This is a genomic window from Thiohalocapsa sp. ML1, from assembly GCF_001469165.1.
GTDB lineage: Bacteria > Pseudomonadota > Gammaproteobacteria > Chromatiales > Chromatiaceae > Thiohalocapsa.
The window spans coordinates 57,672-115,125 of the sequence record NZ_JABX01000008.1 but is presented as its reverse complement, the minus strand read 5'-3'; the positions used below and the strand labels follow the sequence as shown (position 1 = coordinate 115,125).

The window sequence follows — 57,454 nt, the reverse complement described above, 5'->3', positions numbered from 1 at the left end:
AGCCCGCGATCCCCGGCATGGAGCCGGAGCTGCAGGCGCTGTGCGTCGTGCCCTTCGGGCTGGAGGAGGGCTCGGAGCCCGTCTCCGCCCCGCAGGAGTTCGGTCTGGTCGTCGGCGAGCCGGTGCGGTTTCGGTTCTTCGGCTCCAGCGTCCGCCGCGAGGACCAGGTGGGTGACATCCTGGAAGAGTGGGCCCAGGAAGAGGTCGAGGAGCTGGAAGAGATCCAGACCAATCTCCCGGCCATCGGCCGTAAGCGCGGCGAGGTGGTGCCGGTGCGCCTCCAGGCCGCGGTGTCCGATATCGGCACGTTGGAGCTCACCGCCATCCCGCTGGCCGGCGAAGGCGGTCCCTGGCAGGTCGCCTTCAGCACCCGCGGGGGCGAGTAAGCGCCCCGGCGGCGAGCCCTGCTAAAAGGGCCGAGGGCTGAGGCAAGTCCTCCTTGGCCCTCGGCCCTTGGCCCTCGCCGCAGATGGCCCGCTCTTCGGGGCGGCGCTACACTCGGCCCATGGACACGCCCACCGTCGACACCCCAGCGTCGAGATCGCCCGCTACCCCGCCCTGCGTCTGCGCGCCTGGCAGTTGCACCAGGAGCGACTGAGCGAGCCCGAGCCGCTCGCGCGCTACGAGCGGGAGTGGCGGCACCTGGACCCGGATCGGCTGCGGCCCGACGAGCTGGCGCTCATCAAGCGTCGGGTGCGCACCTACGGACAGGGCGTGCTCAATGTTTGAGCGCCCACGCCATCGGCGAATCCTTCAAGTGCTGAGCGGGATGGTTGCGGATTTCCTGCGCGCCGCCGCCTGCAGCTTCGGTGGCGGCGCCGGCCTCGCCCTGGTCTTGGGCGGAGAGCAGGGCGCGTTGTGAGGTGCGCCCGGTACTCGGTGGATGCGGTCAAGCATGTGGCGCCGTCAAGCAATCTAGCCAGTGGATGCGGTCAAGCATGCGGCGCCGTCAAACAATCTAGCCCCTCGGCCCTTACTCCGAGTAGCCCCCGTAGCCGCCGCCGGTGCGCGCGAAGATGTTCGCGTGGCCGGCCGGGATCACGGTGACGCCGCCGGCCGAGACCGTGTAGCCGCGGGCCTGATCGGCGGCGACGTCGAAGCCGACAATGGAGCCGGGCTCGATGTGGTTGTGGCGGTCGATGATGACGCGCTTGAGGCGCGAGCCGCGGCAGACGCGCACGTAGTCCATGACGATGCACTCATCGAGCACGACATCTTCTTCGATGACGGCCTCGCGGCGGATGATGCTGTCCTTGATCTCTGCGCCGTCGTGGATCACCGTTGCCGCGCCGAGCAGCGTGTTGTGCAGCCGACCACCGAGCACCCGCGCGGCCGGTCCCTGGTAGTTGCTGGAGTAGATGGGCCACTTCGGGTTGAAGGCGTCGAACACGGGCTCGGCGCCGAGCACGTCCTTGTGGGCGTTGAAGTAGGCGTCGATGTTGCCGACGTCGCGCCAGTACACCTTCGCCTCCCAGGGCTGGATGCCAGGGATGGTGTTGGAGGCGAAATCATAGGCGAAGAGCCGCTTGCCGCTGGCCAGCAGTCGCGGCAGTACGTGGTTGCCGAAGTCGGTCTCGCCGGCTTCCTGGGCGTCGTGCAGGGCGTCGATGAGCACCTTGGTGCTGAAGACGTAGTTGCCCATGGACGCGTAGGCGCTGCAGGGGTCGTCCGCCAGCGGCGTCGGGTTCGGGGGCTTCTCCTGGAAGGCCTCAATGCGCCCGTCGGCATCCGCGGCGATGACGCCGAAGCTGCGGGCGTCGTCGATGGGCACCGGCAGCGCGGCGATGCTGACGTCCGCGCCGCGGTTCTTGTGCATCTCGATCATCTGCGCGATGTCCATGCGGTAGATGTGGTCGGCACCGAAGACGACGACGAAGTCCGGCGCGTGCTCCTCCACCAGGTTGATGTTCTGTTGCACGGCGTCGGCGGTGCCCTGGAACCAGGACTCCCCGATGCGCATCTGCGGCGGCACGACGGTGACGAACTGGTCCGACAGCAGCGGCGAGATGGTCCAGGCCTTGCGCACATGCTCGATCAGCGACTGGGACTTGTACTGAACCAAGAGATAGATCGTCCTGATCTGGGAGTTGATCAGGTTGCTGAGCACGAAGTCCACGAGCCGGTAGCGGGAGCCGAAGGGCACAGATGGCTTGGAGCGGGCGGCGGTGAGCGGTTGCAGGCGAGCGCCCTGACCGCCGGCCATGACGAAAGCGATGATACGGTCTGCCATCTGTCCTCCGAGCGCCGGTCCGGCGCCGTACTGTCTTGGATAAGGGCCGGGGCATGCACCCAGCGCACGGGCCGCGCGCTCGGCAAGTGGGCGCGCGGCCCTGAGCCCGGCATTGCGCAGCACCGCGGCCCGATGGAGCGTGCGCCGTCGGCTGCGGCGCGGTCGGCGCACATGATAAACCCGCTGCATCCCGGCGTCGTGCGGTCTATGCCGGTCACTGACCGGGATGCTCCCGCGACGCCCGTATGCCGGTGCCCGGAACAGGTCGCCAAAGCCCGGGGTAGCGCCCGCTGCGACCGCCCCGGCGGGACGCGGCGATCGGTTACACTCCGGCGCTTGCAGGATTGAACGAGGCCTTCCGACGTCATGCGCCATCGCCGCCGCCTACTGCCCCGCCGCGCCGCGCCGGTCGCTGCCCTAGTGGCGCTGCTGCTTTGCGCCACCGCGTCCCTGGGCGCGGGCGAGCTGGGCGGGGCGCAGGCGGGGCCGAGTGTGGCGCAGTTGCTGGCGGCCTGCGCGCGCGGGCAGTCGGCCGGCGCTGCCGGCGTCGATGCGGCCCTGTGCGAGTGGTACGCGGTTCCTTGCGATTGCAGCGCAAAGTCCGCCGGGCCGCGCTGGTGCATGCCGGAGAGCGAGTCCATCGATGCGGCCCTGCCGCGGGTGCTCGCGGCCTTGCGCACGGAGCCCCGGCAGTCAGCGCCGGCGGCGCTGGTGGTGCCCGACGTGATGGCGGGGCTCTATCCCTGCGCTAAGGCTGCGCGCCGCTGAGCGATGCAACAGTACCTGGACCTCCTGCGCGACGTCATCGACAACGGCGTCGATAAGGCCGACCGCACGGGCGTCGGCACACGCTCCGTATTCGGGCGGCAGTTGCGCTTCGATCTGGCGGCGGGCTTTCCGTTGGTCACGACCAAGAAGGTCCACCTCAAGAGCGTCATCTTTGAGCTGCTGTGGTTCCTGTCAGGCTCCACCGACAACCATTGGCTCAACGAGCGCGGCGTGACCATCTGGAACGAATGGGCCGCCCCGGACGGCGAGCTCGGTCCCATCTACGGCAAGCAATGGCGACGCTGGCCGGCCCCGGACGGCAGGCACATCGACCAGCTCGCCGACATCGTCCGGCAGATCCGCCGCGACCCGGACTCGCGGCGGCTCGTGGTGTCGGCCTGGAATCCCGCGGACCTGCCGCTGTCCGGCCTGTCGCCGGCCGAAAACGCTGCCCGCGGCCACATGGCGCTTGCGCCCTGCCACTGCCTGTTCCAGTTCTACGTCGCCAACGGGCGGCTGTCCTGCCAGCTCTACCAGCGCAGCGCGGACCTGTTTCTGGGTGTGCCGTTCAACATCGCGAGCTATGCGCTGCTGACCCACATGGTCGCGCAGCAGTGCGACCTCGCGCCCGGTGAGTTTGTGCACACCTTTGGCGACCTGCACCTGTACCGGAACCATCTGACCCCGGACATCGTCTACACCCAACTGGCGCGCGCGCCACGGGCGCTGCCGCGGCTGGAGCTGATGCGCCGGCCGCCGACGCTGTTTGAGTATGGCTTCGACGACTTCGCCATCATCGGCTACGACCCGCACCCCGCCATCCGCGCGCCCATCGCCGTCTGACGGGGCGACACGGTGCCCAGCAGATAAAGGAAGAACCGCACCTTGTTCATTGATGCCCTGATCGAGTATGGCCTCTTCACGGCCAAGACACTGACTTTGCTCTTGCTGTTCGGGCTGTTCGTCCTGCTGCTGGTGCGCGGCCGTCACGCGGTTGGCACCGATGCGGAGCGCGGCCATCTGGAGGTGAAGAACCTCGATGATCGCTACACGGACATGGCCGACGCGCTCAAGCACGCGACCCTCTCGCCCAAGGCCTACAAGCGCTGGGCGAAGGCCGAGCAGAAGGCGGACAAGGCCCGCGCCAAGGCCGACCATGCAGAGCGCCCGCGGCTGTTCGTGTTGGACTTCCACGGCGACCTGCTCGCGAGCGAGGTCACGGGACTGCGCGAGATCATCACGGCGCTGCTGGCGGAGGCGACGCGCGAGGACGAGGTGTTGGTGCGGCTGGACAACGCTGGCGGTGCCGTGCACGAGCACGGACTGGCCGCCTCGCAGTTGCTGCGCATCCGCTCGCGCGGCATCCCGCTGACCGTCGCGGTGGACCGGGTCGCCGCCAGCGGCGGCTACCTGATGGCCTGCGTCGCCGATCGCATCCTGGCCGCGCCCTTTGCGATCGTCGGCTCCATCGGTGTCGTCGCGCAGTTGCCGAACTTCCACCGCTGGCTCAACGAGCGCGGCATTGACTTCGAGCTCCACACCGCGGGCGAGCACAAGCGCACGCTGACGCTGTTCGGCGAGAACACCGAGGAAGGGCGGGCCAAGCTCCAAGCGCAGATCGAGGAAACGCACCAATTGTTCAAGGCGTTCGTTCGGGAGTACCGTAAGGATCTGGATCTCGACGAGGTTGCCACCGGCGAATACTGGTATGGCGAACGGGCACTGGCGCTCGGGTTGGTGGACGAGATCACCACGAGCGACGACTACATGCTGGCTGCTCGGGACCGATGCGAGCTCTATCGGCTGCGTTGGGAGGCCAAGAAGCGCCCCTGGGTGCGCCTCCTGGAGGGCGTACGCGCCGCGCTTGCGCGACTGCCGCTGGGACTTTCGCAACCGCAACGCCACTGAATCCCCGTCGCGTCCTGGCCGTGTCCGGGGTCGGGTCGCCCATGATTCCTCTCCACTGATGCCGCCGATCGCTTTTCTACGACCATCCGGCACCTTGACCCAGCAGAGCGCGGTGCGTGCGCGGCTTGTCCGGCGCGCTGCCCTGGGCATAGCGGCCTGGCTGCTCGCGGCCGCGCCCGGTGCCGTCGTGTCGGCCTCCGAGGCAGGCGCTGATGCCGCACGCGCGGCGGGCGAGGCGCCGGTGCGCGCCGAGCGCGACCGGCTTGCGCAAGAGAATGCATTCCTCATGCGGCGCCTTGAGGGGCTGGAGGCGCAGCAACAACTGGCCGAGCGGCTCGACAAGCAGGCGACGCGGCTGCAGGACCTGGCCGAGCGCTTGGAGGAGCGCCTCGACGGTGCTGAGGGGGCGGGCACTCCCCCGATGGTCGGCGAAGACCAGCACCTTGCGGCCCTGCAGCGCAATCTCGCTACCGCCGAGCAGCGGCTGCGTGACGCCGAGGCCCGCGCCGATCAGCTCGATGCACGGGTGGCGGAGCTGGAGGCGCGCCTCAAGCAGCAGCAGCTCACGGTGGATGAGGCACTGCTGCGGGCGGATAAGGCCGAGAAGCTGCACGCGGCGCTGAATGAGGCTCATGCGCGGGTGCGCACCGAGAACGAGCGGCTCGCGCTCGAGCTCAACACCGCCAAAGAGCGTCAGGCTGAGGCCATGCAGCGGGTGCTGGAGCTCGACAACCGCCTACAGGCATCCACGGCGCGGGCTGCCGTTGCCGCGGCCCCGGCCCCGGCCCAAAGCCCGACCCTCGTCAGCGACCCGCCGACGCCACCGGCGGCCGCCGTGGTCACGGCGGCCCAGCCGGGTGCCGAGTCCCTTGCCCGCACCACCGTGGTCTACGAGGTCCGCGCCGCCGACACGCTCTCGCGCATCGCCGCCAAGGTCTACGGTGATGCCAGCGCTTGGCAGCGGATCTTCGATGCGAACCGGGATCTCCTCGACGGTCCGGACGACTTGAGCCTGGGCATGCGCCTGATCATCCCCTGAGCACCCGAAGCCCGCCCGCGCGCGCTTAGGAACCGTTTCGAAATCGAAATCGAACTGGGGATCGAAATCGAAATCGGGATCGAAATCGGGACTTAAACCGGCATGATCAGATCCACCTCGGCATCCTTCGCGCGCAGGCGCTCGATCAGGAGCTCCAGGAGATTGCGGTAGATGTATTTTGCGGCGGCCGGGTCCGCGTCGAGCGCCGCGACGAAATCGCTCCCCCGCTGCGACAGGAGCTCGGTGTCTTCCACCGCGCTGACGCGGGCGGATGCGTGGCGCCGGTCGAAGGCCGAGTATTCCCCGGTGATGGCGCCCATCTCCAGGTCAGCCAGGTGAATGGCACGAAAGCGCGACTCATTGCCCGGCAGCATGACGCGCAGGCGCCCGGACAGCACCAGATGCAGGTGCTCGTTCGGCACGCCCTCGTCGATGAGGATCTCGCCGGTGCTAAGGTGCCTGCGCGTGCCGCTCGCGAGAATGGTGCGCGCGCGCGCCGCAGGCACGCCAGCAAAGACGGGGCAGCGTGCAATCGCGGCATCGAGGTTCATGAACAACTCCGGTGTTGGGCGAGATCGGCTGGCAGAGCGAAAACCCCATGCTCCATGTGGTGTATCGCTAAGGGCCGAGGGCCAAGGATGGCTGCCTTGGCCCTTGGCCCTTGGCCCTTGGCCCTTAGCCCTCGGCCCTTGGGCACATTTCCGCTTAGCTTGCCAAAGGAAAGCGGCTGTCGCCACCGTGGATGCCAGGCTCAGTTGTCATATTCCGTCGCGCGCCTGGCATCGCCGCGCACCTTGTCGGCGGGATACCGACACTCGTTGATGGCGATCTTCTCGTGCGTCGCGGCGATCAGGTCGATATCGAGCCGCTCGGCAAGGCGCAGCAGATAGCTCAGGATGTCTGCGAGCTCGTGCGCGACGGCCCGGCGCTTCTCCTCCGATAGCGCATGGCTCTGGGCCTCCGTCAGCCACTGAAAGTGCTCCAGGAGCTCGCCGGCCTCGCCGGCGAGGGCCATGGACAGATTCTTCGGCGACTGAAACTGCTCCCAGTCGCGCTCGCGCGCGAAGGCCAGCAGGCGTGCGCTCAGTTGATCAAGGCTGTCCGGCATGTCGGCTTGGGTGCTCGGGGCGCGGTGGCACGGGCTCACCGGCCCGGCGCCACGCCCGCACCCCGGGCGGCACGCTTGCGAGCGATCGCGGCGCGCACCTGTTCCGGTGCCGTGCCGCCCAGGTGATTGCGCGCGTTCACCGAGCCTTCCAGTGACAGCACGTCATAGACGTCCTCACCGATGGCAGGCGAGAAGCGGCGCAGCTCAGCGAGCGTCAACAGAGCCAGGTCGCGACCTTCGCGCAGCCCGAAGGCCACCGCCTTGCCGACGATCTCGTGCGCGTCGCGAAACGGAATGCCGCGGCGCACCAGGTAGTCCGCGAGGTCGGTCGCCGTCGCGAAGCCCTGGCTCGCCGCGGCGCGCATGCGCGCGTGATTGCAGGTCAGGTGCCGCATCATGTCGGCGAACACCTTGAGCGCGCCGCGCAGGTTGTCGGCGGTATCGAACAGCGGCTCCTTGTCTTCCTGGTTGTCCTTGTTGTAGGCCAGCGGCTGGCCCTTCATGAGCGTCAAGAGCGCCATCAGGTGGCCGAAGATGCGCCCCGTCTTGCCGCGCACCAGCTCCGGGACGTCCGGATTTTTCTTCTGCGGCATGATGGAGGAGCCCGTGCAGTAGGCGTCGGACAGCTCGATGAAGCCGAACTGCGCCGAGGACCAGAGGATGAGCTCCTCCGAGAAGCGCGACAGGTGCATCATGGCGATGGCCGCGGCCGCCGTGAACTCGATGGCGAAGTCCCGGTCCGACACGGCGTCCAGCGAGTTCTCTGCCGGCCGCTCGAAGCCGAGCGCCGCGGCCGTGAAGGCGCGGTCGATGGGATAGCTGGTGCCGGCCAGTGCGGCGGCACCGAGCGGCATGATGTTGACGCGGGCTCGGCAGTCGGAAAGGCGGCCGGCATCACGCTCCAACATCTCCACCCAGGCCATCATGTGGTGACCGAAGGTGATGGGCTGGGCGACCTGCAGATGCGTGAAGCCGGGCATGATCGTATCGGCCTCGCGCTCGGCGAGGTCGAGCAGGGCGGACACGAGGGCGTCGATGCCGCAGAGCAGGGCGTCGATCTCCTCGCGCAGCCAGAGGCGCAGATCGGTCGCCACCTGATCGTTGCGCGAGCGCCCGGTATGCAGGCGCTTGCCGGCGTCGCCGATGTCAGCGGTCAGCGCCGCCTCAATGTTCATATGCACGTCTTCGAGGGCTTCGGACCACGCAAAGGTCCCGGCCTCGATGCGCTCGCGCACCCGCGCAAGCCCGGCGACGATGGCGGCGCACTCCTCTCCGCTCAGGATGCCCTGCTGCGCCAACATGCGGGCATGGGCGATGGAGCCCGCGATGTCCTGCCGGTAGAGTCGGTGGTCGAAGCCGACCGAGGCGGTGAAGGCCTCGACGAAGGCGTCGGTGGGTTGCTCGAAGCGCCCGGCCCAGGGCTTGGTGGTGGCGTTGGTCATGTCGGTGCGCGTGGCGCCAATCGCTGGGCTCGCCATCCGGCAAGCTGATAGATTGAAGGGTGAATCGGGCGCCGCGTTTGTGCGGCGCCGGTGTCTCGCCGAGTTTACATGGAACCTTGCGCCATGAGCATGCCGCCGCGCCGCCGGTCGAAGCTGGCCGATGCCGCACCGCAACGCCAATCGTCGCTGTTGCCGGATTTTTGTTCGCCGCCCATCGCGCTCGGCGTCGTGCTGTACGGTGAGGTGTTCGCCATCATGTTGGCGCTGGCGTCGCCGGCGCCGCTGGCGGGCTTCTGGGCGCGGCTGGGGCCCTTGTCCCTGCTGGTGCTCGCCATCGCGATGCTCGCGGCGAGCCTGCTCTGCGTGCTGCGTGCGGGATTGCGCCGCTTGCCCGCCCCGGCGGCGGCGCCGGCGGCGCTCGCCATCGTCGTCGTCAGTGCCCTCGCCATCACCGCCGCGTGTATCGGGCTGCTGCCCTGGGCCGAGGGGGCGGGGCTCTTCCCTGACGACGGCGCGCGCGGGCTCCTGATGCGCGCCGGGCTGATTTCGGCCATCGTCGGCGCGTTGATGTTGCGGTACCTTTACCTCCAGCAACAGTGGCGCGCGCAGATCGAGGCCGTCGCCAACGCCAGGTTCAAGACGCTGCAAGCACGTATCCGGCCACACTTCCTGTTCAACAGCATGAACACCATCGCGAGCCTGACCCAAACCAATCCACGCCTTGCCGAGGAGGTGGTGGAAGACCTTGCCGATCTGTTCCGGGCGTCGCTCGCCAGCGATGATTGCACCAGCCTGGGCGAGGAGATCGAGCTTTCCCGCCGCTACCTGCACATCGAGGCGCAACGGCTTGGTGAGCGCATCCACGTTGTGTGGGATGTCGCGGATCTGCCCACCGAGGCCCGGGTGCCGCCGCTGATCCTGCAACCTTTGGTTGAGAATGCGGTTTACCATGGCATCCAGCCATCGACGGAACCCGGCGAGGTCCAGATCGTCGGGCGCTACCGACGGGGTACCGTCAACCTCAGCATTCGTAATACATTGCCGCGGCAAACGAGCGAGACGGGCCGCCACAAGGGCAATGGAATGGCACTGGAGAACGTTTCACAGCGGATGGAGGCCATGTTCCCGGGCGCCACTCGCGTCTCGCGCTCGCTGGTGGACGGGGACTACGTGGTGCGGCTGGCCTTCCCATACCCATGGAGGCAGTAATGAAAATTCTGCTGGTTGACGACGAGGCGCTGGCGCGCGAGCGCCTGCGGCGGCTGATCGAGGAGCTCGGCGACGGCTACGAGGTGGTAGGCGAGGCGGCCACCGGCGAGGCGGCCATTGCCGCCATGCTGGAGAGTGACGCCGACCTGGTGCTGCTGGATCAAAAGATGCCCGGCATGTCGGGGCTGGACGCGGCGGCGGCGCTCGCGCAGCTTGACCCGCCCCCGGCCGTGGTGCTGGTCACCGCCTATCCGGAGTACGCGCTCGAAGCCTTTGAGCACGATGTCGCCGACTATCTGGTGAAGCCCGTGCGGCGCGAGCGGCTCCAGGCGGCGCTCGAGCGCGTGCCGCGCATGACCCGCCCCCAGCACGCTTACGCGGAACGCCAAGAGCACGGCGGGCGCCGGCGTCACCTGAGTGCTCACTACCGCGGCGGCGTGCAGACCGTTCTGGTCGAGGAGGTGTTGTACCTGCTTGCGGAGCAGAAGTACGTTACCGTTCGTCATGCCGGCGGACGCATGCTCATCGATGAATCGCTGAAGTCCCTGGAGGAGGAGTATCCGGACCGCTTCGTGCGCATCCATCGCAACGCGCTGGTGGCCATCGAGCAGCTCGTGGGGCTGGAGAAGGCCGCCGATGGCGCGAGCCTCGCGGTGCTGGCGGGCTGCGAGGAGCGCCTGCCGGTGAGCCGCCGGCACCTGCCCGAGATCCGCCGTTTCCTGCGCCACGGCTAACGGCCATGGCGACCAGCGCGCCACCCCGGAGCATGAAAGGCGCTGCTCGCCATGGCCGTTTCCCTCACCCCGGCCCTCTCCCGGGGGGAGAGGGAGACTAAGGAGCGCGCGCTGCGCGACTTTCATGGGAAAGCACCGCCGCTGACCCGTCGCGCGCTGCTATCGACAACCGACCTGTCCGGACCTGACCCTGATGCCCGAAACCCTGAAGATCGCCACACGCAAATCCCCCCTCGCCATGTGGCAGGCCGAGCACGCCACCGCGCTGCTCAATCGTTTGCACCCGGACCTTATGGTCGAGATCGTCGGCATGACCACGCGCGGCGACAAGATCCTCGACGCGCCGCTGGCCAAGGTCGGCGGCAAGGGGCTGTTCGTCAAGGAGCTGGAGCAGGGCATGCTCGACGGCAGCGCCGACATCGCCGTGCATTCCATGAAGGATGTGCCGGTGGACTTCCCGGCGGGCCTGCACCTCGCGGTGATCATGGATCGCGAGGACCCGCTCGACGCCTTCGTCTCCAACCGCTACGCGAGCTTCGACGAGCTGCCCGAGGGCGCCTGTGTCGGCACCTCCAGTCTGCGTCGGCAATGCCAGCTCGTGGCACGGCGGCCGGATCTGCGCATCGAGCCGCTGCGCGGCAATGTCAACACGCGCCTGCGCAAGCTCGATGACGGCGAGTTCGACGCCATCATCCTCGCCGCCGCCGGCTTAAAGCGCCTGGGCTTCGCCGAGCGCATCCGCGCCACCATGTCCGTGGACGACAGCCTCCCGGCCATCGGCCAGGGCGCCATCGGCATCGAGTGCCGCACCGACGACGAGCGCGTGCACGCGCTGATCGCGCCGCTGCATCACCAGGCGACTGCCGAGTGCGTGCTCGCCGAGCGCGCCATGAACGCCAGGCTCCAGGGCGGCTGCCAGGTGCCCATCGCCGGGCACGCGATACACGATGGCGACGGGCTCTACCTGCGGGGCTTGGTCGGCACGCCCGACGGCCGGCAGGTGCTGCGCGCCGAGGGCCGTGCGCCCGCCGCGGCGGCCGAGGCGCTCGGCGAGCGCATCGCCGAGGCGCTGCTGGCGCAGGGGGCCGAGGCCATCCTGGCGGCGCTGCGCGAGGACCTGCATGAGGCGTGATGGCAGCGGCAACATGAGCCAACGGCCTGAAGCTGCTCCCGCATCGGATCGAGCCGCCGGCGGCACCCCCGCGCCCTGCGACCTCGCCGGCCGCGGCGTGCTCGTCACTCGGCCCGCGGCCCAGGCCGAGGGCCTGTGCCGGCTCATCGCGGCCGCGGGCGGCCGTGCGCTACGTCTGCCGACCATCGAGATCGAGCCCCCCGCCGACCCCGCGGCGGCAACGACGCTGCTGGCGCAGCGCTGGGACGTGGTCATCTTCATCAGCCGCAACGCCGTGGACGGCGCGCTCGCGCTCGCGCCCGAAGCCCTGCGCAGCGGCGGCGCCAAGCTCGCCGCCGTCGGCCGTGCCACCGCGGGCGCGATGGACCAAGCCGGTCTGCCGCCGACGCTGGTGCCGGGGGCCGGTTTCGACAGCGAGGCGCTGCTCGCACTGCCGGCGCTCGACGCCGTCGCCGGGCAGCGGGTGCTGATCGTGCGCGGGGAGGGCGGTCGGGCGTTGCTCGGCGAGACGCTGGCGGCGCGCGGTGCCGAGGTGCGCTATGCCGAGGTCTACCGGCGCGCCGCCGCGACGGTGGACGTGGCGGCCCTGCTGCCCGCCTGGCGCGAGGAGCTGCACCTGCTGACGGCCACCAGCGATGCGGTGCTCGACAACCTGCTGGCCCTGCTGCCGCCGGCGGCGCAGCCCTGGCTCAAGGGGCTGCCGCTTGCGGTGCTGGGTCCGCGCAATGCCGAGACGGCGCGCAGCCGCGGCTTCGCGCAGGTCGCCGTCGCCCCGGACACCAGCGACCACGGTATGCTGCGCGCCCTTTGTACGCTGGTGGGACAGCAGGCCAGGCGTGCTTGAGCGCCGGGGCCCCGAGCCACCGGCGCAGCCGCCTGCCGGTCATTCTGCTCTCGCTGCTGCTCGTGCTGTTCGCGGCCGGCGCCGTCGCCATCGCCCAGTTGTACTGGTCCTCGCTGCGCACCGGCATCGGCCGGATGCAGGTCTCCGTGGCAACGGCACAACGCGAGCAGGAGCGGCTGCTGGCGCGCGTGCGGGCCGCGGAGGCAGCACTGCGGGCGCGGGCCGAGCTGCCCCTGACCACGGCCGATCCGCAGCCTGAGGCAACCGCACGCGGCGCGTCGCCGGCGCCCGCACCGGGTGCGCGCGCGGCGGCGCCCTGGCGGGAGCTGACGCCGCCGGCGCGCGCCGAGCTCGCGGCGCGGCTCGATGCGCTGGCGCGGGACGTGGCGCGCCTGCCCGTGGGGCCGCGCCCGGCGTTACCCGCCGGCAACTCGCCGGTGGCGGCCAAGCGCCTGCTGGCCGATCAGCTCGCGGTGGCGCGCACGGCGGCTGCCGCCGGCGACCTAGCGCTGCTCGATGCGGCGCTCTATGCCGCCGCGCGCCTCGCGGCACCGCCCTATCGCACGCCCACCGGCCGCGACGGCGACCTGCCTGCCACGCTGCGCCGCCTGCGTGCAGGGCTCCGCGCCGAGCCGCCGACGGCACCCGCCGCCAGCCGCCCGGCGCCTATTAGGCTTCCTTCACCGGCACCGGCGCGATGACATGCACGGCGCCAGATTACTTGAAGGCGTCAAATGCGCGCAGCAGGGCCGAGGGCCGAGGGCCGAGGGCCGAGGGCCGAGGTAGCCCTCCTTGGCCCTTGGCCCTTGGCCCTTGAGCTGCGGCAACGTGCGCTGCCCAAGACGACGCTCCGTGCCATCTGAGACATTGCCTCGCTTAGCCCCTGTAGCTAGGGCTGTCGGCGGCGTACTCGAAGGCGTCCGAGAAGATGTGATCGAGCTTGAGACCGCGCGCCTCGAAGGCGCTGCGTCCAGCCTCCACCATCGCCGGCGGGCCGCTCATGTAGACGTCATGGTCGGCGATGTTCGGATGGTCTTGGAGCACCGCCTCGTGCACGTAGCCGCGGCGGCCCGTCCAGTCCGGGGCGGGCTCGGATAGCACCGGCACCCAACGGAAGCTCGGATGCGCCGCCGCCCAGCGCTCCGGCAGCTCCGCGAGATAGAGGTCCGGCTCGCTGCGCACCCCCCAGTACAGGGTCATGGGCCGCTTGATCCCCAGGTGGAAGGCGTGCTCCAGGAGCCCCTTCAGCGGCGCGAAGCCGGTGCCGCCGCCGACGAAGAGCATGGGTCGCACGGACGCCTCGCGCAGCACGAAGCTGCCGAGGGGGCCCTGGATACGCAGGATGGTCTTCTCGGCGAGGGTATCGAAGATATAGTCGGTGAACTCGCCGCCCGGGACGCGACGCACGTGCAGCTCGATTAGCGCATCGTCGTGCGGCGCGCTGGCGATGGAGAACGCCCGCTTGCGCCCGTCCGCGAGGATGAACTCCAGATACTGCCCGGCGAGGAACTGCAGCCGCTGTGCGTCCGGCAGCTTCAGGCGCAGGCGCATGACGTCGTGGTTGAGCCGGGTCTTCTCGACTACGCGGCAGGGTAGGATGCGGACCTCAATGTCGGCGACGGTCTGCAGCTCTGCGACGCGCAGTCGGACATCGCTTTGGGGCACCGCCTGGCAGGTGAGGCAGGCGCTCGGCGGCTGGCCGTTCAGCGCATCGGTCTTGCCGCTCGGATAGCCGACCTCGCCCGCCAAGAGCTCCGCCGTGCAACTGCCGCACTTGCCGTCGCGGCAGCCGTAAGGCAGGCCGATGCGCTGCGCAATGGCGGCCTCAAGCAGGGTCTGCCCCGGGGCGACGTCGAACTGGTGCCCCGCGGGCTCGGTGCGGACGGTGAAGTGCATGGGACCAGTCCTCCGGGCCGCCGCCGCGACCGGTGCGAGTAGGCTGCCGGCGAGCCGACCGCTGCCGGCCGCGGCAATGGGGCCGGGCTGTTTGCACAGTCGCGGCGTGTCCGCCGCTTTGCGCCGGCGCGCAAGGACCTTACCATGTCCCGCACGCCCCGGCCGTGCCGGCGCGAGCGCCCTGGATTGCTTGACGGCACCAACTGTGGCACATGAGCCAGCTCGACGGAGCGTCGGACCGGCCAGGCGCGTCGAAATCGAAATCGGGATCGGGATCGGGATCGGTCGCCACTCGGTTCGATTTCGATAGCGCCAAAGCAAGGGCCAAGGGAGCCCGCCTCGGCCCTTGGCCCTCGGCCCTCGACCCCCGGCGCGGCAGCCCCCAACCTGAAGGAGTCCCGCTATCGTGATCATCATCGGCTGCGGCTACATCGGCCGCCTGTTGGGCCGCAAGCTTGTCGCCGATGGTGCGGCGGTGACCGGCGTCGTGCGGAGCGCCGAGAGCGCGGCGCTGCTGCCGCCGCTCGGCATCGCGCCGCTGCGGCTCGATCTGCTCCAGGATCCGCCCGCGCGGCTCGCCACCGCCCACGCGGATGTCTTCCATCTGGCGCCGCCGCCCGGCGCGGGGCGGGAAGACCCGCTCACGGCCAGGCTCATCGATGCCTTTGCCGCGCAGGGCCAGCCGCGGCGGGTGGTCTATGTCGGCACCACCGGCGTCTATGGTGACTGCCGTGGGGAGTGGGTGGACGAGACGCGCAGGCCCGCGCCAACCGCCGACCGGGCGCTGCGCCGTTGGGACGCGGAGGAACGGCTCCGGGCCTGGAGTGCCGCCACCGGCGGCGAGCTGGTGATCCTGCGCGTGGCGGGCATCTACGCCTGCGACCGCTTGCCCATCGCGCGCATCGAAAGCGGCCAGCCGGTGGTGAGCGCGGCGGAGGCGCCCTGGTCCAACCGCATCCATGCCGCCGATCTCGTGGACATCTGCGTCGCCGCGATGGAGCGCGCGCCGACGGGCGCGGTCTACAACGTCTGCGACGGCGAGCCGAGCACCATGACGGACTATTTTCTGCGCGTCGCCGCGGCCGCCGGGCTGCCCGCGCCGCCGCAGATTCCGCTCGCCGAGGCGCCGGACAAGGTCTCGGCGGGGATGCTGTCTTACTTGCGTGAATCGCGTCGGCTCAGCAACCACAAGCTCATTCAGGAGCTCGGCGTGCGGTTGCGCTATCCGAACCTGGAGGCGGGCCTCGCGGGGTGTTTCGGTGGCGCGTGAGCCGGCGGCCTGGAACAGGGCAGTGACCGGGGCTGCTGCTGCTAGAATCCGGCCGGCCGGCAACTGCGGCCGGGCTCGCTCGGGGCGCAGGCCGACCGGCCGGCAGATGCAATGGGCCGCTTGCGGCCCGCTCAACGACACCAAGATCATGAGGATTTGATCCATGCAGGCCCGTTCCCGCCTCGTCATCGCCGCCCTGTGCTGTGGCCTTGCTTTCTCAACCGCCCCCGTCGTCGCCATCGAAGACGACGACTTCGACTTCGACACCACCGGGGACTTGCTCGACGTGTGCTCGACGACGACCGATCAGCCGGAGCATGTCGTCGCCCGCTTTGCGTGCCGCGCCTTCATTGAGGCGACGGTGCAGTATCACGACGCCGTGTCGGACCGCAAGCAGTTGAAGCGGCTCATCTGTTACCCGGCCACGGCCACCGTCGCCGATGGCAAGGCGGCCTTCATTAGCTGGGCGACCGCCAACAAGGACAACACCGAGCGCATGGGCGAGCTGCCCGTCGTCGGGGTCGTGCGCGCGCTGGCGGCCCGCTATCCGTGCAACTGACGGACGCGCCGGCGGTGGCGCCGCCGTCGTACCCGCCCCTCCTGTTCCGGAGATCCTGACATGATCCGACAAGCAATCACCCTGGCCGGCCTGCTTGGCCTGAGCGCGGTCCTGGCGGGCTGCGGCACCACGACCACGGAGCGGGCGGCAACCGCCGGCCTGTTCGGTGCTGCCACCGGTGCCGCCATCGGCTCGCTCAGCGCCAACGCTGGCGCCGGCGCCCTGATCGGCGCCGGAGCCGGTCTGCTCGGCGGCTACTTGTTCGACCAGCACCAGAAAGGCAACATCGACTGAGCTGCGGCACGTCCCCGGCAGTCTGAGGCCCGCCGCTCACTGCCGGGGTTTGCCCACGCGGTGCAGGACGCGCCGCCCTGTTGCTTTCGGCCGCCGAAGGCCAATCATCCTTATGACATCACCACGATTCCGGAGTGACATCCTATGAGAACAGGTCTTATTGTTGTAGTCCTGCTTAGCGCCGCCGTCCTCGCCGGCTGTGGCACCACCACCGCATCGCGCACGGCCTCCGGTGCTGCGGCCGGCGCGGCGACGGGTGCGGCCATCGGCTCCACGCGGGCCGATGCGGGCAGGGGCGCGCTCATCGGCGGCGCCGTCGGCGCGCTCGGCGGCTACGCGGTGGACCAGCACGAGAAGGAGAAGGAGCGCCAGCGCGAGCGCGAGTATCAGCGGACGAGGACTTATTGACACGCGTCCTGACACGCGTCCTGACACGCGTCCTGACACGCGTCCGTCGTGCCGGGGCGTGACGCCCCGGTTCCATCCCTCCCTTCGACCGGGTCTCGGCGATGCTTGATCTGCTACCGCGCTTCGGCCTCAACCTCTGGCAGATTCTGCTGGAGCTGAGCCCGTCGCTGTTACTCGGGCTCTTCATCGCCGGGCTGATCCATGTCTATGTGCCGGCGTCGGTCATCCAGCGGCGGCTCAGCCGGCCGGATCTCGCCAGCACGGTGCGCGCGTCGCTGCTCGGCGTGCCGCTGCCGCTGTGCTCCTGCGGCGTGATACCGACGGCGCTCGGGCTCAGAAAGTCCGGCGCATCGCCCGGGGCCACCACATCGTTCATGATCAGCACGCCGCAGACCGGCGTGGATTCGATTCTGGTCAGCGCCGCCTTCCTCGGCTGGCCCTTTGCGCTGTTCAAGCTGGTGGCGGCCTTCGTCACGGGCGTCGCCGGCGGTGCGCTGGTGAACCGCTTCACGCCGGCGCCGACGGAGCCCGCGGCCGACGGCACCATCGAGCTTGATACCGCCGGCAGCGACCGCGGTGTCGTCGGCGCGGTGCGCTACGCCGTGCTCGACCTGCTCGGCGCCATCGACCTCTGGCTGATCGCCGGTATTCTGGCCGCCGCGCTCATCACGACCCTGGTGCCGGGGGATTTCTTCGTCGGCCAGGCCTGGGCCCAAGGCCTGCTCGGCATGTTGGTGGTGCTGGCCATTTCGCTGCCGCTCTATGTCTGCACGACGGCGTCGGTGCCCATCGCCGCATCGCTGATCGCGGCCGGCATGCCGGTGGGCTCGGCGCTGGTCTTCCTGATGGCGGGCCCCGCGACCAACGTCGCCACCATCGGCGCCGTCTACCGCACCCTCGGACTGCGCGTGCTCGGGCTCTATCTCGGCACCGTGGTCGTCATGAGCCTCGGCTTCGGGCTCCTGTTCGACCAGCTCTTGTTCGACATTCCGGCGACGGCGGGGACGCACGAGCACGGGGCGAGTTGGCTCGGCGTGCTGTCCGTGCTGGTGCTGCTGGCGCTGCTGGGCCTGCTCCAGTGGCGGCGCCGGCAGGCCGCACAGGGGGGCGCGAGCGCCGCGAGCGCGCCGGGAACCCTGGTGCTCAAGGTGGAGGGCATGACCTGCCAGCACTGTGTCGGCAGCGTCAAGCGCTCGCTGGAGGCGATGGACACGGTGACCTCGGCGGTGCCGGACCTAGGCAGCGGGCGTGTGCACATCAGCGGCAGCGGTTTCGCGGTGCCGGCACTCATTCGGGCCATCGAGGAGGCCGGTTTCGGCGTCAGCGGGGTCGAAATGGCACCGGAGCGTGTTGACGCCTCCTGAGCGATGGACTAGATTCAAGCGCAGATCGCAGCGCGCACAGGCCTCGGGTTCCAGTTCCAGTATCGGAAATCCCACATAGACCGTTACTTGCCGCCGTCGTGGCGGGCACGGGCACGGTCGCGGGCGCGAGCCGCAAACGCTTCGGTCGCCATCGTCCCTGCCGGGACGGGCCGCCGGCTCCCCGCCATCTCCACCGACCGCCTACGACGTCTCGGCACGGCCTCGTGGTCCGCTGCTGCCGGCTGTCCCCTTTTCCCGCCTCATCCCGCCCCACACGCGAGGGTTGGAAATCTGTGCCATCGTTAGCTGCCCCTGGTTGGTCTGGACATGGCACCGCGGTGCCCTGTGCCGCCCGCCGATTTGTGCGTTGGTCGGCGGTGGCCCTCGGGTGCGCAATGCACGGGCGTTGTCGAGAGAAAGCGATGCGGATCTACGTAGGTAACCTGAAGTACGGCGTCACCGACGAGCAGCTCAAGGAGATGTTCAGCGAGTTCGGTGAGGTGGCCAGCGCGGATGTCATCAAGGACAAGTTCTCGGGTCAGTCCAAGGGTTTCGGCTTTGTGGACATGCCGATCGATGCCGAGGCGAGCGACGCCATCGCGGCGCTGCACGACTCGATGCACGACGGCCGCAAGCTGACCGTGAACGAGGCCCGGCCACGCTCCGAGCGGCCCGCGAAACGCTTCTGACGCGGCTCGCCTGCGGCTTCTGCGCCGGGCCGGCCGCGCCGGCCGGCGCCGGGGTCATGGCCCGAGCTCGATGCCGAGCTCGGGCCAGAGCGCGTCCACCCGGGTCTTCACCTCGTCGTCCATGCGGATGGGCTGGCCCCATTCCCGCGTGGTCTCCCCTGGCCACTTGTTCGTGGCGTCGAAGCCGACCTTCGAGCCGATGCCAGACACCGGTGAGGCAAAGTCCAGGTAGTCGATGGGCGTGTTCTCGATGAGGACCGTGTCCCGCGCCGGGTCCATGCGGGTGGTCATGGCCCAGATGACGTCGCGCCAATCGCGTGTGTTGACGTCCGCGTCCACGACGATGACGAACTTGGTGTACATGAACTGCCGCAGGAACGACCACACGCCCATCATCACGCGCTTGGCGTGACCGGGATACTGCTTCTCCATGCTCACCACGGCAAGGCGATACGAGCAGCCCTCCGGCGGCAGGTAGAAGTCCACGATCTCCGGAAACTGTTTCTGCAGGATCGGCACGAACACCTCGTTCAGCGCGACGCCTAGAATGGCCGGCTCATCCGGGGGCCGCCCCGTGTAGGTGCTGTGATAGATGGGCTCCGGGCGCTGGGTCATGCGCTCGATGGTGAACACCGGAAACTCATCCACCTCGTTGTAATAGCCGGTGTGGTCGCCGTAGGGGCCTTCCGGCGCCATGTCGCCCGGGTGCAGGTGCCCCTCCAGTACAATCTCGGCGCTCGCCGGTACCTGCAGGTCGCTGCCCATGCACTCCGCAAGCTCGGTGCGGCTGCCGCGCAGGAGCCCGGCGAAGGCGTACTCCGAGAGCGTGTCGGGCACCGGCGTGACCGCGCCGAGGATGGTTGCCGGGTCCGCGCCGAGCGCGACGGCAATCGGGAACGGCTTGTCGGGATGGTGGCGCTGCCAGTCGCGGTAGTCCAGCGCGCCGCCGCGGTGGGCGAGCCAGCGCATGATCACGCGGTTTTGCCCGAGCACCTGCATACGATAGATGCCGAGATTCTGCCGGGTCTTTTCCGGCCCGCGCGTCACCACCAGCCCCCAAGTGATGAGCGGCGCCACGTCGCCGGGCCAGCAGTGCTGAATCGGCAGCCGGCCCAGATCCACGGCGTCGCCCTCAAAGACCTGCTCCTGGCACGGCGGATGGCGGCGCACCTTGGGCGCCATGTCCAGCACCTTGCGAAAAATCGGCAGCGCCTCGAAGGCCGCCTTCATACCCTTCGGCGGCTCGGGCTGCTTTAGGAACGCGAGCAGTCGGCCCACCTCGCGCAGCGCCTCCACCGATTCTTCCCCCATGCCGAGCGCCACCCGCCGCGGCGTGCCGAACAGGTTGCCGAGCAGCGGCACGGTCGAGCCCTTGGGGCGCTCGAACAGGAGCGCCGGGCCGCCCGCGCGCAGCGTGCGATCGCAGATCTCGGTGACCTCCAGATAGGGGTCCACCGGCACGCGGATGCGCTTGAGCTCGCCGCGCTGCTCCAGTTGGGCGATGAAATCCCGCAAGTCCCGATACTTCATTGACCGTGTTTCTCTCTGCTGCCGGGCGACCCCGGCATTTTGCGCGATCGGCACGCATTCTGCCGAGCGGGTGCGGCGCCGTGGCCTTGCCGAGCCCCCCGGAGAGCGCAACGGCGTGCGCCGCCTGGTGCTGGCGTGCGCGGACGACGGGGCGTGGGCGGCCGGTGCATCATCGGGGGTCCGCTAACCGGCACGTGTGCCGATGGATGGTGGCGAAAGCGCGACAGGTTCTCTCCGATTGCGTTGCAAATTGCGAACGACTCCGTGGGCCAGTCGCGATTTCACGTACAAATCCGGCGCATCGGCTTGAAAACGTTAACTCGTGTGCAGTTTTGAGCACCAATCGAGGCTAAGGTTTGTACGTCAGTGTGTGTGTACGGCGGCCCGCCTCGTGCCGTGTCTGAGTCAGTCGTCGCGCGCGCCGATGCGCGTCGCGTTCAGTCGCGTTCATTGGGCCGCTCAAACCGTCAAGGTCGCTATGGTTTCCGATCTGATCGTCGTTGCCGACCGTCGGCCCTGGGCCCCGGGTGACACCTACCAGCTCATGTCTCGGCTATTGCTGGACCGCCGAGTGCTCTGGCTGGATGCCAATGCCTTGCGCCGCGAACGCGGCGACGGGCCAGCCTGCGCGCCGGCACTGCCGGAGCGAGGCCCGCGGCCGGTGGACGCACCGTTCCCGGTGCTGCGAGCGGAAGACCTGGGCGTTGGCGCGCATCCGCTCGCCCGCCTGGTGAGCCCGCGGCTGATGGCGCGGCGGCTCGAGCGCGCCGCGCACAAACAGGGTTTGCGCCAGCCCATCTTGTGGCTCGCATCGCCGTGGGCGGCGCCGCTGCTGGACGGATTCGAGCATGCGCCGGTGGTCTATCAGGTGAGTCGGGAGCCGCCGCCGGGCGATCCGGGACTCGCGCGGGAATGGGCACAGCAAGAGGCGCGCATCCTTAACCGCGCCGATCTGATCCTGGCGCCGTGCCGGGAGCTCGCGCAATCGTTGGCCTCGGAGCGGACTCACCTGCTGCCCCCGGGCGTTGACCTGGAGCTGTTCTCGACGCCGACGCAGCCAGCCCGCGATCTCCCGCACCATGGGCCCGTGGCGGGCTGCCATGGCGGCTTCGGCGCCGACTTCGACGCCGCCCTGTTCGCCGCCATCGCGGCGCGGCTGCCGCGCTGGCGCTTCATGCTACTTGGTCCCATGAGCTGCGAGCTATCCGGCCTGTGCGATCTGCCCAATGTGCACATCGCCGGCCGCCGCCCGCACGATCAATTGCCGCGCTATCTGCAGTTTTGGCAGGCCTCGCTGTTGCTCCGGCACCCGCGTGCACAGATACCGAAGGCGCCGGCGCTGACCTTCCTGGAGGCGCTCGCGGCCGGCTTGCCGGTGGTGGTGGCCGGAGGGGCGAACCTGGGCAACTTCGCTGACCTGACGCTGCGTGGCGACGACGCCGAGACCGCGGCCGCCGCGCTGGAGGCCGTCGCGCACGAGCCCCGGGAACGCCAACTGCTGCGCCGGCATCGGGTCGCGGGTCAGGGCTGGGATGCACGGGCGGCAGCGGCGAGCCAACTGCTGGCGGTGTTCGACGCGGGCACGCTCGGGGCGGTGGCCGGGCGGCGCTGAGACCTGCCGCGAGATGGCTCCATCTCGATTGTTTTTGGGCGGTTTCTCATTCGGTCGTGGGTGAAACAGCCGCGTCTGGCCTCATACTGCCGGCCATGCCAGATCTCCCCAAGGCCACGCTCGTGCCGCGACCGCTGTCGAGGGCAGGGCCCCGGCCCGCCTCTGGTCATGGCTGTGGTGCGCCATGCTGGCGCTGATTGGAGCGGCCTGCCGGCGCTGTGGCGTGCGCCTGCATCGAGGGCTGAAACGCCTTGCGCCGCCCGCCGCAACGCTGCCGGGCGAGCGCCCCGGGTCGTGGCTGACCGCGGCCCTGGACGGCATTGTCACCCTGGATGCCGCGGGTCTCGTGCTCGACCTGAACCCCTCCGCCGAGCACCTGCTCGATACCCCGGCCGCAGTGCTCTGCGGCCAGCCGCTCGGGCGCTGCCTGAGTCTGGAGCGGCTTTCCGCCGAGGCGCGGGCGCTCCTGCTCGACCCGCCCGAGGACCCTGCCACACCGCAGCGTCGTGAGCTGGAGTTGGTGACTGCCGGCGGACGGTGCTTGCCCATTGAGGTCACGGTAATCACTTCGTGTGCGCCGCAGGGGCGTGTTCGGACCCTTGTCATACGCGACCTGACCGAGCGGTGCCGGGAGCAGGCGCTGCTGGAGGAGCGCGTCCAGCGCGCCAACCTCGCCAACGAGGCGAAGGGCCGCTTCCTTGCCGCCATGAGCCACGAGATCCGTACGCCGCTGAACGCCATCCTGAATATGAACGAGCTGCTGCTCGAAACCGACCTCGATGAGGAGCAGCGCAACTATGCCGTCACCGCCGGCGAGTCCGCCCGGGCGCTCCTGTCCATCGTCAACAGCGTGTTGGACTTCTCGAAGATTGAGGGCTGCCGCGTCGCGCCGGCCCCACGCTCGATCGATCCCGAGACGATCGTGCAGAGCGCCGTGGACTTGCTCGCTGCCCGCGCCCGCGCGCAAGGCCTCGAGCTCACGGTGCTCTGCGACCCGGGCGTGCCGGAGCGTATTGACACCGACCCGGGGCTGGTGCGCCAGATCCTGCTGAACCTGCTCGGCAACGCCATCCGCTTTACCGATGAAGGCGCCGTGCGGATCCGCATCGAGCGTGACCGCGCCGCCGGCGCACTCTGCTTTGCGGTGCGCGACACCGGTGTCGGTATCGCGGCCGCGGAGCAGGCGGAGTTGTTCTCAGAGTTCAAGCAGGCACATGGCCCGGGCGGGCGCCCGCAGGGCGGCAGCGGGCTTGGGCTCGCCATCAGCCGTCGCTTGGCGCGGCTCCTCGGCGGCGATGTCACCCTGGTCAGCGCGCCGGGCGAGGGCAGTTGCTTCACGCTCGCGCTGCCGCTGCCGGACGGCGTGCCGGACGGCGCGCGTGCCGCCCGGGCCGCCGTGCTGGCCGATTGGCAGGTGTCGCTGTGGGCCGAGAGTGCGCTGCTCGCCGACGACCTGGCCGCGCAGCTCGGGGCCTTCGGCCTGGCGGTCAGCATTGTGACCCCGCCGCGCACGGACAGGCCGGTCGGCTGCTGCGGTGAGCTGCGGCTGCGCCGTCGCACCGCGGCGGCCCCGCGGGGCTTGCCACGCGACATCCGGCTGTATCGTGTCGGCGGCCGCTGCGCCGATGTGCCGCCGGCCGACCGTCCGGCGGCGCGGTTGCGGCTGCCGGTGACGCCCTCGGCGCTGCTCCAGGCGCTGTGCGACGCAGTGTCCGGCGCGCCCCCGACGGACGCCGCGCCGCCCGTGGACGACCTCGCCGAGCGCGTCGCGCGCGTAGCGGACACGGCGCTGCCGGTGCTATTGGCCGAGGACAGCCGCGCGAATCAACTCGTCGCGACCACCATCCTCGGCAAGGCCGGCTTCCGCGTGGACGTGGTGGAGAATGGCTTGCAGGCCGTTGCCGCCGTGAACCGCGGCAACTACTCGCTGGTGCTGATGGATATGGCGATGCCGGACATGGACGGCATTGAGGCCACCGGCTGCATCCGCGCCTTGCCCGGCAAGCGCGGTCGGGTGCCCATCGTCGCGATGACTGCCAATGCCTTCGACGAGGACCGCCGCCGCTGCCTGGAGGCGGGTATGGACGACTATTTGAGCAAGCCCATGGAGCGGCGGGCGTTGTACGCGGCCCTGCTCCGCTGGATCGGCAGCGAGGCCGGGGCGGGCGGCGCGGTTGCCGGCGCGCCGCCGTCGGCGTCGCCGGCAGCCGCGGCACCCGCGCCCCTGGGGGAGCACGCCCTGCTGCAAGACGACGCGTCGGCCCCGGAGCTCGATGAGCGCGTCATCGGCGCCCTCACCGCGGACCTGCCGACGGACCTAATGCCTGAGATCGTCGCGACCTTCGTCGTGGAGGTCGATGTGCGCGTCGCCGCCATCGAGCAGGCGGCTTTGGCCGGTGACGCCGACCTTGCGCGCGCCCAGGGGCATGCGCTCAAGGGCAGTGCGGCGACCTTTGGCGCCGCGGCCCTGCGCGACCTGGCACACGCCATTGAGCAGGCCGGCCGTTTTGGGGATGTGGCGGCGGTGCGTGCCCATACCTTCCGCCTGCGGCGCTGCGCGGAGCGGACGCTGTCGCGCCTGCAGCAGCGCTTTCCGGGGCCGTCCGCGCCCGGAGCGGATGTGGCCGACGCCCCGGCTCCACGCTCGGCGCTATGATATCGAAACGTTGATCCGAAGGAAGCAGAGCTCTATGGCAAGCGAATCCGCCAGCGTGCTGATCGTCGAGGACAGCATGAGCCTGGGCAGCGTGTACCGTGCTTATTTGCGCGATGAGCCCTATGCGGTGAGCCACGTGCCCGACGGTGCGGGCGCCATGGCGCGCATTGAGCGCGACCCGCCGGACGCGATGCTGCTCGATCTGCAATTGCCGGACATGGACGGCATGGACATCCTCAAGCACATCCATGAGCGCGGGGTGCCCGTGGCCGTCGTCATCATCACCGGCCACGGTTCCGTGGACAAGGCCGTGGATGCGATGCGCTACGGCGCCTTCGACTTTGTCGAGAAGCCGGTGGCGCAAAAGCGGCTCATCGTCACCCTGCGCAACGCCGTCGAGAAGGTGCGCATGCGCGACTTCGTCGATCGGCTCACCGACGATTTCCGCCGCGAGGGCTACCACGGCTTCGTCGGCAGCTCGCTGCCGATGCAGGCGGTGTATCGCATCATCGACAGCGCCGCACCGAGCAAGGCAACGGTGTTCATCACCGGCGAGAGCGGCAGCGGCAAGGAGGTCTGCGCCGAGGCCATCCACCACCGCAGCGATCGGCGCGAGCGGCCCTGCATCGCCATCAACTGCGCCGCGATCCCGCGCGACCTGATGGAGAGCGAGATCTTCGGCCACATCAAGGGCGCCTTTACCGGCGCCGTGCGCGACCGCGTGGGCGCCGCCAAGCAGGCCGACGGCGGCACGCTGTTCTTGGACGAGATCGCGGAGATGGACCTGGACCTGCAGACGAAGCTGCTGCGGTTCATCCGGACCGGCAGTTTTCAGCCCGTGGGCGGCTCGACCATCGAGCGGGTGGACGTGCGCTTCGTCTGCGCCACCAACCGCGATCCGCTCGCCGAGGTGGCCGCCGGGCGTTTTCGCGAGGACCTGTTCTACCGCCTGCACGTGATCCCGATCCAGTTGCCGCCGCTGCGCGATCGGGAAGGGGACATCCTGGAGCTGGCCAACGCCTTCCTCGCCCGCTACGCGAAGGAGGAGGGCAAGCAGTTCATGGCCTTCGATGCCGACGTGCAGGCCGTCTTTCTGGCTTACGCCTGGCCAGGCAACGTGCGCCAGCTCCAGAACGTGATCCAGAACGTCGTCGTGCTCTACGACGCCGAGGTGGTGACGCGGGACATGCTGCCGCCGCCGCTGGACCTGATGACCCCGGGCGCACCCGCCCTCGGCATGGCGCGGCCGGCGGCCCGCACAGCGGCGCCCGCGCCGGCAGGCGTGTCGCCGATCCGAGCGCTCAAAGACATCGAGCGCGAGGCCATCGAGCAGGCCATCGCCTACTACGACGACAACATCCCGCAGGCCGCCGCCGCGCTGGGTGTCAGCCCCTCCACGATCTACCGCAAGCGCCAGACCTGGGACAGCGCCGGGCGCTGACCGACGCGATCCGCCCCCGCCATGCCCGCTCCGCCAAGACCCGATGCGCCCCGGGGCCGCCGCGCCGACCCGCGTGTCGCGCTGCTCTGGGTCGCGGTGGCGCTGCTCGTCGCCGCCAGCATCGGCGTCGCCGTCTACAAGGCCTGGCCGCTGCTGTTCCCGCAGATCGCCGAGCGCGCGCCGCTGGACTCGGCCTGCGACCTCACGCGCGCCGACTGCAGCGTGCGCTTCGCCGACGGCGGCACGGTGACGCTCGACATCCGCCCGCGCGGCATCCCGACGGTACAGCCGCTCGCCATCGACGTGCGCCTCGCCGGGCTGCCCGCGCCCGCGCGCGTCGAGCTCGACCTCGCCGGCGTCGACATGGACATGGGCTTCAACCGCGTCCCGCTCCTGTCCGTCCCCGCCGAGCCCGGCCGCTGGACCGGCACCGGCATGCTGCCCGTCTGCGTGCGCGCCCGCATGACCTGGGAGGCGCGCGTGCTGCTGCACCTGCCGGACGGCATCCTCGCCGCGCCTTTTCGCTTCGACACCGTGCAGCCGGGCGCCGCGCCGGGGGATTGACGCGGGGCGCAGTCGCAGCGACACGGCATGGGACGAGCGCGCCGGCTCGGCTTGCGCGCGACTCGCCGAGGCCACCGACGATCGCGGGCGTCTCCGCGCTAGGCTCTAGCAAGTAAGGGGAAACCCGGGACGGTGCGACCTGGCAAGCCCGTGTAGCGGGTGAGAGTCTCCCTGGGCAGTTGTGAGCCGCACTGCCGGCCGCCGCGTCCCCAAGGTTCCACCTCGGCCCATCGCGGCCCTGCCGCTGGGCGCTGCGGCGGAGCAGCCGCCGATGCCACTTGCGGCGAGTGCATCTGCGGCGCCACACCACCGTTGCCCCGGCGGCGCCGAGCAGCAGTCTTGGGGATAGACGCCGGGCGTCGCCTTGGCTATCGTGTCCGACCCGTAGGCAAAGCTCAGGGTTATACCTAGCACGCTTGCGTTGCCGGCCGGCGCCTGGTGGCCGGGCTCGCCTCCCCACCCCGAGGCGGCGCTCCGCTCCTCGCGGCTTACCCTGCGGCATGACAGGTTGCTCGAAAACCGAGGCGGGAGACGCTGATGCTGGGTCTTGAGTTACGCGCAGAGTTCAAGGGCCGTCGCCTCAAAGGCACGGCCATCGAGCTCACCGACGACAACAACACCGGCGCCACGCAGGTCTCTGCGGCGGATTTTCTGCGCATCACCTACCCGTCCAACGACGTGCTGAAGACCATTGAGGCGGCGGGTCCAGGCCAGGGTCGCCCGATCACGCTCAAGGGCGAGCGGGGGCAGGGCAAGTCGCACCTGATGGCGGCCCTTTACCATGCCCTGACGGATCAGGCAGCGACGCAGCACTGGCTGAACCAGTGGTCGCACACCCTGGGCGACGTGAAGATCAGCCAAATCCCCCTTCGCGGCGGCATGCACGTCATCAGCGACAGCCTGCACCGCCAGCGCTACAAGTACCTGTGGGACCTGCTTTTCGACAACCACCCGCACGGCGGCTACTGCCGCGGCAAATGGGAAGGGCTCGGCGCCAAGAAGACCGACGTGCCGAGCGACGAGATCCTGCTGGATCTGTTCCAGCACACCCCCACCGCGCTCATCCTGGACGAGTTCCAGACCTGGTACGACGGCCTGGCCGACACCCGGCAGGAGCGCCGGCAGGCCTGGGCCTTCAACTTCATCCAGATCCTGTCCGAGATCGCCGCCCGCCATCCGGACTTGCTGCTGCTGGTGGTCTCCGTGCGCAACGGGCACACCGACGCCTTCCAGCAGATCCAGCGCGTCAACCCCGTCATCGTCGACTTCGCGGGGCCGTCGGCCAAGCGCGACCGGCTCCGCCTCCTGCTGCATCGGCTGTTCGAGAATCGGCTCCAGGTGCCGTCTGCGACCGTCGAGACCTTGATTGACGCGCACATCCAGGAGTACGCCCGGCTCAAGGATATCGCCCCGGCGGACCAGGCGAGGCAGCGCACGGAGTTCGTGGAGGCCTGGCCCTTCGCGCCGCACCTGATGGACCTGCTCGAAGACCAGGTGCTGATTGCCACCAGCGCGCAGGGCACGCGCGACCTGATCCGCATCCTGGCTGAGCTGTACAAGCGTCACGGCGCCAGGCAGCCGATCCTCACGGCCGCGGACTTCCGCCTGGACGACGACGCGAGCGGCATTACCGCCTTATTGGACTCCGTCGCCAACCAGCACCACGCCAAGCTGCGCGAGAAAGCGCTGCGCAACCTCGAAGCCGTGCAGGACGCCGTCGCCAACGCCGGCGCGGAACTGCCGCACCACGAGCAGCTCATCAGCGCGCTCTGGCTGCGCTCGCTCGCCGAGGTCAACCAGGCCGGCGCCGACAGGGTCACACTCCAGGCCGACGTCACCCGTGACAAGCCGGTGGACGACAACGCCTTTCTCGTGGAGCTGGGCAGCATCGTCGAGAACAGCTTCAACATCCACGAGGACGGCAACCGCTACATCTTCCGCGAGGAAGAAAACCCCCGCGCCAAGCTCATCGCCAGCGCCCGCAACGACAAGCTCTTTCAGCAGGGCGACGACGCCCGGCACCTGGCCAAGGAGACCCGCTACGTGCTGGAGGGCAGCGCCGACGTGGACCTGCCCTATCGCGTCGTCGTGCTGCCGGCGGGCTGGAAGCAGGACCCCTGGACAGAGCTGGAGAACGGCGACAACCCCCCGCAATGGGGCAGCCGCATCCCCATCCTGGTGCTGCCGGATGCGCCGCCGCAGCCGGAGGCGCTGCTCGGTCCGTGGCTGCGGGATCATCTGCAGTCCAACCGCAACGTGGTGCGCTTCCTGCTGCCGCGGGACGGCGCAACGCCCCTGTTCCAGGACCGCGATCTCCTGGTGCTCGCCCGCTGCGTCTACCTCGCCGAGGACTGGAAGCGGCAGAACCCCGAATACGGCCGGCTCCAGACCAAGTACCAGAAGGAGCTGCGCGACGTCCTCAAGGCGCGCTTCGACCGCTTCGCCGTCATCGCCAACTTCAACTTCCAGCAGCCCGCCAACTCCCGTTTCCACGTCGAGCGGCACAAGGCCGAGGGCGCCAAGATACCGGAGGCCATCGACCGCGCCATCCGCGAAGACCTGTTCATCCCCGAGGACTTCGAGGACTACGTCGCCACCGCGGCGGTAGCCAACAACCCCGTCGGCAAGCTGCTCCGGGAGCTTAAGGAACCGCGCCCCGGCGGCCAGGACTGCATCCCCTGGCTCGGCGAGACCCTCGTCAAGGAGCGCCTGACGCGCCTCTGCGCCAAGGGGGTCATCGCCATCAACCTGCGCGGCATCGAGTACCTGCAAGCCGGGGACGACGAGACCGAGGAGGTCGCCTTCCGGCGCATGCGCGGCCGGCTCGGCACCGGCAAGCATCTGGACGAGACCCATGTGCTGCTGCCGCAGCACGTCCCGGCAACGGGCGGCGGCACGCCCGGCGGCACCGATCCCAAGCCGCAGCCGGGCACCGCGGGCCCGACCCAGCCCGGCGGCGAGCCCGCTGCCGGCGGCGGCGCACCCGGCACCGACGGCTACACCGACCCGGGCGGCACCAAGACCACGGGCGTGGACGAGACCAACCTGGGCGAGATCTTCGGCGGCGGCGACGGCCCCAGCTACAGCAAGTACCACACCGACCCGACCTCCAGGCTCAACCTGCTCGACAAGCTGGAGCGCTGGGGCATCGGCCCCGGCGCGCAGGTGCGCGTCCTCGCCATCAAGGTGGACAAGCTCACCGGCGCCCAGCTCAAGGAGCTGATCCAGAAGCTCCCGGACGGCCTCACCTACGGCCTGGAGCTGGACAAGGAGAACGCCTGATGGCCCTGCCGCTGGAGCTGGTCCGCACCCTGCAAGGGGCCGCACCGGCGCACGCCTGGGCGGCGATCCTGGCCCACGCCTGGGCGCTGTGCTCGGCGCCCATCCCGGCCGGCAAGGCCGCCGCCGAGGTGCACGCCCGCGACCGCGCCCTGGCCGACATCGACCACTGGCTCGCCACCGCGGGCTGGGACCTCTGGCAACACTACGAGGCCGCCGTGCCCCGCACCGCGCCGGCCCTGGCGGATTGGTGGGCAGGCCAGTCCCCGGGGCGCGCCGTACTGATCCTGGACGGGCTCTCCCTGCGCGAGGCGCCCTGGATCCTCCAACAGGCCGAGGGCCGCGGCTTCAGCATCCAGCACGCCGGCCCCACCGGCGCCGAGCTGCCGCCCAACACCACGCCCTTCGCCAAGGCGCTCGGCTTCGCGCAGCGCTCCGCGCTCGGCAACAACGGCGCCGGCGGCAGCCACCACCTGCCCGGCGCCCGCACCGAGTCGGCCGACATCGCCTGGGAAGACTGCGCGAAGCTCATCGGCGCCGAGCCGGACTGGGTGTTCTGGCACCCCTGGCCGGACCACCGGCTGCACGACCACGACGACCCCGGCCAGGGCCTGCAAACGCTCACCTTGGAGGTCGAGGCCCAGCTCACGGGCGACGGCTTCTGGGCGCTGCTGGAGCGGCTCGCCACCGGGCGCCGGCTGGTCATCACCGCCGACCACGGCTATGCCGCGAGCGGCCTATTCCCGGATTGCGGCAAGGGCGAGGCCGCCTTCCTGAAGGACCGCTACAAGGGCGGGCGCGCCGTGCCCTCCGCCGAGCCGCCCGGCGACTGGTCGCCGCCGGTGGACTTGGGGCTGGACGGCGCCCACGGCCGCCACCTCTACGTCAACGGCCGGCGCAAATGGAAAAGCCAGGGCGGCTACCCGACCCTGACCCACGGCGGCCTGAGCGTGCTCGAGGTCGCCGTGCCCTTCATCGAGCTGATCCGGAAGACCTGACCATGGCAAAAGACCAACCCTGGAAGGCCAAGGGCCTGAAGAAGGACGAATGGCTGGCGCAGGAGGTGGCCAAGGCGATCGGCGCCGGCAAGCCCTGGGCCTGCGAGACCGTGGATTTTTCCGATCCCGATCGCCCGCCCACCTGCATCGAGGTGGACTTCCCGATAGTGCCGGTCAATGAGCCGGCCGAGATAGAAGCATCTTCCGGAGCGGCAACGAAGCCAATTTATCAGATGTCACGATGGTGGGCTCGCCGACAGGCCAGCGTCTTTCGCTCGATCCTTCTGGCTTCCGTCATCAAGGCCCCGGACGACCCGGCCGAGGCCGCCAAGCTGGTCTGGGACGCCTACTACGGCAACCACCAGAAGAAGGGCGCCTTCAAGCACCTGAAGGTGGCTGACATCTTCATGGGCGGCGGAACGACCATTGTCGAGGGCTCCCGGCTCGGCATGCAGATGTTCGGCAATGATCTGAACCCGGTCGCCTGGTTCATCGTCAAGAACGCGCTGGCGCAGGTGGACAAGGCCGAGGTCGAGGCCCTGCTCGCGGACATCGAGGCAGAGGTCAAGCCCCAGATCATGCCCTTCTATGCCTGCGACTGCCCCCGCGGGCACAAGGGCCAATGGACCCGCGTCAGCACCGGCGAGGTTATGGGGGATGACTTCGACCCCTTGGCCCTGACCCCGGACGAGCGCAAGGACTACAGCTACCACGGCCCCGAGATCATCTACGCCTTCTGGGCCAAGCACGGCCCCTGCCAGGTCACCGGCTGCGGCCACCGCACGCCGATCATGTCCAGCCCCGTCATGGCCATCAAGACGCTGACGGTCAAGGCATGGTCGCGCACCTGCAAGCACTGCGGCGCCAAGTACGACCTGGAGCAGCGCGACGCCCGCATGGCCCCGGGCGTGCCGCTGGTGGTCGCCGACACCGAGCTGCCCTTCGCCGTGGCCGAGCTCGGCGACGACGCCATGCCCGAGCGCGCCACGTGCCCCTGCTGCGGGGCCACCGAGCGCTTCGGCAAGCTCGGCGCGGGCCGGCGCAAGAAGGTGGAGCTGTCGCTCTTGGTGCACCCGCAATGGCTGCAAGGAGAGGCTTCGCACGACCCCGAGGGCCGGCCCTACGGCGGCAGTGCGAATGACCCCGTCGAGGCGACGATCCGCTGGAACGAGGTGCGGGCGGAGAAGTGCAAGCTGATCGAGGTGAGGGGGAAGCTGCCGGAGGTAGTGGAGTGTCCAGAGACCGGAGGGCACATTCGCACGGGCAAAGAGGGCGGGAACGTCCATCAGCAGAGCAGCTTTGCTTGTCAGGCGTGCGGCGGAAATCAGGACGTACTAACTTCGGTCAAGTCCTACGGCCGGACTGCGCCGTTCGCCGAGCACGCATATCAAGTCTACTGCCCAGTTTGTGAAGGTAATGGCGAGCTTCAGGGCGGCCGAGCATATATGCAGGCATCTGAGCCCAAAAATATTAATGCGGCTATCCAGGAATGGAGCGAAAGGAGCGTCGGCGATCTGCAAGGTTACTGGCCGGATGCTTTGCTCTCGGAGGGCTGGAAAACCCACGGTTGGGCGATCCCGGAGCACGGCTATACCCACTATTGCCTGATGTTCAACCCGAGGCAGCTCCTTCAGCACGCTGTTTTGTTGAGAGCAATTGCGGCGAACAATAGCGTGTCACCGAATGCAACCGAGTCAGTCTTAGGGGCTTTTGCTCAGTTCTTGCGCTACTCATCCCTTTTCACGATTTGGCACCTAAAGAACAATCAGATCTCTGCGTTTTTGAGCAATAACAACTTTCAGCTGAAGAACGCTGTCGTCGAAACCAAAGCATTTTCGCCTGTCGGCGACGGATCTTTTCTTTCCGCAGGGAGAAGGGTGTTGCAAAGCTGTGACTACAGAGGTCATTCCTGGGACCTTGTTCTTCTCGATTCATTGACGCAACGCGGGGCATCGACACTGCTCGAACACCTTTCGGGGAAGACCTGCAAGGTCTATCCAGGTGACGCGGTTCTGCGCCCTTCGTTGCTTGAATGCACGAGTTCTTCTAATCTCGACGGCATTGCCTCCGATATGATCGACGTAATCGTCACGGATCCGCCCTTTGGTGAGTTGATGCAGTATGCTGAACTTTCCGATTTTTTTTACGTGTGGTTGCGACTCCTGCTCAAGGACGTGTATCCAGAGCAGTTCTCTCCGCCGTACTCTCCAAAAGCCTTAGAGGCCGTGACAAATCCGTTCCGGAACGTTGAGCCGGAAGCCTTCTATCAGCAGATGTTGACCGCCTGTTGGCGAGAGGCAGCCAGGGTGCTAAAGCCTGGGGGCTTGCTTGTCTTTACGTTTCATCACGACAACGACGGCCCGTGGATCATGGTTCTGGAGAGCCTGTTCAAGGCCGGGTTCGTGGTCATAAGAACCTTTCCTATTCGAGGTGACGCAAGTAGGGGTGATGAAAACTCGGCGTACGGAGCAGAAAAAGTGGAATACGACATCATCCACGTCTGTCGCAAACGCCAAGGGGAGCCCAAGCGCATCTCCTGGGCCAGGCTCCGTCGGCTGGTGCTGCAGGACGTGCGGGACCTGCAAGCCCTGCTGGAGCACCACCAGCAGGAGGGGTTGCCGGAGGCGGACCTGCAGGTGATCCGGCGCGGCAAGGCGCTGGAGTACTTCTCCCGCCACTACGGCCAGGTGTACAAGGACCAGGTGACGCCCATGTCCGTCGCGGAGGGGCTGGTGGGCATCAACCAGCTCTTGGACGAGGAGTCCGGCGGCATCAAGGAGGCCCCGCCGCACAACGCCGAGCCCTTCACGCGCATGCTGCTGCGGCTCTTCGACGGCAGCGCCGAGCTGCCGCGGGACCAGATGCAGAAGTTCCTGCGCGGCACCGGCAGCGCGCCGTCGGACTACGTGGACCGGGGCTGGGTATATGAGGAGAAGAAGGTCTTTTACCTGACGCCGCCGCTGGAGCTTGCACGGTCCTGGGTCGGCAAGCATCGCAAGGGGCTCCAGAGCGACTACGACCAGGCCATTTTCCTGGTGGGCGCCTGCGTCGAGGGCAGCGGCATCAACGTCAACGACACGCTCAACAACCCGAGCTTCCGCCCGCACCCGGCCCTGGGTGCGCTCTTGACCTGGCTCAAGACCCACGGGGCGGACACGCAGGCGCGCACCGCGGCGTCCCGGGCGTCGAGCCTGTTCGCCGCGTGGGCAGCCCGTAACCAGTCCACGATGCGCCAGCTCGACCTCTTCGACCAACTGGACGAGGAGGCCGCCTGATGGTCCGCACCCGGTTCAACCACGGCTGGTCCCGGCGCGGCTTTGCGCTGCTCTGGGACGCCGAGGTGCTGGGGCGGCTCTGCCCGCCGCGGGCAATCGTGTCGCTGCGCGAGCTGTTCGCGCTGGTGGGCCGCTGGCCCGAGGACCTGCCCGCCGCCGGCGGCGACGCCCTGGTGGTGTCCGGCCTGGAGGGCGCGCTGGACGTGCTCTCCGGCGCCGACGCCGCGCGCTGGATCGAGACCGATCTCCGCCAAGCGGTATTCTCCTTCCAGGACTTCTACGAGGGACAGGCCGGGCTGATACTCTGGGCACCAAGCGGGCGCAACCGCATCGACATGAACGCGGCCACCGAGTCCTACGCCTGGAAGCACCGGGACGCCGGCGCCGACGGCCTGCCGCTCGGCCGGCTCCTGTTCGCGGGCGCCGAGAACGAGGTGGAACGCATCCTGACCGGCGACGACCCGAACGTGGACTACGACGGCAAGCACTGGGCGGGGCTGCATCATCCGCGGATCAGTTGATGCCCGGCCGGGGCTTGCGAGCAACATATGAAGATTTACGCGGACACATCGATATTCGGCGGGCTGTTCGACCCGGAGTTTGCCGAGCCGACACGTCAGCTATTCAACGAAATCGATGCGGGGCGATTCCTGTTGGTAACCTCTGCGGTGGTCGAGGCTGAGATCGAGCCAGCGCCGGATCAGGTTCGCGAGCTCTTTTCGCGTTACGGGAAATCGGCCGAGCTCGCGCCGATTACTGAGGCGGCTCTGTCGCTTCAGCAGGCATACATCGGCGCGGGCATTGTCACAGCGAAATCGCTGGATGATGCCTTGCATGTCGCGCTGGCGACGATCTCAGGGTGCAACCTGATTGTTAGCTGGAACTTCAAGCACATTGTGCACTTCGATAAGATTCCGAAGTACAACGCCGTGAACACCTTAAATGGTCATGGTCACATTGGTGTTTACTCCCCGTTGGAGGTTATCAATTATGGCAATGACGACGCATGAGCCGGACTGCGTGGCTCTCAAGCGGCGGGGTGCCGAGCATGTGGCACGACTGATCGCGGGCATGACGGTGCAGGAGCAACTGGCATTCTGGGACAAGCGCACCGAGGCACTGCGTCGCCGTCAGGAGCAGAAGCGCAAGCTTGAAGCTGAAGCGTGATGCGATAGTTGCCGCGGGTTGCGCTTGATGCCCCGGCGATGTCGGTAGCGGGCCTGATCCCCGGCCAGCGCGTCGAGCACCCGCAGCTCGGCGAGGGCGTGGTCGTCCGCGTGCTCGCGGACGGGCATGTGCAGGCCTTCTTTCCGAGCGGCGAGCGGCAGGTCTCGGCCGCGTCGTTGCGCCCGGCCGCGAGCCGCACCGAGCGGATTATCGCCAACGTCGCCGGCGGCGCGGAGCGTCTGCGCAATGCCTGGCTGCACCTGGAGGCGCACGCGCTGCCGCTAATGGAGAACGCGGCGGCGCTGACCTCTGCCCGCATCGATCTCTTGCCGCACCAAGTGGTGCTGACGCATCAGGTGGCCACCGCGTCGCCGCGCCGCTTTCTGGTGGCGGACGAGGTGGGCTTGGGCAAGACCATCGAGACGGCGCTGATCCTGCGGGAGCTGGCGAGCCGCGGCGAGCTGGAGCGGGCGCTAATGGTGGTGCCCGCCGGGCTGGTGAACAACTGGCATCGGGAGCTGAACGAGGTCTTCAACCTGGACTTCGAGGTGTTCGGCAGCGAGGGCGATGTCACGGACCGGCGCAGCAATGCCTTCGCGAAGCACGACCGGCTGATCGCTAGCGTGGACACCCTGAAGCGCCGGGCGCGCATCAAGCGGCTCCAGGAAGCCCCGCCCTGGGACCTGGTGGTGTTCGACGAGGCCCACCACCTGTCCGCCTACCGCACCGGCCGCAAGGTGCGCAAGACCGAGAACTACAAGCTGGCCGAGGCGCTGCGCGACCACTCCCGAGACCTGATCCTGCTCTCCGCCACACCGCACCAGGGCGATCATTTCCGCTTTTGGATGCTGATCCAGCTCCTGAACCCGACCCTGTTCAAGGGGCCGGACGAGATGGTGCAGGAGCGCCACCGGCTGAACGAGGTGGTCTACCGGCGCACCAAGGCCGATGCCTGCACGCCGGACGGCGCGCCGCTGTTCGCGCGCCGCTGGGTGCACACCGAATCCTTCACCATGGACCCGGCCGAGAAGGCCTTCTACGCCAAGCTCCGTGCCTACCTGCAAGACGGCTTCGACCTGGCCAAGCAGCAGGGCGGCCAGGGCCGGGCGCTCGGCTTCGTGATGACCATCTTCCAGAAGATCGCGGCCTCGAGCTTTGCGGCCGTGCGCAGCACGCTGCAACGCCGGCAGCTCGCGCTGACCGTGCACGAGGCCATCCTGCGCGAGCAGGCGCTGGATCTGGACGGCCACAAGGCGCTGATGGCCGAGGCGCGCGGGCTCTTGCACCGGCAAACGGGGCTGGCCGACGACCCGGCAGGGCGCGGCGAGGTGGACCGGCTGCTGGCGGAGCTGAAGCTCCAACTGATCCGCAAGCTGGACGAGGAGGGGCTGGCGGCGGTGGCCTCGTCCGAGTCGGCGGAGAGCGTGACGGCCGAGGGCGAGGCCGCCGCGGCCACCGCGGTGGACTTGTCCCTGCCGGAGGAGCGGCTGCGCATCGCGGACCTGCTCGCGGCCTTCCCGCCGTGCCGCGAGACCAAGGTGGCCAAGCTGCTGCGGGGCCTGGGGGCGCTGTGGAACCAGCATCCGGCCGAGAAGATCGTCATCTTCGCGACCTACCTGGCAACGGTGGACCTGCTGGCGCGGGAGATCGAGACCGCCTATCCGGGCCAGGGTGTCGTGGTGCTGCGCGGCGGCGACCATGGCATGAAGGTGGCCGCCGAGAAGCGCTTTCGCCGGCCGGACGGCCCGCGGGTGCTCATCTGTACCGCCGCCGGGCGCGAGGGCATCAACCTCCAGTTCAGCCGCGTGCTGTTCAACTTCGACCTGCCCTGGAACCCGATGGACGTGGAGCAACGCATCGGGCGCATCCATCGCTACGGGCAGAAGGACACGGCGCAGGTGTACAACCTGGTGCTGTCCGACACCATCGAGGGCCGGATTTACCTGCTGCTGATGGACAAGCTGACAGAGATCGCCCGCACCCTGGGCAAGGTGGACGCGGCCGGCAACGTCACCGAAGACCTGCGGGCGCAGATCCTGGGCCAGCTCAACGACCGGCTGCGCTACGACCAGCTCTACCGGGATGCCCTGAGCGACCCGGAGCTCAAGCGCACGTGCGAGGAATTGGAAGCGGCGATGGCGAACGCCCGGGAGGCGCGACAGGTGGTGTTCGAGCTGTTCCAGGACCTGGACCGCTTCAGCCTGGACGACTACAAGCCGCTGGCCGACCTGGACGCGTCCAAGCACAGGTTGCTGGCCTTCCTGGCCACCGCTGCGGAGGCGGCCGGCGGCGGGCTGCGCCGGCTGGACGGGCAGCGCTTCGAGCTGCACGCCGGCGCTGGCGCGGAGCCGATGACCTGCACGCTGGACCGCGAGCTCGCCCAGGCCGAAGAGGGCCTGACCCTGATCGGCATCGACCATCCGTTGGTGGCGCGCTTCTGTGCGGCCTTGCAGGGCATGGACCCGGCGATGGTCGGCGCGGCGGTGTCCGCCGGGGTCGATGCGCCCGCGGTGCTGAGTATTTGGCTGGTGCGTACCTTCGGCGCGGGCCAAGACACGCACCAGCAGCTGATCCCGATTGCCGTCGACACCGCGGGCCGGCGCGTGCCGGCATTGGAGAAGCGCTATCTCGATTGCTTCCGCAGGCCGTGCGGAAATCCGGCATTGACGCCGACGGAGCGCGTGCGGCTGCTGCGGGAGCACATCGAGCCGATGCTGCACCGCGAGCTTGGCTATCGCGGTCTCGCGGGCTCGGATGCGGGTAGCGCCGACATTCTTGTGGCCTGGCTCGACATCAGCGCGGCGGAGGCCTGCTGACACCAGGCGCGAGCGAATCTCCCCGCGTTCATCGCATCTCACGCCGACGGCTGGAAGCCGCCGGACCCGGTCGCCGGCAAGATGCCCGAGCTCCACGGAGTGCGCATCAGCATATTGGAATATTCCAGTATTGACCTATGTCAACACCCGGCTGGGGCCTGTTGCCTAAGCTGTTTGTCGGGCCGGGACCGACGCCCGGCCCTGTTGCTCAGAACGTCAATAAACGGAGGTCTTGCTATGCTCGCCAAGAAGCTCGCCAAGAAGCTCGCCAAGAAGCTGCCCAAGAAGCGTCTGTTGCTTGCTGCCGGTCTCGCCGGCGCCACGCTGTTCGCCGCCGGTTCCGCGAACGCCTTCTGGGGGCCGTTCAACCCCTGGAATTGGGGTAACGGCTGGGGGCCGGGTTGGGGCGGTCCGTGGCACGGGCCGGGCTACGGCTACGGTTATCCCGGCTACTGGGGCGGCTACCCGGGCTACGGGGCTGGCTATCCGTACGCCTACGGCGGCTATCCCTATGCCTACGGTGGCTATCCCTACACCTACGGCTATCCGGGCTACGCCTGGGCGGCACCCGCCGCGCCCGCCCCCGAGTCGGAGTCCAAGTAAGCCAAGCGCACGCGCCGCCCGGTGCCCGCCGGGCGGCGCATGCCTCAAGCGACTGAGCCACGTGCTCCGAGCGTCTTCCGCCTCGGCCCTCGGCCCGCGCCCCTTCCCCCTTGCTATCATCCCGCCCCTGGCAAAAGGCATTGGGAGAGAGCGATGCGCGTGATTGTCGGCGACATCGGCGGTACCAAAACGGGGCTCGCGGTGGCGGAGGTGGATGGCGGCAGGGTGCGGCTGTCGGCGGTGGCGCGCTATCCGAGCCGGCAGTATGCCTCGCTCGCGGACATCGTCCGGCGCTGGATGGATGACACGGGCGTCGTCTGCGACTTGGGCAGCTTCGCCGTGGCCGGGCCGGTGGTGGGCGGGCAGAGCCGGACCACGAACCTGCCGTGGAGCGTCGATGCCGCCGAGCTCGCCCGGTTGCTCGGGTTTAGCGATGTGCGCCTGCTGAACGACCTGGAGGCCGTCGCCTGGGGCGTGGACGCGCTGGGTCCGGAGGACGTGGCCGAGCTGCAAGCCGGCGAGCCGGGTGCTGTCGGCAACGCCTGTGTCGTTGCGGCGGGCACCGGGCTCGGCGAGGCGGGGCTCTTCTGGGACGGCGCCCGCCACCGGCCCTTTGCCACCGAGGGCGGGCATACGGACTTCGCCCCGGCGGACGAGCACGAGTTCGCGCTGCTGGGCTTTCTGCAGCAGCGCTTCGGGCGCGTGAGCTGGGAACGCGTCGTGTCCGGCATGGGCATCGGCAATGTCTACGAATTTCTGGCCGACCTGCATCGGGCCGAGCACCCGCCGCTGGTGGACGAGGCGCTGGCCGGCAATGGCGACGTTGCCGCCGCGGTGGCGCAGACGGCTGCGGCGGGCTGCCCGGTGTGCAGCGAGACCATGGCGATGTTCGCGCGCCTGTATGGTCGCGAGGCCGGCAACCTGGCGCTCAAGCTCATGGCCTCGGGCGGCGTCTATCTCGGCGGCGGCATCGCGCCGAAGAATCTGTCCCTGCTCCGCGCCGGGGACTTCCTGGCCGGGTTCTTGGATAAGGGCCGCATGCGCGAGCTGATGGAACGGATGCCCGTGCGCGTGATCCTGAACCAGCAGGCGCCGCTGCTGGGCGCTGCCCTTTGTAATGAGGCGCTAGGGGCTAGGGGCTAGGGGCTAGGGGCGAGGGGCTAGGGGCTAGGGGCTAGGGGCTAGGGGCTGGCGAGGCAGAGCAAACCAGCGCACGGAGCGTCTGCTTGCGCCGCCCGCCGTCGCGGCAAGTGAACCGGTGGGCCGAGGAGGTCTTCCTTGGCCCTCGGCCCTCGTCCCTCGGCCCTCGGCCCTCGGCCCTCGGCCCTAGGCCCTAGGCCCTAGGCCCTACCCATGCGGACTATAATGCCGCTTCAACCAAGCGGTGAGCCCGTCGAGCCCCGGGAACAGCACCCGCTCGGTGACATTGGACTGATCGAGCTTGTCGCGGATCTCCCATTTGAGCCCGGCCGGGATCACGATCTTGCGCGCGAGCCCCGGGTGCGCCTCGAACCAATCATCCAGCGCCACGCGCGGGTCGGACATCAGCGAGAAGAACGCGAACTGATTGACGATGCGGTCGTCGATGGACGGCGGCTCGAAGAACAGCGCAAAGGGGCGCGGGCAGAGCGCGTCCAGCTCATCGAGCGACTTGACGGCCTCGGACAGCATCTCCACCGTGAACACGTTGGCGCCCTCGCGGGCGAGCTGCTCGGCCAGCCGGTCCGGCACCAGCTCGTGCGTGCGCAGATAGTTCGCGCCCCAGATGGCGCCGTCGCGGTCGAACTGCTCGATGTTGGCCGTCGCGAAGTGCAGCGCCGCGAAGGGCGAGTAGGTCCAGTCCATCAGCCGTGTCGGCAGCCCGTAGTGCTGGGCGACCGCGAGCCAGTGCCATACCGAGTCCCGCTCAACGACGCGTTGATGCGCATACTTGCGAAAATTCCGCAACAGGTGCCGCTCCAGCACCGGATAATCGCCGCCCAGCCGGCACAGCGTCGTCTCCAGCCGGTAGCACGCGTCGGACAGGCCGCGAAAGGCGTAACGCGAGCGGAAGCGCCCGAGCGCTGGGATCCAGGCCTCGGCAAAGAGGGCATCTTGGAGGTCGTTCCAGCTCTCGATGCGGATCTCGTCCATCTCTGTGGCCTCCTCTGTGGCCTCGTCATGACGCGCCGCGCGCGGCCCAAGCAACCGCGAAGCCTACACGACGCCCGTGACAATGCGACATGCGCCCAGGGCATTACCCAGATCACGCCGGCGCCTGCGTCCAATAGTCGGGAAACTGGTTCAGGTACCCGAGACATTTGCCATCGGAGGCAATCCAGTAGGTGAAGGCGGCCTTTCTCATCGCGCGCTCCTCTGGTTGTTGCCATACCCGGCTGTTTACGGCCCGCAGAGTGGCAGATGCGCTGCGCTTATCCGCGCTGGGCTGGTCCGCGTCGGTTGGCGGGGGCACGGCGGCACCGGTGGTTTGGGCCATCCGCGAGGGGCGCGGGGTTCTCACCCGCTGGATCACGCGGCCTTGCCAGGCCGCACTGTGCCTCGCACTGTCCCCGGTATTCCCGTGCCCGGAATTCTGGCCCCCTCGACTACCGCGGCTCGTGCTCGATCTCGTACGCCTCGATCAGGTCGCCGACCACCGCCACCAGCGAGTACAGCGGATGCGCAGCATCGTCGCGCACCTCGTCCAGCAGCTCGTTCAGGAAGGCGGTGGTGCGCTCGTAGTCCGCCTCGGACTCGATGTGCGCCAGCGGTGCCAAGGCCTTCAGCGTCTGCCAGGCCGGCACAATCTTCTCGACATCCAGCACAGCGTTCATGTTCGCCTCCACCGGTTTCGATCGTATTCCGCATGGGCCATGACGGCCCGCACATAGGCCCGTTGCTTATCGAAGTGGATCACCGTCGCGATCCGGTACTTGTTCCCGCCGACGTCGAAGATCACGTAGCCGTCCACGTAATCCGCCGACCCGAAGGTCTGCCGCAGCTCCGGGAAGGATGTCGCGGCACATTGGCTCAGACGACGATACCAGTCCTGCAACGCTGGCTGGGCCTCGGGATGCCGGGTCCAGAATTCGCGGATGGGGCGTTTGGAGATGACGCGCATCGGTTGGATCGCCGGTTACCGGTTCGCGCATATCGCCAGGTCGGCGCGGACGCCCTTAACATTTATAGGCATCGAATGGGCGATACTCCGCAAACTCGCCGCCGGATGGCAACCGCCAACCGAGCCAGCGCTGCGCCTCAGGGCTTGGGTTGACCCAGCAGCGGTTCGGTCCGTGTAGCTTGGACGCGCACCGTGGCGTCCGGCATGCGCGCCGGTCGTTGGCCTTGATGCGCATCGCGTTGCGCTGGTTGGACGCACCGCGACATGCCTCGGGCGGCGCGCTGCGCTGGTTGAGCACTTTCTCAACTGGCCGACCATGCGCCGTACGACACCGGCCTGACCCGTCTCCAGGCCGCTGGGGGCCTGGGCGAAGCGCTCGGTCAGGGACCTGTTGTCGGCTTCGGACAAAAAGTGTACTTCGTGCCCGTTGAACCTCTCAAGCAGCCCAAAGATCATGCGGCCCCGGTCTTGGCGCCCCTAGCCCCTAGCCCCTAGAGCGCTGGACGGCGCCGGATACTTGCAGATGGGTCAAGTTTCGACGCGCGGACCGGCGAGGCGCGCGTGAGCGACATCGGGATCTGGGATCGGTTGTCGCTCGGTTCGATTTCGATAGCGATCCCGATCCCGATCCCGATCCCGATCCCGATCCCGATCCCGATCCCGATCCCGATCTTGGCGCGAAATCGATGAGCACGCCTCTTCGCTCTGAGGCGAAGGCTCATCCGCCCGTTCTCACACAGGAGTTGTTTCCTCTATGTCGTCCCGTGAGCGCATCGGCGCCTGGATCGAGTCCGCACCGGTCCAGCGATTCATCATTGCGGTCATCATTCTCAACGCCGTCACGCTGGGGCTCGAGACCTCGGCGGGCATCATGGCCCGCTGGGGCGGGCTGCTGCACGTGCTCGATCGCGCGGCGCTGGCCATCTTCGTGGTGGAGATCGGCCTCAAGCTCTATGCCTTCCGGCTGCGCTTCTTCCGCGGGGCATGGAACGTGTTCGACTTCATCGTGGTCGCCATCGCGCTGGTGCCGGCGACCGGGCCGCTCGCGGTGCTGCGGGCGCTGCGGGTGCTGCGGGTGCTGCGGCTGGTGTCCACGGTGCCGCGGCTGCGGTTCGTGGTCGAGGCGCTGCTGGCGGCGGTGCCCGGTATCACATCCATCGCCGGACTGATGCTGCTGCTCTTCTACGTGTTCGCCGTTATGTCCACGAGCCTGTTCGGGCCGGCCTTCCCGGAGTGGTTCGGCAGCATCGGGGCGTCAATGTACACGCTGTTTCAGGTCATGACGCTGGAGAGCTGGTCCATGGGCATCGTGCGCCCGGTGATGGCCGAGTATCCGGCGGCCTGGGCCTTCTTTGTGCCCTTTATCCTCATCGCGACCTTCACGATGCTGAACCTGTTCATCGGCATCATCGTGGACACCATGCAGACCATGCATGAGGCCGAGCATGCCGCGGAGCGCCGCGAGGTGGAGGGCGCGATGCACGAGGATACTGACCGGGTGCTCGCCGAGGTGCAGCGCCTGCGACAGGACATCGCGGCGCTGCGGGCAGCGCTTGCCGGCGATGCCGCGACGGGCGATGCCGGAGAGGCCCGCGGCTGACGCATGGGGGCGGATACCCTCCAGGGGATACTGGTGTCTTATGAGTGCGCTGAACTGCGCCGCATACTCATCTGAATTGCAAATCAAATCCTTGGCGGCGCAAAATGCGCCTAGATGCGTCAACTTCTACAGCCAGACCGCGCTCGCGCGCTAGAGGGTCAGGGATGCCACCTTGGCTCTGGGCGCTCCGCCGTTGCTTTTCTTGCGATGACAAGCGGGTCGCCCAAGGCGACTCCGCCTGACCATGCCGGTCTGAGGCTCGGCCTCGCCTGTCGCCGGCTCATGTGTCTTCCCGGTCGGCAGCGCTCATGCGTGCCCCGCCCCCGCCGGCGGGCGGCCATTGTCGTCTGTTGTCTTCTGCTGCTGCCGATCGAAGCACTTGCGCTGTCGCTGGAGGTCAAGGTGGCAGGGGTCGAGGGCCAGGAGGAGAAAAACGTCCTCGCCATGCTCGCCATTTATCAGGAGCAGCAGGACGACAACCTCACCGTGCCGCGCCTGCTGGCCCTGCATCGGCGGGCACCGGAGCAGATCCGCGATGCCCTCGCGCCCTTCGGGCTCTATCGCGTGGAGGTGGAAGACAGCCTGACGCAGCCGCAGACCGACGGCGGGCGCTGGGTCGCCAGCTATCGCATCGACCCCGGTGAGCCCGTCAAGATCGGCTCCGTGGACTACCAAATCACCGGCCCCGGCGCCGACAACCCGGCCTTTCCGAAAGAGTTTCCGATGCAGCCGGGGGACGTGCTGCTGCACGCCGACTACGAGCGGGCGAAGGGCGAGATCACCTCGGCGGCGTCCAACGAGGGCTATGTGAACGCCGAGCTGGTGCGCCGCACGGTGCTGATCGACCCGGTGGCCTACGAGGCGCACATCGAATTCCACCTGGACACGGGGCCGCAGTATTTCCTGGGCCGGGTGAGCTTCCAGCAGGATCTGCTCGCGGACAAGCTCATCCGGAAGTACGTGGGCTTCGAGCCCGGCGCCGTCTTCGACCCCGACCTGCTGCTCGCGCTGCAGGGCCGGCTCATCGGCGCGGAGTACTTCAGCGAGGTCGAGATCGTGCCGAAGATCGATCAGGCCGGCCCCGACCGCCAGGTGCCCATCGAGGTCATCGCCAAGCGCAACAAGGCCAACAAGTACCGCGTCGGCGTCGGCTTCGCGACGGACATTGGGCCGCGTTTCAGCCTGGACTACCGGCGCCGCTACATCAACCGCTGGGGCCACAAGCTGAGGGCGGAGATCGAGGTCGCACCGGTGACGCAATCGCTGGTGGGCGAGTACCGCATCCCCATCCGCGATCCGGTGGCGGACTACGTGATGATCCGCCCGGAGATCTACGCCTTCGACACCGCGGGCCGACAGGGCACGCTGTTCAAGGTGACCGGCGTGCAGTCGGTGCTGACGCGCTCCGGCTGGCGGCGCGACCTGGGTCTTGATTATCGCTACGAGGACTACGAGGTCGCCGACGAGGACAGCGACAGCTTCAACGGCTTTGTGCCGCACGCCTCCTGGTCGAAGCTCGTCGCCGACGACCCGATCAACACCAAGAACGGCTGGCGGCTGAAATTCCTGCTGCAAGGCACGGCGCGCAACGTGCTCTCCGAGACCAGCTTTCTCAGCACCGCCGTCAACGGCAAGCTGATCCGCAGCCTGGGTCAGGGCAACCGGTTCATCACCCGCGCCAGCCTGGGCGCCACCTGGGCTACGAGCATCACGGACGTGCCGGCCAGTCAGCGCTTCTTCGCCGGCGGCGACAACAGCATCCGCGGCTGGGGGCTCGATGCGCTGGGACCCATCGACCCGGACACGGGACAGATCGTCGGCGGTCGCTATCTCGCCGTCGGCAGCCTGGAGTACGAGCGCAAGCTCAAGGGTCCCTGGAGCGCCGCCGTGTTCACCGACTTCGGCAACGCCTTCGACCCCGACTCCACCGCCGACTGGGAGCAGAGCGCGGGCTTGGGCGTGCGCTTCGCGACGCCGATTGGCCCCGTGCGGGTGGATTTGGCCTACGCGCTGACGAAGGAGCCGGGCGGGGTTCGGCTGCATTTTGGGCTGGGGCCTGATCTTTGAAGAAGGGGCTAGGGGCTAGGGGCTAGGGGCTAGGGGCAGAGCTTGCGGCTGACGACAACGACTGCGACGACGACGACCACATGACACGACGACGCACCGGACCATCGCTGATCGGCTTCCCGCTGCTTGGGCTCTTGCTGCGCGTGCTCGGCACGACGCTGCTGGTGGCCGTGCTGCTGGTCGGGTTCGTCGTCGGCACGCAGACGGGGCTTCGGCTCGCCGTGGCGCTGGCCGGGGAGGTCGCTCCCGAGATGGTCAGCGTCGGCAGCGTCGAGGGGCGGCTCTTGGGCGAGCTTACGGTCACCGACCTGAGGCTCAACCTGCCAGGCCTCGCGCTCGACGCCGGCCGGCTGCATCTCGCCTGGTCGCCCGGCGCGCTGTTCCGCGGGCGACTGCACGTGGCGGATCTCAGCGCCGCGGACATCGACATCGTCACCACGCCGACGGCGGACGACAAGCCGAAGGAGCCCTTCAAGCTGCCCGAGATCCGCCTGCCCATCGCGGTGGACATCGAGCGGGTGCTGGTGGAGCGCCTGAGCTTCCGCGACCGCGACGCGCCGCCCGAGTCGGCGCTGCGCGTCACCCGCGCGGAGCTGGCCGCAAGCGCCGACGGCAGCCGCGTCGCACTCGAAAAGCTGGACCTGGTGGCCGCGCAGCCGGACGCCGAGGTCCATGCCGCCGGCAGCGTGGAGCTGGTCGGCGACTATCCCGTCGATCTCGGGCTTGATTGGCAGCTCCGACAGCCGCCCGGGCTCGCGCTCACCGGTACCGGGCGCATCGGCGGCGATCTCGCCACGCTCGGCATCGTGCACAAGGTCACCGGCGCCGCGGCGCTGACCCTCGATGCGACCGTGCGCGATCTGCTGGAGAAGCCCGCGTGGGACGCCGAGATCACGCTGACCAGCCTGGACCTGCCCGCCATCGTGCCCGACGCCCCGCCCGTGGACCTGCGCGCGGAGCTCAAGTCCGCGGGCGACCTCGACCGCGCCACCGTCACCGGCGATCTCGTGGCGAGCGCGCCGGACCTCGCCGACTTCGGCAGCCTCAAGGCGGCGCTCGACCTCACCTGGGCCGAGCAGCGCCTAACACTGAGCCGCGTGCACCTGGACGAGACGGCCAACGACGCGACGCTGGACCTGACCGGGCACATGGACCTCGCCGGCGCGACGCCCCAGTTCGACCTCGAAGGCACGTGGGCCGGCCTGCGCTGGCCGCCGGCCGGCGAGCCTCTGGTGAGCGCGCCGAGCGGCGAGCTCAGCGTTACCGGCGACCTCGACGCCTTCACCTACGGACTCAAGGCCGCCGTCGAGGGGCCGGACATCCCGGCAACGGCGCTGACCCTGAGCGGCACCGGCGATGCCGAATCCACGCGCATCGAGGCGCTGCTGGTGGAGACGCTGGGCGGGCGCATCGAGGCGCGCGGCAACCTCGCCTGGGCGCCGACGCCCACCTGGGACCTCGCCGTGACGGCCGCCGACATCGACCCGGGCCGGCAGTGGCCTGGGCTCGACGGCAGTGTCGCGCTCAAGGCCGACAGCGCGGGTGGGTTGGAGGAGGGTTATAGCCTGGGTGCCAATGTCACCGCCGCGCTCACCGCCTATCCGCCCGTGGTGCTGAACCTTGCGGGCACCGGCGACGCGGAGCAGCTCGCCGTCGACACGCTCAGCATCGAGACCCTGGGCGGCGCCATCGACGGCGTCGGCAAGGTCGCCTGGGTGCCCGGCCTGACCTGGGACCTGCGGCTGATCGCCAACGACCTTGACCCCGGGCGCCAGTATGGCGGGCTCGACGGCCGCGTCGGCTTCGAGCTGACGAGCGCCGGCGGGCTCGACAACGGCTTCGACTATCGTCTGCAGGGCAGCGCCGCGCTCGCGGCCTATCCGCCCGCGGTGGTCGATGTCCGCGGCACCGGCAGCGCCGAGTCCGCCGAGATCGCCGCCCTCGACGTGGCGGTGCTGAACGGGCAGATCGCCGGCAGCGGCAATGTGGCCTGGGCGCCGGCGCTGGGCTGGAACGCGGACCTGACGCTCACCGGGCTCGATCCGGGCACGGTGCTGGCCGATTGGCCGGGGCGGGTCGGCGGGCGCATCAGCAGCCAAGGCCGGCTCGGCGCGGCGGGACCCGAGCTCACCGCGACCATCTCGGACGTAGACGGCGAGCTGCGCGGCTACCCGGTGCGGCTCGCCGCAAACATCGAGATGCAGGGCGAGACCCTGCGGCTCGCCAAGCTCGACGCCGGCTCCGGCACCACCCGGCTCGACGCCACCGGCAGCCTGGTGGGCGAGGCGCTCGACTTCCGCGCCGACTTGGGCTCGCCAGACCTGGCGGCGCTCCTGCCCGGCGCCGCGGGCAGCCTCGATGTCACGGCCAACATCGGCGGCACCCTGGCGCAGCCTCGGCTGCGGCTCACGCTCACCGGCAGCGACATCGCGATGGACGCCCAGGGCATCGAGCAGGTCAGCGGCAGCGCCGACGTCGGCCTCGGGCCGGATGGGGACTTCGATATCGATGTCACGGGCAGCAACCTCATCGTCGGCACGCTGCGCTTCGACGACATAACCGTGGACGGCAGCGGGCGCATGCCGGACCATCGCCTGAACCTGGCGCTGACCGGCGATGCGCTATCGGCGCAGCTCGCGCTCGCCGGCGGCCTCGCCGCCGATGGCGCCTACAAGGGCAGCCTCGGCACGCTCCAGCTCGCCTCCGAGACCTTCGGCACCTGGAGCCTGACCCGACCGGCCGGCATCGCCTACGCCGACGGTGGCGTGCGCGCCGGGCCGCTCTGCCTCGGCAACGGCAAGGGCTCCGGTGCCTGTGCCGGGTTCGAGCAGCCGGCGCCGGGGCGCTTCGAGGTGTCGCTGGATGCGGACCGCATCGAGCTTGCCGTGCTCAACCCGGTGCTGCCGGAGCTGCTGGTGCTGAAGGGCTTCGTGCGCGCCGAGGCGCGCTTTCGCGGCGAGGGCACCGCGCTCACCGGCAACGCGCGCATCACGGTGCCGGAGGGGCAGATCGAGATGGCGCTCGACGAGGCGCGCGATCAGCTCGTCTTCTCCAACACTCGGCTCACCGTCAACGCCGGCGCCGCCGGGCTGACGGCGGACTTCGACCTGCCGCTGGTCGGGCTCGGCGGCGTTGCGGCGCAGGTGTCGCTGCCGGGCTTTGACCTCGCGAGCGGGCCGGCGCAGCCGCTGCGCGGCACCGCACAGGTGCGCTTGGACGGACTTGCGCGCATCTCGAGTCTGCTGCCGGACGTGACGAACGTGACCGGCAACATCGACGGCGATGTGCGCTTGGCCGGCACCGTCGCCGAGCCGGACCTCCGCGGCGAGCTGCGCGTGCGCGGGCTCGGGCTCACCGTGCCGCTCTACGGCACCACCGTGTCCGGCGCCGACCTCACGGTGGCGAGCCGCGGGCCCAACGACCTCGTCATCGACGGCGCCGCCGAGGTCGGCGGCGGGCGCGTCACCATCGACGGCGGCGTGGACCTCGCCGGCGCCACGCCGCAGGCGCGCATCCGGATCTCCGGCAACGATCTCAAGCCCGCCGACAGCCGGGAGTACTTCGTCCGGCTGTCCACGGACATCACCATCGGCGTCGGCCCCGCCGGCGCCGCCGTCACCGGGCAGGTCACGGTGCCGGAGGCGCGCATCAAGCCGCGCACGGTGCCCACCGGCGCCGTGCAGCCGTCGCCGGACGTGGTCATGGAGGCCCCCGACGAGGACCAAGCGGCGCTGCCGCTCAGCATCGACGTGGTGGCGAAGCTCGGCGACGAGGTCTCCATTGATGCCTTCGGGCTGCGCGGCCTGCTGCGCGGCGAGCTGCGCGTGTCGAAGGCGCCGCAAGGACAGATCATCGGCGACGGGCAGTTGCAGATCGTCGACGGCACCTATCGCGTGACGCTGCCGACGCTCGGCGTGCTGACCGCTATCGGCAAGCCGCTGACGATCGAGCAGGGCATCGTCAATTTTGCCAAGACGCCGCTCGACAACCCCGGCCTGGTGCTGAATGCGCAGCGCGAGGGCGGCGACATCACCGCCGGCGTGCAGGTGTTGGGCACGCTCAAGAACCCGAAGCTGTCCTTTTTCTCGGACACCGACCCGAACCTCACCCAAGCCGAGATCACGCAGTACCTGGTGACCGGCATCCCGCCGAAGCGCGATGCGCAGGCAGACCGCCGCGCCATCTCCGTCGGCACCTACGTCGCGCCGAAGCTCTACATGGAATACGAGAGCAACACTGGCGACGCACGCGACAGCGTGAAGATGCGCTACGACCTGTCCAATCGCATTGAGCTGCAGACCGAGACGGGCGACAGCCAGGGCGCGGATATCTTCTTCAAGTTCGAGAACTGAGTGCCGGCGGGTGGCCGCCGCGGCGGTCGCCGACCGGGAGCGGGGGCGTCCCGCCCCCGTCTTCCGGCGTCGGGATCGCCATCGGCACAACCCTCCGCCGGTGCAGCGCTCGCCGCGGAGAAGACGTGTGGAGCCCGATGACGACAACGACCGCGACCGCGTGCGCCGGCCGCCGCCGTTCGGCTTGAACTATGCTGCGCCAGCAGACAACATGCCGCCATCAATCTCTGCCTGCTGCCATGGACCTCGATGCACCGAGCCCCCGCCCACCCGTTCTGGCGCACCGGCCGGCCGCCGCGCGCCGGTCGTCGTGTCAGCCTGGCCGCCCTCGCGGTGGGTGCCGCCCTGGCGCTCGGCTTGGCGACGCTGCACGCCGTCGAGCCCGAGGCGTCGGCGGCGGATGTGATCCGCTTCGACCTGTCCGAGCTGGACGCCCAAGGCCTCATCGGGCCGCCGGATGGCAAGCGATCCGTGGACTACGAATTCTGCATCCCGGTGGGCGAGGGCTTCGCCGCCGAGGTGCAGGCCATCGACGCGACGGCGCGCTTGCAGCCGGGCTCCCGCGGGCGCATCGGCTGCGGGCCGGAGCAGGTGCTGGTGCTCGGCAACACGCACCGGCCGGATTTCGCCTTCGTGCTGCAACGCCTGGCCGAGCTGCCCTATGTCGAACGCATCGAACGGGCCTGGTTCGAATAGCGAGCCGGGCGCCGCGGCGCCGAGCCTCCGGCCTTGGGCGCCGCGGCATTGGCCGGCCGCCATCGCGCTCGGCGGCTTCGGGCTGTTGGCGCGCTTGCCCTTTCCGCTGCTCTGGGCGCTGGGACAGGCGCTTGGCCGCCTGAGCTATTGGGTGCTGCCGGGGCGCCGTGCCGTGGCCCGCACCAATCTCGGCTTCTGCCGGCCGCACCTCGATGCCCGGGCGCGCGAGGCGCTGCTGCGGGCGCACTTCGGCTGGCTCGGCGTCGCCGCCGTCTGCCAGGGGCTGAGCTGGCAGGCGACGCCGGAGCGGCTGCGGCGCATCGTGCGCATCGTGCATCGGGAGCGCATTGATGCGCCCCTTGCCGCCGGCCGGCCCGTCATCGTGCTGGTGCCGCACTTCGTGGGCCTGGAGCTCGGCGGCACGGCGTTTACGGCGCTGGTGCACCCCGGCATGTACATGTATCAGCGCATCCGCAATCCGGTCATCGATGCGCGGGTCAAGTACGGGCGCACCCGCTTCGGCAGCATCCCGGTGGAGCGCCACGATGACCTGCGCGGGCTGATCCGCCAGATCCGCGCCGGTACGCCGTTTTTCTATCTGCCGGACCAGGACGCCGGGCGGCGCGGCCTGTTCGTGCCCTTCTGCGGCGTGGCGGCCGCGACGGTGCCGACCCTTGGGCGCATCGCGCGCCTCGCCGGCGCAACGGTGGTGCCGACCTTCGCGCGCTTCCTGCCGCGGGGGCAGGGGCTGGAGCTCTGCTTTGACCCGCCGCTCGAAGGCTTTCCGAGCGGCGACGAGGCGGCGGACGCGGCGCACATGAACCGCGTCATCGAGGCGCGGCTCGCGAGCATGCCGGCGCAGTATTTCTGGGTGCACCGGCGCTTCAAGACGCGCCCGCCCGGGGCCGCGCCGGTGTATCGGGAGTCGCGCCGCCAGCGCCGCCGGCGCCTCGCGCGCCATGGTCCGGACGAGGTCGGCGCCTAGTGGCCAGGCTGCCGCCGGAACCGGTCTCGCGCCTGCGCCGGCCACGGGACTGGCTCATCGGGCTCACGCTGCTGGCGGGGCTCCTCATCGCTGTCGACCACCGCGTCGGCTGGCCGGCGCTGTTCGCGCCCTGGCGCGACATCCCGGCGCCGCTCCTGGTCGGCGCCTTCGTGCTCACCGCTGCGAGCTACGGGCTCCGGGCGGTGCGGGTCTACGACTATTTCGGCCCGCTGGTGGCCGGGCGCTTCCTCGCCGTGCTGCGGCTCTCCGTGCTGCACAACGCGGCCAACAACCTGCTGCCGATGCGCATCGGCGAGGTGGTGTTCCCGTGGCTGATGCGCCGGTACTTCGGCCACGGCTTTCTCGCCGCCGGTGCGTCGCTGCTGTGGATTCGGGTCATGGACCTGCACTGCCTCGTGCTCGCCGGGCTCGCGGTGGGCTGGCTGTGGTCGCCCGCGTGGTGGTGGCCGCTGCTTGGGGTCTTGTGGCTCGCGCTGGTGCCCGCGGGGCTCGCGGTGCGCCGGTTGGGCTGGGTGGAGCGACTGCCCGCGGGGCGCCCGCGACGGGTGCTGTTGTTCGTGCTCGACGCGGCGCCGGCAGACGCGGCGCTGCTGCTGCGGCTCTATCTGGAGACACTCGCGATCTGGGCGACCAAGCTCACGGCCTTCGTGCTGGTGCTGTCGCACTTTGTGTCGGCGGCCTACTGGCAACTGCTCGCCGGCGTGCTCGGCGCCGAGCTCTCCAGCGTGCTGCCCTTTCACGGCATCGCCGGCGCCGGCTCCTACGAGCTCTCCGGCATGGCGGCGCTGGTGCCGCTGGGCGTCAGCGTCGAGACGGCGCTGGCGGGGGCCGTGAGCCTGCATCTGTTCTTGCTCGGCACGACGCTGCTGCTCGGCGCACTGGCGTTCCTGCTGCCCGCGGGTGGGGCGTCCGGATCGGGGGATTGCGCTGCTCGGGCTTCAGGTCAGCCCTGAAACGCGCCATTCCGTCGTGGACCCGCCGTCGGTCGGCTGATGCCGTTTCGATGTTGACAGCAGGGGGGCGGCGCGCTCCCGGAAATGCGGTTGTGCACAGGTGCGGCACGTGCTCGCCTGGGCGCCGCCGGGCTTTGGGCAACCCCGATGCGGACGGTCGTGAACCTAGCTGAATCAGCAGCTTAGCGTGCTGGTCACTGACGAGACAATCCAGCGCGAAACCAGCGAAAACTGGGGTTTAGCGGTCGCTCCCAAGGTCTATCCACAGGGTTATCCACAGGGCATGTGAGCAGATGCTGAGAATCGATGACGGAAAAATGCCTTGCGGGTTACAGCGAGAATTGGCCGCAGGTTCCGTCGTCAAATCTCTGTTATCTGTGCCTTCTCAAGCTATCGACAAGCACTTGCAGCCGGGGTGCGTAGGGCCGCAGCAGTGGAGCCCGATTTCGCGCTATACTCCGCGTGCTTTATCCCACCCCGAGTGCGACGCGCCCGCGTCAAGCCCGCTTGTCCATCTGCGATTTTTCATCCGCCGGCCGGCGACCGACCGGCTCGGGTGCTGTGTTAACGCCACGTCGCCTGGTGTCCACCAGGGTGTCTTTGTCGTCCCGTTTTCCGGAGCCGCGCAGTGATCGAGAATCTTCGCAACATCGCCATCATCGCCCACGTCGACCATGGCAAGACCACGCTGGTGGACAAGCTCCTGCAGCAGTCCGGAACCCTGGGCGATCGCTTCGGCCCGGTGGAGCGGATCATGGATTCCAATGACCTGGAAAAGGAGCGCGGCATCACGATCCTGTCCAAGAACACGGCGCTCAACGTGTCGCTGGGCGGCACGACCCATCACATCAACATCGTCGACACGCCGGGGCACGCGGACTTCGGCGGCGAGGTGGAGCGGGTACTGTCCATGGTGGACTCCGTGCTGCTGTTGGTGGACGCGCAGGAAGGGCCGATGCCGCAGACGCGCTTCGTCACCGGCAAGGCCTTTCAGCATGGTCTGCGCCCCATCGTCGTCGTCAACAAGATCGACAAGCCGAGTGCGCGCCCGGATTGGGTCATCGATCAGGTGTTCGATCTGTTCGACAAGCTTGGCGCCACCGATGCGCAGTTGGACTTTCCCATTGTCTACGCCTCCGCCATCAACGGCTATGCGGGGCTGGAGGACACGGTCACCGGCGGCGACATGACGCCGCTGTTCGAGGCCATTGTCGAGCACTGCCCGCCGCCGGACGTGGACCCCGACGGCCCCTTCCGCATGCAGGTCTCGACGCTCGACTACAGCAGCTTCGTCGGCGCCATCGCCGTCGGGCGCATCCAACGCGGCTGCGTCAAGCCGAACCAGCAGGTGGTGGTCGTCAAGCGCGACGGCCGCCGCCAGCGTGCCAAGATCGGCTTGGTGTACGGCTACCTCGGCCTCAATCGTTTTGAGGTGAAGGAAGCCGGCGCGGGCGACATCATCGCCATCACCGGCATCGAGGCGCCGAACGTGTCGGACACCCTGTGCCATCCGGATGCCGTGGAGGCGCTGCCGCCGCTGTCGGTGGACGAGCCGACGGTGAGCATGACCTTCCAGGTGAACACCTCGCCCTTCGCCGGGCGCGAGGGCAAGTACCTGACCTCCCGCCAGCTCAAGGACCGCCTGGAGCGGGAGCTGATCCACAACGTCGCGCTGCGGGTGGAGGAGGGCACGGACCCGGAGAAGTTCCGCGTGTCCGGCCGCGGCGAGCTGCACCTGTCCATTCTCATCGAGAACATGCGCCGCGAAGGCTACGAGCTGGCCGTGTCGCGCCCGGAGGTCATCTTCCGGGAGATCGACGGCCAGGTCTGCGAGCCCTACGAGCTGCTCACCGTGGACGTCGAGGAGACGAGCCAGGGCGCCATCATGCAGGCGCTCGGCGAGCGCAAGGGCGAGCTGAAGGACATGGTGCCGGACGGCAACGGGCGCGTGCGGCTCGACTATCAGATCCCCTCGCGCGGCCTGATTGGCTTCCAGACCGAGTTCATGACGCTGACCTCCGGCACCGGCCTCAAGCACCACATCTTCGACCACTACGGCCCGGCCAACCCCGGCGGCATCGCGCCGCGGCGCAACGGCGCCATGATCTCGAACGCCCAGGGCAAGGTGCTCGGCTACGCGCTGTTCAACCTGCAGGAGCGCGGGCGCATGCTGGTCTCGCCGGGCGACGAGGTCTACGAGGGCCAGGTGGTCGGCATCCATTCGCGCGACAACGACCTCGTGGTGAACCCGCTCAAGGCCAAGCAGCTCACCAACATCCGCGCCGCGGGCTCGGATGAAAACATCCTGCTCACGCCGCCCATCCGCTTCAGCCTGGAACAGGCGCTGGAGTTCATCGAGGGCGACGAGCTGGTGGAGGTGACCCCCGGCGGCATTCGCATCCGCAAGCGCTTTCTGAAGGAGCACGAGCGCAAGCGCGCCGGGCGGGGTTAACGGCATCCGGCGCGGCAACCGGCGCGCCAGGGGCCCGCTGCCCGACTGCCGCGCGCAGCTCGGCCGGCGCGCAGCTCGCACCTCTAACCCTCACCCTTACCCTCACTCTCAACCTGTCGGAAACCGGAGGCTACCGAATGAGCGAGACCCAGGCCGACTGCCGGCGCCTGCCCTTCGCGCTCACCGTGCTGCTGGCGGCGGTGCTCATCGGCATCGCCATCTTGTCGCCGCGCACGGCCTTGTTCGGGCTGGATGCAGCCCACTGGTCGCGCACCTTGATCTTCGCCGGGAGCGCGATGCTGGCCCTGGCCTATGTGGATGCCTTCCGCTCGCGTTGCATCCGCGGCTTCATGACCGTCACGCTGCCGCTGCTGGCGCTGCTCTGCGCCCTGCCGCTGGTCGGCACCGATCGCGCCGCCTGGGGGGCAGCCGAGTCGCTCTGGGTCAACGCGGCCATTGTGCTGGTGCTGCTGGTGGTGTTCCTGCACTTTTCGCTGCATACCATGCCGACGCAATGGCGCCATGGGCTCACGCCCGCGCGCAGCGCGCTGTGGGGCATCGCGCTCGCGCTGGCCGGCGCGCTCTACTGGGAGCTCCGCGGCGGCGGTGCGGCGGCGGTGGACAAGACGCTGCCGCTGGTGGCCGATGCCCTGGGCATCCTGGTCGGCGCGGTGCTGTTCTGGCTGCTGATGAGCCATCGGCTGCGGCCCGACACCGCCTGACGTCGCCCGCCGTCGCCGGCGGGCAGCTCCGGCCCGCAGCGGGCCACACCCTTGCGGAAGTCGAGCACGCAGAGCTGCCAGCCGGCCGCCGGCCCGGGACGGCGTCACTGCCGCGTGCGCGCGCTGCCCGGGCAGCGCCGATCAGCCTCGCGGGCGCGCCGGCCCGCTCGCGCTCAGCCGCCCAATTGCCCATCAGGGAATATCTGAGCTAACCTCCCGCGGCCAGCGACCCGGCACCGACCCGCGGAGAAACGATCATGGAGCAGCCAGCACCGGACGCGCCCGAGCGCCCCGCAAGGCCCGGCCCCGCCGACCCCATCCGCATCTTCGTCGCCGCCCCCGGCGACATGGAAGAGGAGGTCGCGCTGGTGTGCCGGGAGGTCAACGCCTACGCCGAGCAGTACGCGGACGTGCTGCCGATCCAGCTCGTCGCCTGGAGCGTGCAGGGCGACGGCATCCCACTGGAATCCCCGCTCAACCCGCAGCAGGCCATCGCCAAGCGCCTGCCGATGCCATCGGCCTGCGACATCGTGCTGGTGCTGTTCGGCAACCGCATGGGCACGCCGCTGGACCCCGCATGGCGCACCAAGCCGGACGGCCGCCCGTACCGCTCCGGCACGGAGTTCGAGTTTCTCGACGCCCATCGGGCCAGCCAGCGACACGGCTGGCCCCTGGTGCTGGTCTACCGCAGCGAGAAGGACTTGGCGGTGCCGCACGATGACGACGCCTTTCGCGCCGTCACAAGCCAGCGCCTGGCCGTCGCCGATCTGTTCGACGAGTTCAAGAACCCCGACGGCTCACAGCGATACGGGCGCAAGCGCCTGCGGACGCTGACCGCGCTGCACGAGCAGTGGCGACACGAAGAGATGCGCTTCCGCGGTCGCGGGCCAGGCGCCTTTGCGATCTGCACCCCAGGGCAGCTTGCTGCCGAAGTTGGGCCATGGCCAGCAGGCAACGAGATTCTGGTAGTCCGTGTCTTCCCCGTAGTGCGCGCCGTCGAGCTCCCGGCAGCGTTTCTGCGACTTCAGGTGCTCGCAATGAAAGCCGACCTCGCGGGGGGCGCTCTCGAGTGTCAGGGGATAACCGGTGTAGGCGCAAATGCCGCCCTGCTCGGCGAAGAGGCTGTCTTCGACGGCGGCGATGGTTGCCGCATCGCGCCGCAGCTCGTCATTAGGTGCAGTCCATGCCGGCCGGCTTGTTGGCGGCGAGCCGCGGCTGGCGCCATTCGGTGAGCCGCGCCGGCGGGGCGCGCTTGATGATCCGCCTCAAGGCTCTGCTTCCTCGTCGTCCTCGATGGCGGCGAGCCGTTCCAGCCGGTCGAGATACGCCGCCAGCTCGGCCAGCTCCGCCGTTTCGCCGTCGAGCAGCTTGCGCCAGCGGGCGATACTGGCATGGGCCGCATCCAGGTCGCCCGCATCCAGGGCATCCTCCACCGCGACCCGCAGCCGCCGCGCCTCCTGGTTCTGTGAGGAGGTGCCCTCGGCCATGACGTGGTCCAGTATCCAGTTGGAGTCCGCGCCGAAGGCAATGTACGGCTGTTCGACGCGGCCGTCGCGCAGCAGCCTGACCTCGTCGCGGTGCAGCTCGCCGATGACCTGCGGGGAATGGCTGGTGCAGACGAATTGGATGGACGGGAAGGCGCGCTTCAGCGCGGTTGCCACCAGACGTTGC

The 57,454-nt window shown here is 69.1% G+C and carries 51 protein-coding genes (2 of these 51 only partly in view); 40 read left to right on the top strand and 11 right to left on the bottom strand.

What is annotated here, in order from left to right; all coding sequences use genetic code 11:
• Both ML01_RS07105 and ML01_RS07100 read left to right on the top strand, forming a co-directional pair.
• Positions 1-386, top strand: partial view of an Hsp70 family protein gene (locus ML01_RS07105; RefSeq protein WP_058554703.1) — the end only. 1,453 nt of this gene lie to the left of the window's left edge; the window shows 386 of its 1,839 coding nt (coding positions 1,454-1,839); its start codon lies beyond the left edge, outside the window; its stop codon occupies positions 384-386.
• A 67-nt stretch (positions 387-453) separates the two neighbouring features.
• Positions 454-729 (top strand): hypothetical protein, encoded by a 276-nt coding sequence (locus tag ML01_RS07100; RefSeq protein ID WP_156427589.1) that lies wholly within the window; start codon positions 454-456, stop codon positions 727-729.
• Between the two features lie 244 nt (positions 730-973).
• On the opposite strand, the gene ML01_RS07095 is transcribed toward ML01_RS07100, so the two are convergent.
• Positions 974-2,230, bottom strand: coding sequence for a glucose-1-phosphate adenylyltransferase (locus ML01_RS07095; protein ID WP_058554702.1), 1,257 nt, complete (start codon positions 2,228-2,230; stop codon positions 974-976).
• A 366-nt stretch (positions 2,231-2,596) separates the two neighbouring features.
• Between ML01_RS07095 and ML01_RS07090 the strand changes: the two genes are divergently transcribed.
• The 4 genes from ML01_RS07090 to ML01_RS07075 are packed head-to-tail and all read left to right on the top strand — an operon-like array spanning position 2,597 to position 5,945.
• Entirely contained in the window at positions 2,597-2,998 is a 402-nt protein-coding gene (locus ML01_RS07090; RefSeq protein ID WP_058554701.1) for a Rap1a/Tai family immunity protein, read from the top strand.
• Positions 2,999-3,001: 3 nt separating this feature from the next.
• The gene (locus ML01_RS07085) at positions 3,002-3,841 is read left to right on the top strand and encodes a thymidylate synthase (protein WP_058554700.1); all 840 of its coding nucleotides are present in this window, start codon (positions 3,002-3,004) and stop codon (positions 3,839-3,841) included.
• 42 nt (positions 3,842-3,883) lie between these two features.
• The gene (gene sohB / locus ML01_RS07080) at positions 3,884-4,906 is read left to right on the top strand and encodes a protease SohB (RefSeq protein WP_058554699.1); all 1,023 of its coding nucleotides are present in this window, start codon (positions 3,884-3,886) and stop codon (positions 4,904-4,906) included.
• A 58-nt stretch (positions 4,907-4,964) separates the two neighbouring features.
• The gene (locus ML01_RS07075) at positions 4,965-5,945 is read left to right on the top strand and encodes a LysM peptidoglycan-binding domain-containing protein (protein WP_216819123.1); all 981 of its coding nucleotides are present in this window, start codon (positions 4,965-4,967) and stop codon (positions 5,943-5,945) included.
• 92 nt (positions 5,946-6,037) lie between these two features.
• Here the strand turns inward: ML01_RS07075 and ML01_RS07070 are convergent, their stop codons facing one another.
• The 4 genes from ML01_RS07070 to ML01_RS30115 form a co-directional block, all read right to left on the bottom strand.
• A complete protein-coding gene (locus ML01_RS07070; protein ID WP_058554697.1) occupies positions 6,038-6,496 on the bottom strand; it encodes a Crp/Fnr family transcriptional regulator in 459 nt (152 codons plus the stop codon).
• A 200-nt stretch (positions 6,497-6,696) separates the two neighbouring features.
• Entirely contained in the window at positions 6,697-7,053 is a 357-nt protein-coding gene (locus ML01_RS07065; RefSeq protein ID WP_058554696.1) for a nucleotide pyrophosphohydrolase, read from the bottom strand.
• A gap of 35 nt (positions 7,054-7,088) precedes the next feature.
• Positions 7,089-8,495 carry an argininosuccinate lyase gene (argH, locus tag ML01_RS07060; RefSeq protein WP_058554747.1) on the bottom strand — a complete coding sequence of 469 codons (1,407 nt, stop codon included), beginning with the start codon at positions 8,493-8,495 and terminating at the stop codon, positions 7,089-7,091.
• Between the two features lie 104 nt (positions 8,496-8,599).
• Positions 8,600-8,830, bottom strand: coding sequence for a hypothetical protein (locus ML01_RS30115; protein WP_216819122.1), 231 nt, complete (start codon positions 8,828-8,830; stop codon positions 8,600-8,602).
• Here ML01_RS30115 and ML01_RS07055 point away from each other — a divergent pair.
• The 5 genes from ML01_RS07055 (at position 8,808) to ML01_RS07035 (ending at position 13,115) form a co-directional block, all read left to right on the top strand.
• Positions 8,808-9,704 carry a sensor histidine kinase gene (locus tag ML01_RS07055; RefSeq protein WP_216819121.1) on the top strand — a complete coding sequence of 299 codons (897 nt, stop codon included), beginning with the start codon at positions 8,808-8,810 and terminating at the stop codon, positions 9,702-9,704. The genes ML01_RS30115 and ML01_RS07055 overlap by 23 nt on opposite strands.
• Positions 9,704-10,438: a LytTR family DNA-binding domain-containing protein gene (locus tag ML01_RS07050; protein WP_058554694.1), complete on the top strand. Its 735-nt coding sequence runs from the start codon at positions 9,704-9,706 to the stop codon at positions 10,436-10,438. Before ML01_RS07055 ends, ML01_RS07050 begins: the two co-directional genes overlap by 1 nt.
• Positions 10,439-10,631: 193 nt before the next feature.
• A complete protein-coding gene (gene hemC, locus ML01_RS07045; protein WP_058554693.1) occupies positions 10,632-11,570 on the top strand; it encodes a hydroxymethylbilane synthase in 939 nt (312 codons plus the stop codon).
• 13 nt (positions 11,571-11,583) lie between these two features.
• Complete coding sequence (locus tag ML01_RS07040) at positions 11,584-12,414, top strand: uroporphyrinogen-III synthase (protein ID WP_058554692.1); 831 nt, start codon at positions 11,584-11,586, stop codon at positions 12,412-12,414.
• Complete coding sequence (locus ML01_RS07035) at positions 12,411-13,115, top strand: hypothetical protein (protein WP_058554691.1); 705 nt, start codon at positions 12,411-12,413, stop codon at positions 13,113-13,115. Before ML01_RS07040 ends, ML01_RS07035 begins: the two co-directional genes overlap by 4 nt.
• Positions 13,116-13,290: 175 nt before the next feature.
• Here the strand turns inward: ML01_RS07035 and ML01_RS07030 are convergent, their stop codons facing one another.
• A complete protein-coding gene (locus ML01_RS07030; protein ID WP_058554690.1) occupies positions 13,291-14,310 on the bottom strand; it encodes a CDP-6-deoxy-delta-3,4-glucoseen reductase in 1,020 nt (339 codons plus the stop codon).
• Positions 14,311-14,716: 406 nt separating this feature from the next.
• On the opposite strand from ML01_RS07030, the gene ML01_RS07025 reads away from it, so the two are divergent.
• From ML01_RS07025 to ML01_RS07000, 6 genes are all read left to right on the top strand, one after another.
• Complete coding sequence (locus tag ML01_RS07025) at positions 14,717-15,580, top strand: SDR family oxidoreductase (protein WP_371258190.1); 864 nt, start codon at positions 14,717-14,719, stop codon at positions 15,578-15,580.
• Positions 15,581-15,743: 163 nt separating this feature from the next.
• Entirely contained in the window at positions 15,744-16,139 is a 396-nt protein-coding gene (locus ML01_RS07020; protein ID WP_058554688.1) for a Rap1a/Tai family immunity protein, read from the top strand.
• 60 nt (positions 16,140-16,199) lie between these two features.
• A complete protein-coding gene (locus ML01_RS07015) occupies positions 16,200-16,433 on the top strand; it encodes a YMGG-like glycine zipper-containing protein (protein ID WP_058554687.1) in 234 nt (77 codons plus the stop codon).
• A gap of 144 nt (positions 16,434-16,577) precedes the next feature.
• Complete coding sequence (locus tag ML01_RS07010) at positions 16,578-16,841, top strand: glycine zipper domain-containing protein (protein ID WP_058554686.1); 264 nt, start codon at positions 16,578-16,580, stop codon at positions 16,839-16,841.
• Between the two features lie 101 nt (positions 16,842-16,942).
• Entirely contained in the window at positions 16,943-18,205 is a 1,263-nt protein-coding gene (locus ML01_RS07005) for a permease (protein WP_058554685.1), read from the top strand.
• 422 nt (positions 18,206-18,627) lie between these two features.
• The gene (locus ML01_RS07000) at positions 18,628-18,894 is read left to right on the top strand and encodes an RNA-binding protein (protein WP_058554684.1); all 267 of its coding nucleotides are present in this window, start codon (positions 18,628-18,630) and stop codon (positions 18,892-18,894) included.
• 54 nt (positions 18,895-18,948) lie between these two features.
• Here the strand turns inward: ML01_RS07000 and ubiD are convergent, their stop codons facing one another.
• The gene (gene ubiD, locus ML01_RS06995; protein WP_058554683.1) at positions 18,949-20,424 is read right to left on the bottom strand and encodes a 4-hydroxy-3-polyprenylbenzoate decarboxylase; all 1,476 of its coding nucleotides are present in this window, start codon (positions 20,422-20,424) and stop codon (positions 18,949-18,951) included.
• 478 nt (positions 20,425-20,902) lie between these two features.
• On the opposite strand from ubiD, the gene ML01_RS06990 reads away from it, so the two are divergent.
• From ML01_RS06990 to glk, 13 genes are all read left to right on the top strand, one after another.
• Entirely contained in the window at positions 20,903-22,036 is a 1,134-nt protein-coding gene (locus tag ML01_RS06990) for a hypothetical protein (protein WP_058554682.1), read from the top strand.
• Positions 22,037-22,220: 184 nt separating this feature from the next.
• Positions 22,221-24,692 carry an ATP-binding protein gene (locus ML01_RS06985; RefSeq protein WP_082674033.1) on the top strand — a complete coding sequence of 824 codons (2,472 nt, stop codon included), beginning with the start codon at positions 22,221-22,223 and terminating at the stop codon, positions 24,690-24,692.
• A gap of 34 nt (positions 24,693-24,726) precedes the next feature.
• Positions 24,727-26,133 carry a sigma-54 dependent transcriptional regulator gene (locus ML01_RS06980; RefSeq protein ID WP_058554680.1) on the top strand — a complete coding sequence of 469 codons (1,407 nt, stop codon included), beginning with the start codon at positions 24,727-24,729 and terminating at the stop codon, positions 26,131-26,133.
• 21 nt (positions 26,134-26,154) lie between these two features.
• A complete protein-coding gene (locus ML01_RS06975) occupies positions 26,155-26,697 on the top strand; it encodes a hypothetical protein (protein WP_254045160.1) in 543 nt (180 codons plus the stop codon).
• Between the two features lie 537 nt (positions 26,698-27,234).
• The gene (locus ML01_RS06970; protein ID WP_058554679.1) at positions 27,235-29,979 is read left to right on the top strand and encodes a DUF499 domain-containing protein; all 2,745 of its coding nucleotides are present in this window, start codon (positions 27,235-27,237) and stop codon (positions 29,977-29,979) included.
• Entirely contained in the window at positions 29,979-30,974 is a 996-nt protein-coding gene (locus ML01_RS06965) for a hypothetical protein (protein ID WP_058554678.1), read from the top strand. The genes ML01_RS06970 and ML01_RS06965 overlap by 1 nt, the downstream gene beginning before the upstream one ends.
• Positions 30,975-30,976: 2 nt before the next feature.
• Positions 30,977-34,249, top strand: coding sequence for a hypothetical protein (locus ML01_RS06960; protein WP_058554677.1), 3,273 nt, complete (start codon positions 30,977-30,979; stop codon positions 34,247-34,249).
• The gene (locus tag ML01_RS06955; RefSeq protein WP_058554676.1) at positions 34,249-34,770 is read left to right on the top strand and encodes a hypothetical protein; all 522 of its coding nucleotides are present in this window, start codon (positions 34,249-34,251) and stop codon (positions 34,768-34,770) included. Before ML01_RS06960 ends, ML01_RS06955 begins: the two co-directional genes overlap by 1 nt.
• Before the next feature lie 27 nt (positions 34,771-34,797).
• Complete coding sequence (locus tag ML01_RS06950; RefSeq protein ID WP_058554675.1) at positions 34,798-35,259, top strand: type II toxin-antitoxin system VapC family toxin; 462 nt, start codon at positions 34,798-34,800, stop codon at positions 35,257-35,259.
• Positions 35,240-35,416, top strand: coding sequence for a hypothetical protein (locus ML01_RS28460; RefSeq protein WP_156427588.1), 177 nt, complete (start codon positions 35,240-35,242; stop codon positions 35,414-35,416). Before ML01_RS06950 ends, ML01_RS28460 begins: the two co-directional genes overlap by 20 nt.
• 38 nt (positions 35,417-35,454) lie before the next feature.
• Complete coding sequence (locus ML01_RS06945) at positions 35,455-38,232, top strand: DEAD/DEAH box helicase (protein WP_058554674.1); 2,778 nt, start codon at positions 35,455-35,457, stop codon at positions 38,230-38,232.
• 237 nt (positions 38,233-38,469) lie between these two features.
• Positions 38,470-38,835: a hypothetical protein gene (locus ML01_RS29540; RefSeq protein WP_058554673.1), complete on the top strand. Its 366-nt coding sequence runs from the start codon at positions 38,470-38,472 to the stop codon at positions 38,833-38,835.
• A 153-nt stretch (positions 38,836-38,988) separates the two neighbouring features.
• Positions 38,989-39,978, top strand: coding sequence for a glucokinase (gene glk / locus ML01_RS06935; protein WP_058554672.1), 990 nt, complete (start codon positions 38,989-38,991; stop codon positions 39,976-39,978).
• Positions 39,979-40,182: 204 nt separating this feature from the next.
• Here glk and ML01_RS06930 read toward each other — a convergent pair whose 3' ends face one another.
• The 3 genes from ML01_RS06930 to ML01_RS06920 all read right to left on the bottom strand — a co-directional run bounded on the left by ML01_RS06930 (position 40,183) and on the right by ML01_RS06920 (position 41,935).
• Positions 40,183-40,968: an FRG domain-containing protein gene (locus ML01_RS06930; RefSeq protein WP_058554671.1), complete on the bottom strand. Its 786-nt coding sequence runs from the start codon at positions 40,966-40,968 to the stop codon at positions 40,183-40,185.
• Positions 40,969-41,420: 452 nt separating this feature from the next.
• Positions 41,421-41,648 (bottom strand): hypothetical protein, encoded by a 228-nt coding sequence (locus ML01_RS06925; RefSeq protein ID WP_058554670.1) that lies wholly within the window; start codon positions 41,646-41,648, stop codon positions 41,421-41,423.
• Complete coding sequence (locus ML01_RS06920) at positions 41,645-41,935, bottom strand: type II toxin-antitoxin system HigB family toxin (protein WP_058554669.1); 291 nt, start codon at positions 41,933-41,935, stop codon at positions 41,645-41,647. Before ML01_RS06920 ends, ML01_RS06925 begins: the two co-directional genes overlap by 4 nt.
• A 561-nt stretch (positions 41,936-42,496) precedes the next feature.
• On the opposite strand from ML01_RS06920, the gene ML01_RS31000 reads away from it, so the two are divergent.
• The 10 genes from ML01_RS31000 (at position 42,497) to ML01_RS06870 (ending at position 57,015) form a co-directional block, all read left to right on the top strand.
• Positions 42,497-42,625, top strand: a complete 129-nt coding sequence (locus ML01_RS31000) for a hypothetical protein (RefSeq protein WP_256363621.1) — start codon at positions 42,497-42,499, stop codon at positions 42,623-42,625.
• A 64-nt stretch (positions 42,626-42,689) separates the two neighbouring features.
• Positions 42,690-43,535 (top strand): ion transporter, encoded by an 846-nt coding sequence (locus ML01_RS06910; RefSeq protein ID WP_058554667.1) that lies wholly within the window; start codon positions 42,690-42,692, stop codon positions 43,533-43,535.
• A gap of 312 nt (positions 43,536-43,847) precedes the next feature.
• Positions 43,848-45,602, top strand: a complete 1,755-nt coding sequence (locus tag ML01_RS06905; RefSeq protein ID WP_254045159.1) for an autotransporter assembly complex family protein — start codon at positions 43,848-43,850, stop codon at positions 45,600-45,602.
• A gap of 80 nt (positions 45,603-45,682) precedes the next feature.
• Positions 45,683-49,954 carry a translocation/assembly module TamB domain-containing protein gene (locus tag ML01_RS06900; protein WP_058554665.1) on the top strand — a complete coding sequence of 1,424 codons (4,272 nt, stop codon included), beginning with the start codon at positions 45,683-45,685 and terminating at the stop codon, positions 49,952-49,954.
• 249 nt (positions 49,955-50,203) lie between these two features.
• Positions 50,204-50,650, top strand: coding sequence for a hypothetical protein (locus ML01_RS06895; RefSeq protein WP_216819120.1), 447 nt, complete (start codon positions 50,204-50,206; stop codon positions 50,648-50,650).
• Positions 50,616-51,635: a lysophospholipid acyltransferase family protein gene (locus tag ML01_RS06890; protein ID WP_058554664.1), complete on the top strand. Its 1,020-nt coding sequence runs from the start codon at positions 50,616-50,618 to the stop codon at positions 51,633-51,635. The genes ML01_RS06895 and ML01_RS06890 overlap by 35 nt, the downstream gene beginning before the upstream one ends.
• Positions 51,635-52,609: a lysylphosphatidylglycerol synthase transmembrane domain-containing protein gene (locus tag ML01_RS06885; protein WP_058554663.1), complete on the top strand. Its 975-nt coding sequence runs from the start codon at positions 51,635-51,637 to the stop codon at positions 52,607-52,609. The genes ML01_RS06890 and ML01_RS06885 overlap by 1 nt, the downstream gene beginning before the upstream one ends.
• A gap of 628 nt (positions 52,610-53,237) precedes the next feature.
• Complete coding sequence (typA, locus tag ML01_RS06880) at positions 53,238-55,061, top strand: translational GTPase TypA (RefSeq protein ID WP_058554662.1); 1,824 nt, start codon at positions 53,238-53,240, stop codon at positions 55,059-55,061.
• A gap of 137 nt (positions 55,062-55,198) precedes the next feature.
• Positions 55,199-55,783: a hypothetical protein gene (locus ML01_RS06875; protein WP_058554661.1), complete on the top strand. Its 585-nt coding sequence runs from the start codon at positions 55,199-55,201 to the stop codon at positions 55,781-55,783.
• Positions 55,784-56,040: 257 nt separating this feature from the next.
• Positions 56,041-57,015 (top strand): hypothetical protein, encoded by a 975-nt coding sequence (locus ML01_RS06870; RefSeq protein ID WP_058554660.1) that lies wholly within the window; start codon positions 56,041-56,043, stop codon positions 57,013-57,015.
• 33 nt (positions 57,016-57,048) lie between these two features.
• Here ML01_RS06870 and ML01_RS06865 read toward each other — a convergent pair whose 3' ends face one another.
• A protein-coding gene (locus ML01_RS06865) for an AAA family ATPase (protein WP_058554659.1) crosses the window boundary here: on the bottom strand, positions 57,049-57,454 show its 3' end. It continues 938 nt past the right edge of the window; 406 of the gene's 1,344 nt are visible here — the last part of the coding sequence; the start codon falls outside the window, past its right edge; it ends in the stop codon at positions 57,049-57,051.

Excerpts from the sequence above, each read along its gene's own strand:
- ML01_RS07095 (WP_058554702.1), bottom strand. The coding sequence starts at position 2,230 with ATGGCAGACCGTATCATCGCTTTCGTCATGGCCGGCGGTCAGGGCGCT.
- ML01_RS07090 (WP_058554701.1), top strand. The coding sequence starts at position 2,597 with ATGCGCCATCGCCGCCGCCTACTGCCCCGCCGCGCCGCGCCGGTCGCT.
- ML01_RS07085 (WP_058554700.1), top strand. The coding sequence starts at position 3,002 with ATGCAACAGTACCTGGACCTCCTGCGCGACGTCATCGACAACGGCGTC.
- ML01_RS07075 (WP_216819123.1), top strand. The coding sequence starts at position 4,965 with ATGCCGCCGATCGCTTTTCTACGACCATCCGGCACCTTGACCCAGCAG.
- ML01_RS07070 (WP_058554697.1), bottom strand. The coding sequence starts at position 6,496 with ATGAACCTCGATGCCGCGATTGCACGCTGCCCCGTCTTTGCTGGCGTG.
- ML01_RS07065 (WP_058554696.1), bottom strand. The coding sequence starts at position 7,053 with ATGCCGGACAGCCTTGATCAACTGAGCGCACGCCTGCTGGCCTTCGCG.
- argH (WP_058554747.1), bottom strand. The coding sequence starts at position 8,495 with ATGACCAACGCCACCACCAAGCCCTGGGCCGGGCGCTTCGAGCAACCC.
- ML01_RS30115 (WP_216819122.1), bottom strand. The coding sequence starts at position 8,830 with ATGGCGAGCACCAGCAGGGACAAGGGCCCCAGCCGCGCCCAGAAGCCC.
- ML01_RS07050 (WP_058554694.1), top strand. The coding sequence starts at position 9,704 with ATGAAAATTCTGCTGGTTGACGACGAGGCGCTGGCGCGCGAGCGCCTG.
- hemC (WP_058554693.1), top strand. The coding sequence starts at position 10,632 with ATGCCCGAAACCCTGAAGATCGCCACACGCAAATCCCCCCTCGCCATG.
- ML01_RS07040 (WP_058554692.1), top strand. The coding sequence starts at position 11,584 with ATGAGCCAACGGCCTGAAGCTGCTCCCGCATCGGATCGAGCCGCCGGC.
- ML01_RS07030 (WP_058554690.1), bottom strand. The coding sequence starts at position 14,310 with ATGCACTTCACCGTCCGCACCGAGCCCGCGGGGCACCAGTTCGACGTC.
- ML01_RS07020 (WP_058554688.1), top strand. The coding sequence starts at position 15,744 with ATGCAGGCCCGTTCCCGCCTCGTCATCGCCGCCCTGTGCTGTGGCCTT.
- ML01_RS07015 (WP_058554687.1), top strand. The coding sequence starts at position 16,200 with ATGATCCGACAAGCAATCACCCTGGCCGGCCTGCTTGGCCTGAGCGCG.
- ML01_RS07010 (WP_058554686.1), top strand. The coding sequence starts at position 16,578 with ATGAGAACAGGTCTTATTGTTGTAGTCCTGCTTAGCGCCGCCGTCCTC.
- ML01_RS07005 (WP_058554685.1), top strand. The coding sequence starts at position 16,943 with ATGCTTGATCTGCTACCGCGCTTCGGCCTCAACCTCTGGCAGATTCTG.
- ML01_RS07000 (WP_058554684.1), top strand. The coding sequence starts at position 18,628 with ATGCGGATCTACGTAGGTAACCTGAAGTACGGCGTCACCGACGAGCAG.
- ubiD (WP_058554683.1), bottom strand. The coding sequence starts at position 20,424 with ATGAAGTATCGGGACTTGCGGGATTTCATCGCCCAACTGGAGCAGCGC.
- ML01_RS06990 (WP_058554682.1), top strand. The coding sequence starts at position 20,903 with ATGGTTTCCGATCTGATCGTCGTTGCCGACCGTCGGCCCTGGGCCCCG.
- ML01_RS06985 (WP_082674033.1), top strand. The coding sequence starts at position 22,221 with ATGCTGGCGCTGATTGGAGCGGCCTGCCGGCGCTGTGGCGTGCGCCTG.
- ML01_RS06980 (WP_058554680.1), top strand. The coding sequence starts at position 24,727 with ATGGCAAGCGAATCCGCCAGCGTGCTGATCGTCGAGGACAGCATGAGC.
- ML01_RS06975 (WP_254045160.1), top strand. The coding sequence starts at position 26,155 with ATGCCCGCTCCGCCAAGACCCGATGCGCCCCGGGGCCGCCGCGCCGAC.
- ML01_RS06970 (WP_058554679.1), top strand. The coding sequence starts at position 27,235 with ATGCTGGGTCTTGAGTTACGCGCAGAGTTCAAGGGCCGTCGCCTCAAA.
- ML01_RS06965 (WP_058554678.1), top strand. The coding sequence starts at position 29,979 with ATGGCCCTGCCGCTGGAGCTGGTCCGCACCCTGCAAGGGGCCGCACCG.
- ML01_RS06960 (WP_058554677.1), top strand. The coding sequence starts at position 30,977 with ATGGCAAAAGACCAACCCTGGAAGGCCAAGGGCCTGAAGAAGGACGAA.
- ML01_RS06955 (WP_058554676.1), top strand. The coding sequence starts at position 34,249 with ATGGTCCGCACCCGGTTCAACCACGGCTGGTCCCGGCGCGGCTTTGCG.
- ML01_RS06950 (WP_058554675.1), top strand. The coding sequence starts at position 34,798 with ATGAAGATTTACGCGGACACATCGATATTCGGCGGGCTGTTCGACCCG.
- ML01_RS28460 (WP_156427588.1), top strand. The coding sequence starts at position 35,240 with ATGGCAATGACGACGCATGAGCCGGACTGCGTGGCTCTCAAGCGGCGG.
- ML01_RS06945 (WP_058554674.1), top strand. The coding sequence starts at position 35,455 with ATGTCGGTAGCGGGCCTGATCCCCGGCCAGCGCGTCGAGCACCCGCAG.
- ML01_RS29540 (WP_058554673.1), top strand. The coding sequence starts at position 38,470 with ATGCTCGCCAAGAAGCTCGCCAAGAAGCTCGCCAAGAAGCTGCCCAAG.
- glk (WP_058554672.1), top strand. The coding sequence starts at position 38,989 with ATGCGCGTGATTGTCGGCGACATCGGCGGTACCAAAACGGGGCTCGCG.
- ML01_RS06930 (WP_058554671.1), bottom strand. The coding sequence starts at position 40,968 with ATGGACGAGATCCGCATCGAGAGCTGGAACGACCTCCAAGATGCCCTC.
- ML01_RS06925 (WP_058554670.1), bottom strand. The coding sequence starts at position 41,648 with ATGAACGCTGTGCTGGATGTCGAGAAGATTGTGCCGGCCTGGCAGACG.
- ML01_RS06920 (WP_058554669.1), bottom strand. The coding sequence starts at position 41,935 with ATGCGCGTCATCTCCAAACGCCCCATCCGCGAATTCTGGACCCGGCAT.
- ML01_RS06910 (WP_058554667.1), top strand. The coding sequence starts at position 42,690 with ATGTCGTCCCGTGAGCGCATCGGCGCCTGGATCGAGTCCGCACCGGTC.
- ML01_RS06900 (WP_058554665.1), top strand. The coding sequence starts at position 45,683 with ATGACACGACGACGCACCGGACCATCGCTGATCGGCTTCCCGCTGCTT.
- ML01_RS06895 (WP_216819120.1), top strand. The coding sequence starts at position 50,204 with ATGCACCGAGCCCCCGCCCACCCGTTCTGGCGCACCGGCCGGCCGCCG.
- ML01_RS06890 (WP_058554664.1), top strand. The coding sequence starts at position 50,616 with ATGTCGAACGCATCGAACGGGCCTGGTTCGAATAGCGAGCCGGGCGCC.
- ML01_RS06875 (WP_058554661.1), top strand. The coding sequence starts at position 55,199 with ATGAGCGAGACCCAGGCCGACTGCCGGCGCCTGCCCTTCGCGCTCACC.
- ML01_RS06870 (WP_058554660.1), top strand. The coding sequence starts at position 56,041 with ATGGAGCAGCCAGCACCGGACGCGCCCGAGCGCCCCGCAAGGCCCGGC.